This window comes from Pseudomonas sp. 9.3L, from assembly GCF_058536285.1.
In genome coordinates this window covers 1185558-1243228 of the sequence record NZ_JBZUBK010000001.1, presented here as the reverse complement: position 1 = coordinate 1243228, position 57671 = coordinate 1185558, and the positions used below count along the sequence as shown (strand labels likewise).

50 protein-coding genes (2 of these 50 cut by a window edge) are annotated in these 57671 nt (G+C 59.6%); 31 read left to right on the top strand and 19 right to left on the bottom strand.

The window, feature by feature from the left end:
- The 8 genes from AC4LE2_RS05675 to pdeM all read left to right on the top strand — a co-directional run.
- Nucleotides 1–28, top strand: the 3' portion of a protein-coding gene (locus AC4LE2_RS05675) for an ATP-dependent DNA ligase (protein WP_491824738.1). Its footprint begins 1631 nt before the window's first position; 28 of the gene's 1659 nt are visible here — the last part of the coding sequence; its start codon lies beyond the left edge, outside the window; it ends in the stop codon at nucleotides 26–28.
- A gap of 236 nt (nucleotides 29–264) precedes the next feature.
- Entirely contained in the window at nucleotides 265–1050 is a 786-nt protein-coding gene (locus AC4LE2_RS05670; RefSeq protein WP_491824737.1) for a transporter substrate-binding domain-containing protein, read from the top strand.
- Nucleotides 1051–1153: 103 nt separating this feature from the next.
- Nucleotides 1154–1882 carry an ABC transporter permease gene (locus AC4LE2_RS05665; protein ID WP_491824736.1) on the top strand — a complete coding sequence of 243 codons (729 nt, stop codon included), beginning with the start codon at nucleotides 1154–1156 and terminating at the stop codon, nucleotides 1880–1882.
- 29 nt (nucleotides 1883–1911) lie between these two features.
- The gene (locus AC4LE2_RS05660; RefSeq protein ID WP_491828056.1) at nucleotides 1912–2622 is read left to right on the top strand and encodes an ABC transporter permease; all 711 of its coding nucleotides are present in this window, start codon (nucleotides 1912–1914) and stop codon (nucleotides 2620–2622) included.
- Nucleotides 2623–2631: 9 nt separating this feature from the next.
- Nucleotides 2632–3747 (top strand): succinylglutamate desuccinylase/aspartoacylase family protein, encoded by a 1116-nt coding sequence (locus AC4LE2_RS05655; RefSeq protein ID WP_491824734.1) that lies wholly within the window; start codon nucleotides 2632–2634, stop codon nucleotides 3745–3747.
- Between the two features lie 12 nt (nucleotides 3748–3759).
- Nucleotides 3760–4524: an ABC transporter ATP-binding protein gene (locus AC4LE2_RS05650; RefSeq protein WP_491824733.1), complete on the top strand. Its 765-nt coding sequence runs from the start codon at nucleotides 3760–3762 to the stop codon at nucleotides 4522–4524.
- A gap of 65 nt (nucleotides 4525–4589) precedes the next feature.
- Nucleotides 4590–7073, top strand: coding sequence for a ligase-associated DNA damage response DEXH box helicase (locus AC4LE2_RS05645; protein WP_491824732.1), 2484 nt, complete (start codon nucleotides 4590–4592; stop codon nucleotides 7071–7073).
- Nucleotides 7070–7732, top strand: coding sequence for a ligase-associated DNA damage response endonuclease PdeM (gene pdeM / locus AC4LE2_RS05640; RefSeq protein ID WP_491824730.1), 663 nt, complete (start codon nucleotides 7070–7072; stop codon nucleotides 7730–7732). Before AC4LE2_RS05645 ends, pdeM begins: the two co-directional genes overlap by 4 nt.
- A gap of 7 nt (nucleotides 7733–7739) precedes the next feature.
- Here pdeM and AC4LE2_RS05635 read toward each other — a convergent pair whose 3' ends face one another.
- From AC4LE2_RS05635 to dcd, 3 genes are all read right to left on the bottom strand, one after another.
- Nucleotides 7740–8558: a transporter substrate-binding domain-containing protein gene (locus AC4LE2_RS05635; RefSeq protein ID WP_491824729.1), complete on the bottom strand. Its 819-nt coding sequence runs from the start codon at nucleotides 8556–8558 to the stop codon at nucleotides 7740–7742.
- Between the two features lie 75 nt (nucleotides 8559–8633).
- The gene (locus AC4LE2_RS05630; RefSeq protein ID WP_491824727.1) at nucleotides 8634–8840 is read right to left on the bottom strand and encodes a hypothetical protein; all 207 of its coding nucleotides are present in this window, start codon (nucleotides 8838–8840) and stop codon (nucleotides 8634–8636) included.
- A gap of 107 nt (nucleotides 8841–8947) precedes the next feature.
- Nucleotides 8948–9514 (bottom strand): dCTP deaminase, encoded by a 567-nt coding sequence (gene dcd / locus AC4LE2_RS05625; RefSeq protein ID WP_491824725.1) that lies wholly within the window; start codon nucleotides 9512–9514, stop codon nucleotides 8948–8950.
- A 316-nt stretch (nucleotides 9515–9830) separates the two neighbouring features.
- On the opposite strand from dcd, the gene AC4LE2_RS05620 reads away from it, so the two are divergent.
- The gene (locus AC4LE2_RS05620) at nucleotides 9831–10040 is read left to right on the top strand and encodes a cold-shock protein (protein ID WP_002554837.1); all 210 of its coding nucleotides are present in this window, start codon (nucleotides 9831–9833) and stop codon (nucleotides 10038–10040) included.
- A 72-nt stretch (nucleotides 10041–10112) separates the two neighbouring features.
- On the opposite strand, the gene apbC is transcribed toward AC4LE2_RS05620, so the two are convergent.
- On the bottom strand, nucleotides 10113–11207 hold the full coding sequence (gene apbC / locus AC4LE2_RS05615; protein WP_491824723.1) for an iron-sulfur cluster carrier protein ApbC: 1095 nt from the start codon (nucleotides 11205–11207) through the stop codon (nucleotides 10113–10115).
- A gap of 121 nt (nucleotides 11208–11328) precedes the next feature.
- Between apbC and metG the strand changes: the two genes are divergently transcribed.
- From metG to AC4LE2_RS05600, 3 genes are all read left to right on the top strand, one after another.
- Complete coding sequence (metG, locus tag AC4LE2_RS05610) at nucleotides 11329–13374, top strand: methionine--tRNA ligase (RefSeq protein ID WP_491824721.1); 2046 nt, start codon at nucleotides 11329–11331, stop codon at nucleotides 13372–13374.
- Nucleotides 13375–13401: 27 nt separating this feature from the next.
- Nucleotides 13402–14040: an endonuclease III gene (gene nth / locus AC4LE2_RS05605; protein ID WP_491824720.1), complete on the top strand. Its 639-nt coding sequence runs from the start codon at nucleotides 13402–13404 to the stop codon at nucleotides 14038–14040.
- A 127-nt stretch (nucleotides 14041–14167) separates the two neighbouring features.
- Nucleotides 14168–14341, top strand: coding sequence for a PA3496 family putative envelope integrity protein (locus AC4LE2_RS05600; protein ID WP_491824718.1), 174 nt, complete (start codon nucleotides 14168–14170; stop codon nucleotides 14339–14341).
- Nucleotides 14342–14384: 43 nt separating this feature from the next.
- Here the strand turns inward: AC4LE2_RS05600 and AC4LE2_RS05595 are convergent, their stop codons facing one another.
- On the bottom strand, nucleotides 14385–15014 hold the full coding sequence (locus AC4LE2_RS05595) for a response regulator (protein ID WP_491824716.1): 630 nt from the start codon (nucleotides 15012–15014) through the stop codon (nucleotides 14385–14387).
- A 384-nt stretch (nucleotides 15015–15398) separates the two neighbouring features.
- On the opposite strand from AC4LE2_RS05595, the gene AC4LE2_RS05590 reads away from it, so the two are divergent.
- Nucleotides 15399–15914, top strand: coding sequence for a hypothetical protein (locus AC4LE2_RS05590; RefSeq protein ID WP_491824714.1), 516 nt, complete (start codon nucleotides 15399–15401; stop codon nucleotides 15912–15914).
- Nucleotides 15915–15955: 41 nt separating this feature from the next.
- Here AC4LE2_RS05590 and AC4LE2_RS05585 read toward each other — a convergent pair whose 3' ends face one another.
- Nucleotides 15956–17173 (bottom strand): argininosuccinate synthase, encoded by a 1218-nt coding sequence (locus AC4LE2_RS05585; RefSeq protein WP_491824712.1) that lies wholly within the window; start codon nucleotides 17171–17173, stop codon nucleotides 15956–15958.
- Between the two features lie 126 nt (nucleotides 17174–17299).
- On the bottom strand, nucleotides 17300–18322 hold the full coding sequence (locus AC4LE2_RS05580; RefSeq protein WP_491824711.1) for a flagellar protein MotY: 1023 nt from the start codon (nucleotides 18320–18322) through the stop codon (nucleotides 17300–17302).
- Nucleotides 18323–18546: 224 nt separating this feature from the next.
- On the opposite strand from AC4LE2_RS05580, the gene pyrC reads away from it, so the two are divergent.
- The 4 genes from pyrC to bfr all read left to right on the top strand — a co-directional run bounded on the left by pyrC (nucleotide 18547) and on the right by bfr (nucleotide 21249).
- Entirely contained in the window at nucleotides 18547–19593 is a 1047-nt protein-coding gene (pyrC, locus tag AC4LE2_RS05575) for a dihydroorotase (protein WP_491824709.1), read from the top strand.
- Complete coding sequence (gene rnt, locus AC4LE2_RS05570; protein ID WP_491824707.1) at nucleotides 19590–20264, top strand: ribonuclease T; 675 nt, start codon at nucleotides 19590–19592, stop codon at nucleotides 20262–20264. The genes pyrC and rnt overlap by 4 nt, the downstream gene beginning before the upstream one ends.
- 124 nt (nucleotides 20265–20388) lie before the next feature.
- The gene (locus tag AC4LE2_RS05565) at nucleotides 20389–20607 is read left to right on the top strand and encodes a bacterioferritin-associated ferredoxin (protein WP_491824705.1); all 219 of its coding nucleotides are present in this window, start codon (nucleotides 20389–20391) and stop codon (nucleotides 20605–20607) included.
- A 162-nt stretch (nucleotides 20608–20769) separates the two neighbouring features.
- A complete protein-coding gene (gene bfr, locus AC4LE2_RS05560; RefSeq protein WP_491824703.1) occupies nucleotides 20770–21249 on the top strand; it encodes a bacterioferritin in 480 nt (159 codons plus the stop codon).
- Nucleotides 21250–21369: 120 nt separating this feature from the next.
- Here bfr and grxD read toward each other — a convergent pair whose 3' ends face one another.
- Both grxD and plzR read right to left on the bottom strand, forming a co-directional pair.
- Nucleotides 21370–21714: a Grx4 family monothiol glutaredoxin gene (gene grxD, locus AC4LE2_RS05555; protein ID WP_491828055.1), complete on the bottom strand. Its 345-nt coding sequence runs from the start codon at nucleotides 21712–21714 to the stop codon at nucleotides 21370–21372.
- Nucleotides 21715–21814: 100 nt separating this feature from the next.
- Nucleotides 21815–22108 carry a PlzR type 4 pili assembly inhibitor gene (gene plzR / locus AC4LE2_RS05550; RefSeq protein ID WP_491824701.1) on the bottom strand — a complete coding sequence of 98 codons (294 nt, stop codon included), beginning with the start codon at nucleotides 22106–22108 and terminating at the stop codon, nucleotides 21815–21817.
- A gap of 299 nt (nucleotides 22109–22407) precedes the next feature.
- Between plzR and argF the strand changes: the two genes are divergently transcribed.
- Both argF and AC4LE2_RS05540 read left to right on the top strand, forming a co-directional pair.
- Nucleotides 22408–23328 carry an ornithine carbamoyltransferase gene (gene argF, locus AC4LE2_RS05545; protein ID WP_491824699.1) on the top strand — a complete coding sequence of 307 codons (921 nt, stop codon included), beginning with the start codon at nucleotides 22408–22410 and terminating at the stop codon, nucleotides 23326–23328.
- Nucleotides 23325–24392, top strand: coding sequence for an ABC transporter ATP-binding protein (locus AC4LE2_RS05540; RefSeq protein ID WP_491824697.1), 1068 nt, complete (start codon nucleotides 23325–23327; stop codon nucleotides 24390–24392). Before argF ends, AC4LE2_RS05540 begins: the two co-directional genes overlap by 4 nt.
- Here AC4LE2_RS05540 and AC4LE2_RS05535 read toward each other — a convergent pair.
- Together AC4LE2_RS05535 and ybaK are read right to left on the bottom strand one after the other, a co-directional pair.
- Nucleotides 24389–25189: a PhzF family phenazine biosynthesis protein gene (locus AC4LE2_RS05535; RefSeq protein WP_491824695.1), complete on the bottom strand. Its 801-nt coding sequence runs from the start codon at nucleotides 25187–25189 to the stop codon at nucleotides 24389–24391. The two genes, AC4LE2_RS05540 and AC4LE2_RS05535, sit on opposite strands and share 4 nt — an antisense overlap.
- Nucleotides 25190–25229: 40 nt before the next feature.
- Nucleotides 25230–25700, bottom strand: coding sequence for a Cys-tRNA(Pro) deacylase (gene ybaK / locus AC4LE2_RS05530; protein ID WP_491824694.1), 471 nt, complete (start codon nucleotides 25698–25700; stop codon nucleotides 25230–25232).
- Between the two features lie 298 nt (nucleotides 25701–25998).
- Here ybaK and AC4LE2_RS05525 point away from each other — a divergent pair, with 298 nt between their 5' ends.
- The 9 genes from AC4LE2_RS05525 (at nucleotide 25999) to AC4LE2_RS05485 (ending at nucleotide 44194) form a co-directional block, all read left to right on the top strand.
- On the top strand, nucleotides 25999–26862 hold the full coding sequence (locus AC4LE2_RS05525) for an MIP/aquaporin family protein (RefSeq protein WP_491824692.1): 864 nt from the start codon (nucleotides 25999–26001) through the stop codon (nucleotides 26860–26862).
- Between the two features lie 42 nt (nucleotides 26863–26904).
- A complete protein-coding gene (gene glpK / locus AC4LE2_RS05520) occupies nucleotides 26905–28386 on the top strand; it encodes a glycerol kinase GlpK (protein WP_491824690.1) in 1482 nt (493 codons plus the stop codon).
- 71 nt (nucleotides 28387–28457) lie between these two features.
- Nucleotides 28458–29216, top strand: a complete 759-nt coding sequence (locus AC4LE2_RS05515; protein ID WP_491824689.1) for a DeoR family transcriptional regulator — start codon at nucleotides 28458–28460, stop codon at nucleotides 29214–29216.
- A 173-nt stretch (nucleotides 29217–29389) separates the two neighbouring features.
- Nucleotides 29390–30919, top strand: a complete 1530-nt coding sequence (glpD, locus tag AC4LE2_RS05510; RefSeq protein WP_491824688.1) for a glycerol-3-phosphate dehydrogenase — start codon at nucleotides 29390–29392, stop codon at nucleotides 30917–30919.
- A 167-nt stretch (nucleotides 30920–31086) separates the two neighbouring features.
- Nucleotides 31087–32940 carry a sensor histidine kinase gene (locus AC4LE2_RS05505; protein WP_491824686.1) on the top strand — a complete coding sequence of 618 codons (1854 nt, stop codon included), beginning with the start codon at nucleotides 31087–31089 and terminating at the stop codon, nucleotides 32938–32940.
- The gene (gene aauR, locus AC4LE2_RS05500; protein ID WP_491824685.1) at nucleotides 32937–34289 is read left to right on the top strand and encodes a two-component response regulator AauR; all 1353 of its coding nucleotides are present in this window, start codon (nucleotides 32937–32939) and stop codon (nucleotides 34287–34289) included. The genes AC4LE2_RS05505 and aauR overlap by 4 nt, the downstream gene beginning before the upstream one ends.
- A gap of 63 nt (nucleotides 34290–34352) precedes the next feature.
- Nucleotides 34353–38795 (top strand): hypothetical protein, encoded by a 4443-nt coding sequence (locus AC4LE2_RS05495; protein WP_491824683.1) that lies wholly within the window; start codon nucleotides 34353–34355, stop codon nucleotides 38793–38795.
- Nucleotides 38796–38943: 148 nt separating this feature from the next.
- On the top strand, nucleotides 38944–39861 hold the full coding sequence (metR, locus tag AC4LE2_RS05490) for a transcriptional regulator MetR (RefSeq protein ID WP_491824681.1): 918 nt from the start codon (nucleotides 38944–38946) through the stop codon (nucleotides 39859–39861).
- Nucleotides 39862–39913: 52 nt separating this feature from the next.
- Nucleotides 39914–44194: an Lhr family helicase gene (locus tag AC4LE2_RS05485; protein ID WP_491824679.1), complete on the top strand. Its 4281-nt coding sequence runs from the start codon at nucleotides 39914–39916 to the stop codon at nucleotides 44192–44194.
- A 27-nt stretch (nucleotides 44195–44221) separates the two neighbouring features.
- Here AC4LE2_RS05485 and AC4LE2_RS05480 read toward each other — a convergent pair whose 3' ends face one another.
- The 3 genes from AC4LE2_RS05480 to AC4LE2_RS05470 are packed head-to-tail and all read right to left on the bottom strand — an operon-like array spanning nucleotide 44222 to nucleotide 50114.
- Nucleotides 44222–45670: a short-chain fatty acid transporter gene (locus tag AC4LE2_RS05480; RefSeq protein WP_491824677.1), complete on the bottom strand. Its 1449-nt coding sequence runs from the start codon at nucleotides 45668–45670 to the stop codon at nucleotides 44222–44224.
- A gap of 59 nt (nucleotides 45671–45729) precedes the next feature.
- A complete protein-coding gene (lhpI, locus tag AC4LE2_RS05475; protein WP_491824676.1) occupies nucleotides 45730–46665 on the bottom strand; it encodes a bifunctional Delta(1)-pyrroline-2-carboxylate/Delta(1)-piperideine-2-carboxylate reductase in 936 nt (311 codons plus the stop codon).
- Nucleotides 46666–46688: 23 nt separating this feature from the next.
- Nucleotides 46689–50114, bottom strand: coding sequence for a molybdopterin-dependent oxidoreductase (locus AC4LE2_RS05470; RefSeq protein ID WP_491824675.1), 3426 nt, complete (start codon nucleotides 50112–50114; stop codon nucleotides 46689–46691).
- A gap of 98 nt (nucleotides 50115–50212) precedes the next feature.
- Between AC4LE2_RS05470 and AC4LE2_RS05465 the strand changes: the two genes are divergently transcribed.
- Complete coding sequence (locus AC4LE2_RS05465) at nucleotides 50213–51124, top strand: LysR family transcriptional regulator (protein WP_491824673.1); 912 nt, start codon at nucleotides 50213–50215, stop codon at nucleotides 51122–51124.
- A 9-nt stretch (nucleotides 51125–51133) separates the two neighbouring features.
- Here the strand turns inward: AC4LE2_RS05465 and nadA are convergent, their stop codons facing one another.
- The 4 genes from nadA to AC4LE2_RS05445 form a co-directional block, all read right to left on the bottom strand.
- The gene (gene nadA, locus AC4LE2_RS05460) at nucleotides 51134–52192 is read right to left on the bottom strand and encodes a quinolinate synthase NadA (protein ID WP_491824671.1); all 1059 of its coding nucleotides are present in this window, start codon (nucleotides 52190–52192) and stop codon (nucleotides 51134–51136) included.
- 162 nt (nucleotides 52193–52354) lie between these two features.
- Complete coding sequence (locus AC4LE2_RS05455; protein ID WP_491824669.1) at nucleotides 52355–53602, bottom strand: sensor domain-containing phosphodiesterase; 1248 nt, start codon at nucleotides 53600–53602, stop codon at nucleotides 52355–52357.
- 155 nt (nucleotides 53603–53757) lie between these two features.
- A complete protein-coding gene (locus AC4LE2_RS05450) occupies nucleotides 53758–53925 on the bottom strand; it encodes a hypothetical protein (RefSeq protein WP_491824667.1) in 168 nt (55 codons plus the stop codon).
- A 324-nt stretch (nucleotides 53926–54249) separates the two neighbouring features.
- Nucleotides 54250–54456 (bottom strand): con-10 family general stress protein, encoded by a 207-nt coding sequence (locus AC4LE2_RS05445; RefSeq protein WP_491824665.1) that lies wholly within the window; start codon nucleotides 54454–54456, stop codon nucleotides 54250–54252.
- A 427-nt stretch (nucleotides 54457–54883) separates the two neighbouring features.
- Here AC4LE2_RS05445 and AC4LE2_RS05440 point away from each other — a divergent pair, with 427 nt between their 5' ends.
- Nucleotides 54884–56170, top strand: a complete 1287-nt coding sequence (locus tag AC4LE2_RS05440) for an Nramp family divalent metal transporter (RefSeq protein ID WP_491828054.1) — start codon at nucleotides 54884–54886, stop codon at nucleotides 56168–56170.
- A 50-nt stretch (nucleotides 56171–56220) separates the two neighbouring features.
- On the opposite strand, the gene AC4LE2_RS05435 is transcribed toward AC4LE2_RS05440, so the two are convergent.
- Nucleotides 56221–56727, bottom strand: coding sequence for a DUF4142 domain-containing protein (locus AC4LE2_RS05435; RefSeq protein ID WP_491824663.1), 507 nt, complete (start codon nucleotides 56725–56727; stop codon nucleotides 56221–56223).
- 185 nt (nucleotides 56728–56912) lie between these two features.
- Between AC4LE2_RS05435 and AC4LE2_RS05430 the strand changes: the two genes are divergently transcribed.
- On the top strand, nucleotides 56913–57671 hold the 5' portion of the coding sequence (locus AC4LE2_RS05430; RefSeq protein WP_491824662.1) for a LacI family DNA-binding transcriptional regulator. 249 nt of this gene lie beyond the right edge of the window; the window shows 759 of its 1008 coding nt (coding positions 1–759); it begins with the start codon at nucleotides 56913–56915; its stop codon lies beyond the right edge, outside the window.

Below are 57671 nucleotides of genomic sequence, written 5' to 3'. Positions count from 1 at the left end.
CGCAACGTTACACGACCTGTTGAGTTAAGGCTCCAGCCGCACCACAATGGGGCCCTGCAAGTGCCGTGCGTTCTTTCAGGGCGGTGATCGCTGGCCACTCCTGGCCCGGTTCGGTCATATCTGCGACGCAAAGGGATTGTCATGCGCCTTTGCGGTGCCCCTAACCGAGGCGCTGGTGCGAATTTTGCTATCACAATGATGTCTGGCATCTGCCGGTAACGCTGTACCGCGTAGCACGAACCCTCGTCTTCTAAGGACCGCATAATGAAAAAAGCATGGCTGACTCTTTCTGCTCTGGCGCTTTGCCTGTCCGCTGGTAGCGCGCTAGCCAAGGATTACAAAGAGCTGCGTTTTGGCGTAGACCCTTCCTATGCACCTTTCGAATCCAAAGCCGCCGACGGCAGCCTGGTAGGCTTCGACATCGACCTGGGCAATGCGATCTGTAAAGAGCTGAAGGTCACGTGCAAGTGGGTCGAAAGCGACTTCGACGGCATGATCCCAGGCTTGAAGGCCAAGAAATTCGACGGCGTTATTTCCTCGATGACCGTCACCCCGGTACGACAAAAAGCCATCGACTTCTCCAACGAGCTGTTCTCAGGCCCCACCGCCTATGTGAGCAAGCAAGGCGCTGCCTTGACGATGACCCCTGAAGGGCTCAAGGGCAAAACAGTCGGCTACGAACAAGGCACTATCCAGGAAGCCTACGCCAAGGGCGTGCTGGACAAGGCTGGCGTGAAAACCCAGGCCTATCAGAATCAGGACCAGGTTTACGCGGACCTCATCTCCGGCCGTCTGGATGCTTCCATCCAGGACATGCTGCAAGCTGAACTTGGTTTCCTCAAGTCGCCCCAGGGCAAGGGTTACGTAGTAAGCGAGCCGCTGGACAACGAAGAGTATCTGCCAGCCAAAACCGCTATCGGTATCAACAAGGGCAACAAGGAACTGCAAGCGTTGCTCAACAAGGGGATCGAAGCCATGCACAAAGACGGCACCTACGCCGAGATCCAGAAAAAGCACTTCGGCGACCTGAACCTGTACAGCGGTAAGTAAGCCTCCCCTAACGGCGCCCGCCCGCACCCCGGCCCACCCGCTTCGCCACAACAGCGGTCACCGGGGTGCGGGCGGGCGCCTTTATCGACTTAAGGGTTGATACATGCTTGAAGACCTGTTGCAGAGCCTGGGGCTCTCGGCATTCAGCCTTAAAGGTTTTGGGCCCTTGCTGCTAGAGGGTACTTGGATGACGGTGAAGCTTTCACTGCTGTCACTACTGGTGGCCGTGTTACTCGGCCTGCTGGGCGCGAGCGCAAAACTGTCCAGCGTCAAGGCCTTGCGCGTGTGCGCGCAGGTTTATACCACCTTGATTCGGGGCGTACCTGACCTGGTGCTGATGCTGCTGATTTTCTACAGCCTTCAGATGTGGCTCACTCTGCTTACCGACGCCATGGAATGGGACTACATCGAGATCAACCCCTTTGCCGCCGGGGTGATTACCCTGGGCTTCATCTATGGGGCGTATTTCACTGAGACCTTCCGTGGCGCCATCCTTGCGGTCCCCCGTGGTCAGCAGGAAGCCGCAACGGCGTATGGCCTCAGCCGTGGCCAGCGTTTTCGCTACGTCGTCTTCCCGCAAATGATGCGCCATGCACTGCCCGGTATCGGCAACAACTGGATGGTCATGCTCAAGGCCACGGCCTTGGTATCGCTTATCGGATTGGCCGACCTGGTCAAGGCCGCCCAAGACGCAGGCAAAAGCACTTACCAACTGTTTTATTTCCTGGTGCTCGCAGCCCTGATCTACCTGGTCATCACCAGTGCTTCCAATGTCGTGCTGCGCCGCCTGGAGCGTCGCTTTAACGTCGGCACGCGGGAGGCAGTCAGATGATCGAGCAGGTACAGAATTACCTCGGCCCCTTGGGTGACCTGCTCGGCGAGTACTGGCGGCCGTTCCTCTACAGCGATGGGGTGAACGTCACTGGCCTGGCCATGACGCTATGGCTGCTGAGTGCCTCGATCGCGATCGGGTTCCTGTGCTCCATACCGCTGTCCATTGCCAGAGTGTCCCCGCGCTTTTGGGTGCGCTGGCCCGTTCAGTTCTACACCTACGTCTTTCGCGGCACGCCGCTGTATATCCAGCTACTGATTTGCTACACCGGCCTCTACAGCCTGGAAGGCGTGCGTGAGCAACCCCTGCTCAATGCGTTTTTCCGGGACGCCATGAACTGCACTATCCTGGCGTTTGCCCTGAACACCTGCGCCTACACTACGGAAATCTTCGCGGGCGCGATCCGTAGCATGGCCCATGGCGAGATCGAGGCCGCTAAGGCGTATGGGCTGAGCGGCTTCAAGCTGTACGCTCACGTCATCATGCCTTCAGTGTTACGTCGCTCGTTGCCCTTCTACAGCAACGAAGTGATCCTGATGCTCCACTCCACCACCGTGGCGTTCACTGCCACCGTGCCGGATATTCTCAAAGTAGCGCGGGACGCCAACTCGGCCACCTACATGACCTTCGAGTCATTCGCAATCGCCGCGCTGCTGTATCTGGCGATCACCTTCACGCTGGTAGGGCTGTTCCGCCTGGCGGAGCGCCGTTGGTTGGCCTTCCTTGGCCCAGCCCGATAAGGAGACTCGATGAAACAGCATCGTCACGAACTGCTAGCCCCGCTGCCCGGCACTGCGCGCGCGGTCGAAAGCTTTCATTTTGGCCCCCAAGGCGCCGGCAAGATCTACATTCAGGCTTCGCTGCATGCCGACGAGATTCCCGGCATGTTGGTGGCGTGGCACCTCAAGCGTCGGCTGGCCGAACTGGAGCAGTCGGGCCGCCTGCGCCATGAAGTGGTACTGGTGCCCGTGGCCAACCCGGTAGGCCTGGAGCAGATCCTCATGGATACGCCCCTGGGCCGCTATGAGCTGGAGAGCGGGGACAACTTCAACCGCTGGTTCGTTGACCTCAGCGAACAGGTAGGGGATGAAATCGAAGCCTCCCTGGGCGCAGACGCAGAGGCCAATGCCAGGCTGATCCGTAGCGCCCTGCGCCGTGGCCTTGAGGCGCTACAGCCCTCCACCCAGCTGCACTCGCTGCGCCTTACCCTGCAACGCCTGGCCTGCGACGCGGAAATGGTGCTGGACTTGCACTGCGACTTCGAAGCCGTGGAGCACTTGTACACCACCCCCGAAGCCTGGCCACAGGTCGAGCCACTGGCACGCTATCTGGGCTCCCAGGCCAACCTGCTGGCTACGGACTCAGGCGGCCAATCGTTCGATGAATGCTTCAGCCTGGTGTGGCACCGGCTGAAACAACGGTTCGGTGAGCGGTTCCCTATCCCCCAGGGCAGCTTCTCGGTCACGTTGGAGCTGCGCGGGCAGGGCGACGTCAACCATGCCTTGGCCAGCCGTGATGCCCAGGCGGTCATTCGCTACCTGGAGCACTACGGTGCCATCGACAGCACCCCAGAGGCGCCACCGGAGCTGCTCTACCCTGCCACCCCACTGGCAGGCGTGGAACCTATCAGCACGCCTGTGGGTGGGGTGTTGGTGTTCTGCTGCATGCCAGGCGAGTACCTGGAGGCGGGCCAACTGATTGCCGAAATCATTGACCCTCTCACCGACCAGGTTACGCCGGTGTACAACGAAAAGCCTGGCCTGCTCTACGCCCGGTCCCTGCGCCGCATGGCCACCGCTGGCATGGTAGTCGCCCGGATCGCTGGCGCCGAGGCGTACCGAAGCGGCTATCTACTTTCACCTTGAGGCGTCACGCGCATGTACAAACTGACAATCGACGGCCTGCATAAGCGCTACGGCGACAACGAAGTGCTCAAGGGCGTTTCGCTCAGGGCGCGGACCGGCGACGTGATCTGCCTGATCGGGGCCAGCGGCTCAGGCAAAAGCACCTTTCTACGGTGTATCAACTTCCTGGAGACCCCAAACGCCGGCGCCATGACCCTGGATGGCAACGCCATTGCCATGCGCGAAGATGCGCACGGCATGCACGTGGCTGATGCAGCAGAGCTACAACGCCTGCGCACTCGGCTGGCCATGGTGTTCCAACACTTCAACCTGTGGAGCCACATGAGCGTGCTGGATAACATCACGCTCGCACCGCGTCGGGTGCTTGGCATCAGCAAGGCAGAAGCCGAGACACGCGCCCGGTCCTACCTGGACAAAGTAGGGTTGCCCGCCCGAGTGGCCGACCAATACCCTGCGTTTTTGTCGGGTGGCCAACAGCAACGCGTGGCCATCGCCCGCGCACTGGCCATGGAGCCGGAGGTAATGCTGTTCGACGAGCCCACCTCAGCCCTTGACCCAGAGCTGGTGGGCGAAGTGCTCAGGGTAATCCAGGGCTTGGCCGAGGAAGGCCGCACCATGATCATGGTGACCCACGAGATGGCCTTCGCCCGGCAGGTATCCAATCAAGTGATGTTCCTACACCAAGGTCGTGTGGAAGAAGAAGGCACGCCTGAGCAAGTGCTGGGCGCGCCCACCAGCGACCGGCTGCGGCAGTTCCTCAGCGGCAACCTCAAATAGCGACTTAAACCAAGCGGGCTCCGGCGTGGTCACTACACAAAGCCACCGGAGCCTTGCCGTTTCCCATGCCCCGCCCTTCTCACTACGCCAACGCCTGGTTTACCGCCTGCGGCTGGAAACCCTTCCCCTTTCAGAAAGCGCTTTGGGCCGCCAGTGCCAAGGGTGAGTCCGGATTACTGCACGCCAGTACGGGCTCGGGTAAAACCTATGCCGTGTGGTTCGCCGCGCTGCAGGCCTTTGCCCAGCCTGTACCGCCACCTACCGGCAAGCGCAAGCCCGCTGCCGAGCCCTTGCGCGTCTTGTGGATCACGCCCATGCGCGCCCTGGCGGCAGACACACACCGCGCCCTGCTGGCGCCGGTAGAGGCACTGGGCATCAACTGGACGGTAGGCCTGCGCACCGGAGACACCAGCGGTGCTGAGCGTGCTCGCCAGGGGCGACGCCTGCCCAGCGCATTAGTGACCACGCCTGAAAGCCTTACGTTGATGCTGGCCCGCAGCAATGCGCAGCAGGAGTTGGCGTCCCTCGGCATGGTGGTGGTGGATGAATGGCATGAACTGCTTGGCAACAAGCGCGGGGTTCAATTGCAGCTGGCCCTGGCGCGGCTTCGGCAATGGCAACCGGCGCTTAAGGTGTGGGGTATTTCCGCAACCTTGGGCAACCTTGAGCATGCTCAACGGGTGTTGCTGCCAGACGGCGCAGGGGTTCGGATCGAAGGGGGTGGCAAGAAGGTCATCGACGTCGACACGCTATTGCCACCCGCCATCGAGCGCTTCCCCTGGGCAGGCCACATGGGCCTGCGAATGCTCGACCAGGTGGTGGCGCAGTTGGCCTCAAGCCAGAGCAGCCTGGTATTCACTAATACGCGGGCACAGTCCGAACTCTGGTACCAAGCCATCCTGGGAGCCATGCCTGAATGGGCAGGGCTGATTGCCCTGCACCATGGTTCGCTGTCACGGGACGTGCGCGAATGGGTAGAAATGGCGCTCAAGGAGGGTCATCTGAAGGCCGTGGTGTGTACGTCGAGCCTGGACTTGGGCGTGGACTTCCTGCCGGTAGAGCGCGTGCTACAGATTGGCTCGGCTAAAGGCATCGCTCGGTTGATTCAGCGCGCCGGGCGCTCTGGTCACGCCCCTGGTCGCCCCTCGCGGGTAACCCTGGTGCCTACCCACAGCCTTGAGCTGGTAGAGGCGGCCGCCGCTCAGGAAGCGCTGGCGGCACGCCAGGTCGAACCACGGGAGTCACCGGATAAACCTCTGGATGTGCTGGTTCAGCACTTGGTAACCATTGCCTTGGGCGGCGGCTTCGTACCCGAGGCGCTGCTGGCAGAAGTGCGCACCGCCTGGGCCTATCGAGGCCTGACGGATGACGAGTGGGCGTGGGCCCTGGCATTCGTGCGCCATGGTGGCGCCAGCCTGACTGCCTATCCGGACTACCGCCGCGTTGAGCCGGATGCTGAAGGGGTATGGCGGGTGCCGGACGGGCGCGTGGGCCGCCGGCACCGCATGAGCATTGGCACCATCGTCAGCGACGCCAGCCTGCACCTCAAATACTGGACCAAAGGTGGCGGCGGGCGGTCACTGGGCAGCGTAGAGGAAGGCTTCATCGCGCGGCTCAAACCTGGCGAGGCGTTCTTGTTCGCAGGCAAAGTACTGGAACTGGTGCGCGTTGAGAACATGACCGCCTACGTGAAACGCGGTAGCGCCAAAAAGCCCGCCGTGCCGCGGTGGAATGGCGGGCGCCTGCCACTGTCCGGGGAGATGGCCAAGGCGTTGGTTGCCAAACTGGACGAAGCCAGCCGTGGCCTGTATGTCAGTGCCCCTATGAAGGCCGTGCGGCCGTTGCTTGAACTCCAGCAGCAATGGTCTGCCCTGCCCACCCAGCACACGTTGCTGGCAGAGACCTTGAAATCCCGCGAGGGGTGGCACCTGTTTCTCTACCCCTTCGCAGGGCGCCTTGTACATTTGGGGCTCGCCAGCTTGCTGGCCTGGCGCCTCGGCCAGCAACACCCTGCCAGTTTTTCGATTGCGGTCAACGATTACGGCCTGGAGCTGCTCAGCCCAGGAGAGGTGGACTGGGCGCAGGCTTTGAGCAGCGGAATCTTGTCCCCGGATGGCTTGATGGAGGACGTGCTGGCCAGCTTGAATGCAGGCGAGCTCGCCTTGCGCCGCTTTCGCGAAATCGCCCGAATTTCAGGCTTAGTGTTCGGTGGTTACCCCGGCGCGCAAAAGAGCACCCGTCAGGTGCAGGCATCCAGCGGGCTGTTTTTCGAAGTGTTCAAGCAGTACGACGCCGGCAACCTGTTGCTGACCCAAGCTCAACAGGAGGTGTTGCACCAGGAGCTGGACATTGGGCGCCTGGAAGAGACCCTGCGGGATATCGGTGGGCGGCAGCTGGACCTCCACCCCTTGAAACGGCCGACACCGCTGGCGTTCCCGCTGCTGGTAGAGCGGCTGCGCGAAAGCATGAGTTCGGAAAAGCTCGCTGATCGCATTGCCCGAATGGTCAACGACCTGGAAAAAGCCGCAGGGCCTGGGGCTAAACCATGACGGCTGACTGCGAGGTTCAGCTTGAAGGTGAACACCTGGTACTAACGGGCGAAAAAACGATCTGGTGGCCTGCGCAGCAGGCCTTATTGATCGCTGATGCCCATTTTGGGAAAGCTGCTGCCTACCGCAGCCTCGGTCAGCCAGTGCCACACGGCACCACGGCCACCAACTTGCAGGTACTGCAGCAGGTGCTGGACCGCTTTGCGGTGCGCCATCTGATTTTTTTGGGGGACTTCCTGCACGGGCCTGGCTCCCACGCACCCGGTACGCTCGACCAGTTACGGGCGTGGCGCCGTCTCAACCCTGGGCTGCGTATCACGCTTATTCGGGGCAACCACGACCACCGCGCAGGCGATCCTCCCCCCGACCTGAGCATCACCGTGGTGCCTGAGCCTTTGTTGATGGGGCCTTTTTCCCTCCAGCACGAACCCCACCCTCACCCTCACCGCCACGTACTCGCAGGGCATATTCACCCGGTGTATTTCCTAAGTGGCCGAGGCCGGCAGCGCCTGCGGCTGCCCTGTTTCCATATGGGCCGCCAGGTCACGCTGCTGCCGGCGTTCGGCGCCTTCACCGGTGGCTTTGCGGTTGAACGCAAAGCCGGGGTACGGCTATTTGTAGTGGGTGATGGGCAAGTATGGCCGCTGGCAGGCCCTTGACGTGGATTTATTTGCGCGCCGGCTGCCAGGGGTAGTCCAGCCAGCGCTGCATGCGCTGCTCGAACTGGCCGCTGGCAATGTCCACGTGCAGCCACTGGTCTACGTAAGCTTTGAGCGCAACGTCTTGAGGTAACAGAGCGGCCTTTTCTGAGAAATCGAAGGGCGCATCGGGGTGCAGGGCGCATAGCTCAGGGTGTAGCTTTTGTTGAAGGCGGGTTTCCACTGCGTCCGTCATCATCAGGTCTGCCTTACCGGCAACGATCTGTTCGAAAATCGTCACGTTGTCGGGGTGCATCAGGATCTGGGCCTGCTTCAAATGGGCGCGGGCAAATTTTTCGTTAGTACCGCCCGGGTTGACGATGGCTTTGACGCCAGGCTGGTCAATCTGGGACAGGGTCTGGAAGCGGTCTTTGTTCGTGCACAAGGTGATAGGGGTTTTGCCATCACGCTGGTAAGGCAGCGAGAAAAAAGCCTTCTTCTGCCGCTCCAGGTTAACCGAGACACCCGACAGCGCCAGGTCGTATTTGTCGGCAGCAAGGTCGGCCATCAACGTTGGCCAAGTGGTAGGAACGACTTCAAGCTTCACACCCAGTGAGTCCGCTACGCCCTTGGCGATCTCTAAGTCCAGCCCAACAAATTGGCCGCTGTCCGGTTGGCGGTAGCTGAAAGGCTTGTAATCCCCGGTCGTGCCTACACGCAGCACACCCCGGTCGAGGACGGCTTGCAGGTGGTTGGCTGGGGGCTCGGCAGCGTGTGCTGTACAAGCAAGCGACAGGGCAAGGGTGAAAGAGGCGAACAACCGCTTGGGCGAGAGCTGAGCACGCATGGCAGGCCTTATTGTTAGGAAAGTAGAAGGGCCCCCGAAGGGGCCCTTGCAGAGTAACCGACAAGCCTTGGTAGATCACGCCACGGGTGTGGGCGGAGGCTGGTCCGGAATCATGGGTTCGCCGGGCTCGGTGGGCTGGTTAGGCGTGTCCTGGTCGGGTTGCCCAGGAATCCCGCCGGCTTCTAGCAGCGCCGGGTTGGCTAGCAATGACCACGCCAGCATGCCGACATGATTGGGCTGCAGTGCGGCCAGCTTGGTACAGATGTTTGCATCAATCTTCATAGGTACTCCTGAGCATTGGCCCGTTCCAGATACATAATCGGGGAGTGCGAACAGTAGAGTGCCTTTGTTAAGGCAAATTCAAATGGATTTGCTTCGTAGCGGATATTTCATGTGCGTGGCAGGGTAACGCCACGCTGCCCCTGGTATTTGCCACCACGGTCTTTATACGAGACTTCGCATTCTTCATCGGACTCCAGGAACAGCATCTGCGCCACGCCTTCGTTCGCGTAGATTTTGGCCGGCAGTGTGGTGGTGTTGGAGAATTCCAGCGTTACATGCCCTTCCCACTCGGGCTCCAGGGGCGTGACGTTCACGATGATGCCGCAACGGGCATAGGTGCTCTTGCCCAGGCAGATGGTCAGCACGTTGCGAGGGATGCGGAAGTATTCAACAGTGCGTGCCAGGGCGAACGAATTGGGGGGAATAATGCACACGTCGCTTTTGATGTCGACGAAACTCTTGGCATCGAAGGCCTTGGGGTCAACGGTGGCCGAGTTGATGTTGGTGAACACCTTGAATTCATCGGCGCAGCGCACGTCGTAACCGTAGCTGGAGACTCCAAACGAGATCACCCGGTTGGCGCCTTCACCGCGCACCTGGCGCTCTACGAAGGGTTCGATCATGCCGTGGTCTTGCGCCATGCGGCGGATCCACTTATCCGATTTGATACTCATTGGAGGGTGTCCTGAAGGCTGATAAATACACGTGCCAGGCATCTTACCGGGCCTGAGCCCTGGGTTCAAAGCGTGCCGGCCCGGGCAGCCTCAAGTGGCCCGGATTCATTGGCCTCAGGCCTACACCTGTGCTTGGGAACGAAAAGTACGTTGGCAGGCTGAGTAAAAAGGGTTAAGGTGGCGCCACTGTGCTGCTTTTGTCACCGAGAATTACTGCAGGATGTTAATCATCAAGAAGAATTTTCATGCTCTTTGCACTCAGTTCCGGCCTGGGCAGTTCCAGCGCCGCAGTTAACTTTGTCCAAGGAGACACACCATGTCCAATCGCCAAACCGGTACCGTCAAGTGGTTCAACGACGAGAAAGGCTTCGGCTTCATCACTCCTCAGTCGGGCGATGACCTCTTCGTTCACTTCAAGGCAATCCAATCTGACGGCTTCAAGTCGCTGAAAGAAGGCCAGCAGGTTTCTTTCATCGCTACCCGCGGTCAGAAAGGCATGCAGGCTGAAGAAGTTCAGGTCATCTGACTTTAGCTTCCGCACTCACTTCGGTGAGCGCTAGAAAACCCCGCCTCGGCGGGGTTTTTTTATGCCTGGATTTTAGTCATCCGATACGGTGATCGTTGGCATGGCTTGGGCCACAGCCTGCTCGCGTGCAACACGGGCACCGACGCGACGGGCCAGGGCCTGATAGATCATGGCAATCTGGCTGTCCGGATCGGCCACAGCCGTTGGCCTGCCGTTATCGGCCTGCTCGCGGATCGTCATCGCCAGCGGCAGTGACGCTAGAAGCTCAACGCCATACTGACTGGCCAGGCGAGCACCGCCCCCCTCCCCGAATAGATGTTCGGCATGCCCACAGTTCGAGCAAATATGGACGGCCATGTTCTCGACCACGCCCAATACCGGAATATTGACCTTACGGAACATTTCCACGCCCTTTCTGGCATCCAGCAATGCAAGGTCTTGAGGGGTAGTTACGATCACAGCCCCAGCGACGGGTACCTTCTGGGCCAAGGTAAGCTGGATATCCCCGGTGCCTGGCGGCATATCAATGACCAGGTAGTCCAGATCATTCCAGGCGGTTTGCGTGATGAGCTGCATCAACGCCCCGGACACCATCGGCCCGCGCCATACCACGGGCGTGTTGTCGTCCGTGAGGAACGCCATGGACATGACTTCTACGCCGTGCGCCTGGAGCGGAACGAACCACTTCTGCTCCTTTACCTGAGGCCGGGTGCCTTCTGCTATCCCCAACATCACCCCCTGGCTAGGGCCGTAGATATCGGCGTCGAGCATGCCCACCCGCGCCCCTTCACGCGACAGGGCCAGGGCCAGGTTGGCTGCCGTCGTGGACTTGCCCACACCCCCCTTGCCCGATGCCACGGCAATGATATTTTTAACGTTGGCCATCGCAGGCACCTGGGCCTGGGCCTTGTGTGGCTGTACGTCGCTGCGCACGTGCACCTTGGCGCGCCTTACCCCTGGCATGGCTTCAAGCGCTATTTGCAAGGTCTGCGCCCAGCCCGCGTGAAACAGGCCTGCGGCATAGCCCAGGCACAGATCGACCTCGACGCTATCGCCCTCTACCCTGACGGCCTCCAGGCAGCCGGCGCTAACCGGGTCTTGCTCAAGGTAGGGGTCAGTGTACTGACGCAGTACGCTTTCTACCGCTGCGCGGGTAACGACGCTCATGGCAACTCCAGAAATGAATAGGCTACTGGCGAGCTATGCTACCTGTTCGGTCGGCGGATGAAAAAAAAACCGTGGCGCTTTATAGTGGTTGGTCTTCGTTCCACTCCAAGTAGCGAGCCCCATGTCCGAGCCCCGCCAGATTCTAGTTACCAGCGCCCTGCCCTATGCCAACGGCTCCATTCACCTGGGCCATATGGTCGAATACATCCAGACCGATGTGTGGGTGCGCTATCAGAAGCTGCGTGGCAACCAGTGCATTTACGTCTGCGCCGATGACGCCCATGGGTCGGCAATCATGCTACGCGCCGAAAAAGAAGGCGTAACCAACGAGCAGTTGATTGACGCTGTCAAGGCCGAGCACAGCACTGACTTTGCAGACTTCCTGGTGGAGTTCGATAACTTCCACTCCACCCACTCTGAAGAAAACCGCGAGCTGTCCAGCGAAGTCTACCGCCGCTTGCGAGATGCCGGGCACATCGCTACCCGGTCGGTTACTCAGTACTTCGACCCTGAAAAAAAGATGTTCCTGGCTGACCGCTTCATCAAGGGCACCTGCCCCAAATGCGGTACACCAGACCAGTACGGCGACAACTGCGAAAAGTGTGGGGCCACCTACGAGCCTACCGACCTGAAGGACCCTAAATCCGCCATTTCTGGCGCAACGCCTGTGCTACGTGACTCCAAGCACTTTTTCTTCAAACTACCGACGTTCCAGGCGATGCTGCAAGCGTGGACGCGCAGCGGGACCTTGCAAGACGCCGTCGCCAACAAACTGGCCGAATGGCTCGATGCCGGGCTCCAGGAGTGGGACATTTCGCGGGACGCGCCTTACTTCGGCTTCGAGATCCCGGACGAGCCCGGTAAATACTTCTATGTGTGGCTCGATGCACCCATCGGCTACATGGCAAGTTTTAAAAACCTCTGCGCTCGCCGCCCGGAGTTGGACTTCGAGGCGTTCTGGGGCCAAGGCTCTACCGCTGAGCTGTACCATTTCATCGGCAAGGACATCGTCAACTTCCACGCGCTGTTTTGGCCCGCCATGCTCGAAGGCGCAGGCTACCGCAAGCCTACTGCACTCAACGTTCACGGCTACCTCACTGTGAATGGCCAGAAAATGTCCAAGTCGCGCGGCACCTTCATCAAGGCGCGCACGTACCTGGATCACCTGTCCCCTGAGTACCTGCGTTATTACTACGCGTCCAAGCTTGGTCGTGGCGTGGATGACCTGGACATGAACCTTGAAGATTTCGTGCAAAAGGTCAATTCAGATCTGATAGGCAAAGTCGTCAACATTGCTAGCCGCTGTGCAGGCTTCATTCATAAGGGCAACGCGGGCCGGCTCGTGGCAGGCAACGCCGCACCCGAGCTTACCGAGGCCTTTGCCGCCGCTGCGCCGGCGATTGCCGATGCCTACGAAAATCGTGACTTCGCGCGCGCCATGCGAGAAATCATGGCCCTGGCCGACCGCGCGAACGCGTGGATCGCCGATAAGGCGCCTTGGGCGCTGGCCAAGCAGGATGGCAAACAAGACGACGTCCAGGCCATTTGCACCTTGGGTGTAAACCTGTTCAGGCTGCTGGTGATCTTTCTCAAACCGGTGTTGCCGACATTGGCGGCAGACGCGGAAGCCTTCCTGAACGTGCCGCCATTGCGCTGGGACGACCACCACCACCTGCTGGCGGATCACCCACTCAATGCGTTCAACCCGCTGATGACCCGCATAGACCCTGCACGCGTCCAGGCCATGGTTGAAGCGTCTCAGGAGAACCTGGCGCCGGTCACCACGGCAATACCTGCGCCGCAGGGCAACGGCGAGCTGCAAGCCGACCCGCTATCACCAGAAGTGGATTTCGACGCGTTTGCAGCGGTAGACCTGCGTGTGGCATTGATCGTCAAGGCTGAGCCAGTTGAAGGCGCAGACAAGCTACTGCGCTTAACGCTGGACTTGGGTGGCGAGCGCCGCAACGTGTTCTCCGGCATCAAGAGCGCGTACCCAGAGCCTGCATCGCTGGAGGGCCGCCTGACCATGATGATTGCCAACCTCAAGCCACGCAAAATGCGCTTTGGTGTATCCGAGGGCATGGTACTGGCTGCGGGGCCCGGCGGCGCTGAGATTTTCCTGCTTACCCCTGACACAGGCGCCAAACCTGGGCAGCGGATCAAATAACATGGGTATCGCAGGGTACGGGGTTTTATGAACGCCGCCAAACGCTTGGAAATCTTTCGCCGCTTCAAGGAAGACAACCCCGAGCCCAAGACCGAACTGGCCTACACCAATGCGTTCGAGTTGCTGATCGCGGTCATTCTGTCGGCGCAAGCGACCGATGTAGGTGTGAACAAGGCCACCGCTAGGCTATTCCCGGTCGCCAATACGCCCGAGGCCATCTTGGCCCTGGGCGTGGAGGGGCTGTCCACCTATATCAAGACCATTGGGCTGTATAACAGCAAGGCTAAAAACGTTATAGAAACCTGTCGGCGCTTGGTGGAAGAACACGCCGGTGTGGTGCCGCAAACCCGAGAAGCGTTGGAAGCACTGCCTGGCGTAGGTCGTAAAACTGCCAACGTGGTGCTTAATACTGCCTTTCGGCACCTCACCATGGCTGTGGACACTCATATATTCCGAGTGAGCAACCGCACCCGCATTGCCCCTGGCAAGAACGTGGTAGACGTCGAAAGGGCCCTGCTCCGACATGTTCCCAGGCCCTATTTACTAGATGCACACCATTGGCTGCTCCTTCATGGCCGTTATGTATGCCAGGCACGTAAACCGCGTTGCGGCAGCTGTAGAATCGAAGACCTGTGCGAATATGCCGAGAAGACTTCCTACGATTAAATTTTCAATTACGGGCTATGCAGTCGATTGAAAAAATCTCTTTTACCCACTCCTGAATTGCCGATATAAGGTGCGCAAATGGCACCTAAGCAGCCTGACAGGCTAGCCAACCGGCTGGAGTGGACGAATGACCGAAGAGAAAGAAGCACTGGATGTAGACGAGGATTTTGTTGCAGCCGAGCAGGAAGAGCCTGCTGCGGAGGTAAGCAAAACCAATTTAAGCAAGCGCCGCACTATCGACAATTTGCTGGAAGAACGCCGGCTCCAAAAGCAGTTGGCCGATTACGATTTTGACTTATAAAACCGTCGCGCCCCCGTAATGACGGGGGCTAGCTAGGTTCGGCTCAAACAATACCGTTACGCTGCGCCACTTCTACCAAGTCTACCAGCGACTTTGCATTGAGCTTCATTAATAAACGGGTCTTATAGGTACTTACTGTTTTATTGCTGAGCAACATTGCATCCGCTATTTGTTTGTTTGAATGCCCGGATGCCAGTTGATGCAGCACCATCATTTCCCTGCTCGACAGCCGCTGAACCAGCTCTTTTTCACTTACGTTGCCCATGTTTCCACGCACAGGGTGCAGTGCCTGGTTAGGAAAATAACTATAGCCCGAGAGTACGGCCTTGATAGCGCTCAGAAGCTCGGTCAGGTCCTGCTGCTTGCAGACATACCCTGCGGCGCCCGCCTGCATGCAGCGCATGGAGAAGTGACCCGGCGCTTGAGACGTCAGCACCAATACACGCATATGCGTAATCGAGCCCGCCGTGAGCCGGGCAATCACCTCCAGCCCATCGAGCTTAGGGATACCAATGTCGAGGATGACGATATCGGGACGAATCTCCCGTGCCAGCTGTAGCGCGTCGGTGCCGTTGTCGGTTTCGCCTACCACGTCGTAACCGTGGCGCTCCATCAGCATGCGTACAGCCAGGCGTATCACGGGATGATCATCCACGATGAGCACTTTGTTCATGAGCTAATCCGATTGCTACTGTTTGTTATAAAGCGAGGAACATAGCCCAGTTCCCGGCGGCAGATATTTCTGAAATGCCACGTTAGTGCAGACTGCGATTCTCCTTACATGGTCGAAAGAAATATCCTACAAATAAGAATAAAACGGGCCGCCAGGCAAGGGCTTAGCGCGCTGAACTGAACGGAAACGTTACACGGCCTCTAGCTAGACATCAAATCCGCGTGCGGTAATTATGCTGTCAACCTGTTACAGAGCCTCCCGCGAGCGCTCTGAAGGTTTAAAGCCGTTCAGTAAAGCGCTAGCCATATCTAACGCTATATCGCCTCATTGCATCCTACCTTAGCAGCGAGACCGTTGAAGTCGCTTGGACGACGAGGAGTCAATATGGGCATTTCAGACCGCTCAATCAACAATCCACTTGCCCTCATTGCCGTATTGGCAGCCACGACTGAAGCGTCGGCGTTGGCTAGTTTGCCCCTGCTCGATTATCGAAATCAGAGTGTGTTCGTGTGGTTTCTGGTGGGCTTCCCACCGTTTCTAACAGTGCTGTTCTTCATGACCTTGAACTTTAACCGCAGGGCGCTGGAGGCTGAGGTACCTCCCATGCCGGTGCTCAAGGGTGCAGGCACGCAAGATGCTGATGACGCACAGGCACAGGCGCTGCCTATTACAGCCCCCGATCTGGGTCTTGACTCAGAGCAAAAGGTGGCGCAAATACAGGAGGCGGGGTCACGCTCTTCGATTGCCGGGCAAAACCAGACCCGCTTTCACGTCTTTACCTATGCAAATGAGGATGAATGGCGTGACCTACGGCCACAAGTGCAGGCTTGGGCTGAAGACACCATGACACAGCCCTATGCCAAGGAATCACCGGCTGTAGTGCTGATCTTGCCCGCCTAGGTGAAAAAAACCGCGGCCGCGCCGCGGTTTTTCCTAAGGGCTCAGCCCAGGTGGCGGCCTTTGTTGGCGGCGATGCGCATGCGCAATGCGTTGAGCTTGATAAAGCCTGCGGCATCTGCCTGGTTGTAGGCTCCGCCATCTTCTTCAAAGGTAGCAATCGTCGCGTCGAACAGCGAATCGTCAGACTTGCGCCCTACGACGATCACGTTGCCCTTATAGAGCTTCAGCCGCACCACACCATTCACGTGGGCCTGAGATGCATCGATCATCTGTTGCAGCATGAGCCGCTCCGGGCTCCACCAGTAGCCGGTATAGATCAAGCTGGCGTAACGCGGCATCAACTCGTCTTTGAGGTGTGCGACTTCGCGATCCAGTGTGATGGACTCAATGGCGCGGTGGGCCTTGAGCATGATGGTACCACCGGGGGTTTCGTAGCAACCGCGGGATTTCATCCCTACGTAGCGGTTTTCGACGATATCCAAACGGCCGATACCGTTCTCCCCGCCGATACGGTTGAGGTCTGCCAATACCGTGGCAGGGGTTTTCTCAACACCATCCAGCGCCACGATGTCGCCGTTGCGGTATGTCAGCTCCAGGTAAGTCGGGGTATTAGGTGCGGCTTCCGGAGACACCGTCCAACGCCACATATCTTCTTCATGCTCGGTCCAGGTGTCTTCGAGCACGCCGCCTTCGTAGGAAATATGCAACAGGTTTGCATCCATCGAGTAAGGCGACTTCTTCTTGCCGTGACGCTCGATAGGGATCGCGTGTTGTTCAGCGTAATCCATGAGCTTTTCGCGAGAAAGCAGGTCCCACTCGCGCCAAGGCGCGATGACCTTGACGCCCGGCTTGAGCGCATAAGCGCCCAACTCGAACCGCACTTGATCGTTACCCTTGCCCGTGGCACCGTGGCTGATCGCATCAGCGCCGGTTTCGTTGGCGATCTCGATCAGCCGCTTTGCGATCAAAGGGCGGGCAATGGAGGTACCCAGTAGGTACTCCCCTTCATACACGGTATTGGCGCGGAACATCGGGAACACGAAATCGCGCACGAACTCTTCGCGAAGGTCGTCGATGTACACCTCCTTCACGCCCATGGCCTGGGCCTTGGCACGCGCTGGCTCGACTTCCTCACCCTGGCCGAGGTCGGCGGTGAATGTCACCACTTCACAGTTATACGTGTCCTGCAGCCACTTGAGGATCACCGAGGTGTCCAGGCCGCCGGAATACGCCAGAACGACCTTTTTTACGTCCGCCATGCCATCACTCCACCGGTTTTGCCTAAAGCGGCTGATTCTACCGCCGACCGGTATGAATTTACAGCACCGCGACAGCAACGGTTGGCAAAGCGACAAATTGCGACAAAGGCACCGTCTGCCGGGCAGTTAACCCTTTCCAGGAGCCTTAGTGGGCAAAGGCTGCACGGCGGGCGCACCGGTTGCAGGCATTGGCGTAATCGGGTTGGCCGGTGCACTGGCGGATGCGGGCGCTGCAGCGGGAGCGGGGCCTGGCGCGGGTGCTGTCAATTGCACAGGATCGGTAACCGGGCGCTTGTCCAACTGGATATTCACGCGACGGTTACGTGCGCGATTAGCGGGCGAGTTGTTAGCCACCAACGGGTATTGCTCACCGTGAAAACGGAGCTCAATGTGCTCTTCAGGTATACCTTGTGCCTTGAGGTAATCGGCCACTGACAACGCGCGACGGCGCGATAGCTCACGGTTAGTGAGGCGGTTGCCACTGTTGTCTGAATGCCCGTCCAATTCGATGTGATTAACGCTAGGGTCTGCCTTGAGGTAGGCCAGCAGGGTATCGAGCCGGGCCTTGCCTGCGGCGTCGAGGTCTACGCCGGTGCCTGGAAAGCCCACTTGGGTCATGCGTACCTGATCGAAGCTTACAGGCAGCAATTTGGCCGTACACGCCTGGTAATCACTCCATGCCTTGCTGAATTTCACCGGCAATAAGCGTACCTCCATCGGCCGACCGCTATCGCTTCCTACCGCACGTATTACTGTACTGCGACCTTCCATCAGCCCATTGATCAAGCCACTGGCCTGACCCTGACTGGAAGTCAGTACGACAGGGCCGCCGGTCAGGCGCACCGCGCCCAGGTTGATATCGCCTCGCCCGGGCTGCCAGGGTGCTGCCGCGGCTAGCAGGCTGGCGCTGCCTGTGCCCAAGGCAGTGCCGCCCGCGCTGAGGCGAAACACGGCCTTCTCACCCGCGCGGCGTACGAATTGACCCTCGCCGAATTCCGCAACAGGTTGCGTCAGGCGGCATTCAAAGGCATCGCCTTCGACTTTCCACTCCACGTTTTCCAGGCGGGTCTGAAACGTGAATGCCATCGCCGGCGCCGCAGCGAAGCTGCAAACGAGCAAGGATAAACAGGCAAGGTAGCGATGGCCCACGGCACACTCCGAAAGATAACAGCTTACCCAAGGGGTATCGGTCATGGCGCTGCAAACTTGATAGCGGATGCCGCCAGCGGGCTTTTCCGGTAGGATTCGCCCGAGCCGTCCACAGGCAGTGGGCAGGTCGCCCGGCGAAGGCGCTGGCCCTTCACGGGCGGGTGTTCACCAGGCCGCCGCTACGCTGCTGGCACTCCCTGAGTTCTACCCGCCTGGTAACCTCCATGTCCGACCGCCTTACCCTGATACGCCCAGACGACTGGCATGTCCACCTCCGCGACGGCGCCGCCCTGACCCAAACCGTTGCGGACGTCGCTCGTACCTTTGCCCGTGCGATCATCATGCCCAACCTGGTGCCACCCGTGCGCACTGCCGAACACGCCGGCGCCTACCGTGAGCGCATCCTTGATGCGCGCCCCGCGGGCAACCCTTTCGACCCTTTGATGGTGCTGTACCTCACCGACCGTACCCGGCCCGACGACATTCGCGCCGCGCGAGCCACTGGCTACGTGTATGCTGCCAAGCTGTACCCCGCTGGCGCCACGACCAACTCCGATTCGGGCGTCACCTCCGTGGACAACCTGTTCCCGGTGCTCGAAACCATGGCTGAAGAGGGCATGCCGCTCCTGGTGCATGGTGAAGTGACCCATGCACAAGTAGACGTATTCGACCGGGAAAAAGCGTTCATAGACGAGCACATGACGCGCATCGTCGACCGCTTCCCTACGCTAAAAGTAGTGTTCGAGCACATCACCACCGCTGATGCCGTGGCCTTCGTCAAAGGCGCCGGAAGCCAGGTAGGCGCTACCATCACCGCCCATCACCTGTTGTACAACCGCAACCACATGTTGGTGGGTGGCATACGCCCACATTTCTACTGCCTGCCGATTCTCAAGCGCAATACGCATCAGCAGGCATTGATCGAAGCGGCCATCAGTGGCAACGACAAGTTCTTTCTGGGAACCGATTCGGCGCCCCATGCGCGCGGTGCCAAGGAGATCGCCTGCGGTTGCGCGGGCTGCTACACCGCCTACGCCGCGATCGAGCTGTACGCAGAGGCCTTTGACCAGGCAGGCGCGCTTCACCGCCTTGAAGGGTTTGCCAGCCTGCACGGCCCCCGCTTCTATGGGCTGCCCGCCAACACAGCGCACATCACGCTGGTTCGAGAACGCTGGACGGCGCCCTCGGCGCTGGCTTTTGGCGAAAATGAGGTCATCCCGTTGCGGGCAGGCGAAGCCTTGCAGTGGCGGGTTGTGGAGGCACAAGCGTGAGCGACGACCATTTTGACGACGAACTCGACGGGGCATCACCTGCAGCAAGCCGCCATCCTATGGCAGCACGCTTCCGGGGCTACTTGCCGGTAGTAGTGGACGTAGAAACCGGTGGGTTTAACAGCGCAACCGACGCATTGCTGGAAATCGCCGCGACTACCATCGGCATGGATGACAAGGGTTTTGTGTTTCCCGAGCACACCTGGTTCTTCCGGGTAGAGCCTTTTGTGGGGGCGAATATCGAAGCCGCCGCCCTGGAGTTCACCGGTATCAAACTCGACCACCCTCTGCGCATGGCCGTGAGCGAAGAAAGCGCCCTCACAGACATTTTCAGGGGTGTACGCAAAGCGCTGAAGGCTAACGGCTGCAAGCGTGCGATTTTGGTCGGCCATAACAGTAGCTTTGACCTGGGCTTCCTCAACGCAGCAGTGGCCCGCAACGACCTCAAGCGCAATCCGTTCCATCCCTTCTCCAGCTTCGATACAGCAACGCTGGCAGGCCTTGCCTATGGCCAAACCGTGCTGGCCAAAGCCTGCCAGAGTGCGGACATCGACTTTGATGGGAGAGAAGCCCACTCGGCACGCTACGACACCGAAAAAACCGCAGAGCTGTTCTGCGGCATCGTCAACCGGTGGAAGGCAATGGGTGGCTGGCGCGACTTCGACAACTGATAGAAGCTGATAGGGGCGACCTTTCATCGCCCCAACGTTGCCGGGGCCCTGTGCGTTTTGACACGCATTCTCATTAACATTAGTATCTCGGCATTCCCAGCCTTACAGCGAAGGTGCCAGCGATATGTATGTTTGCCTCTGCCAAGGTGTAACCGACGGCCAAATACGCGAAGCCATCCTCGACGGCTGCTGCAGCTACCGTGATGTCCGGAACGCCACCGGCGTGGCCACTCAGTGTGGTAAATGCGCCTGCCTGGCAAAAGAAGTGGTACGCGACACCCTGGCTGAGCTCCAAACCGCTCACAGCGCCATACCCTTCACGGTCGAGTTCACGGCCGCCTAGATCAGCTGATTGCGTGCGATTCGTTTTTTTATCCACGCAGCAACGCAAACTTGAACCATTACGGTTCAGATTCGCAGCAGTTTCTACTCAAAATCGCTGTTTGACAGGGCGTTTTCGCTCCCGCACACTTTCTGGCACTCGCAGCTTGCACAGGCCTAAACCATGAAAGGTGACGTTAGCGTCATACAGCATTTGAATCGCGTACTTGGCAACGAGTTGATCGCCATCAACCAGTATTTCCTTCATGCGCGCATGTACGAAGACTGGGGGCTGAACAAGCTCGGCAAGCATGAGTACGATGAATCCATCGACGCCATGAAACACGCCGACAAGCTCATCAAGCGCATTCTGTTTCTGGAAGGCATTCCCAATGTTCAGGAGCTGGGTAAGCTGCTGATCGGCGAGCATACCCGTGAAATGCTTGAGTGCGACCTGAAGCTGGAGCAGAAGGGTGTTAACGACTGGCGTGCTGCAATCGCGCACTGCGAGACTGTAGGTGATTACGGTAGCCGTGACCTGCTCGAAGACATACTTGAGTCCAAGGAAGAGCATATCGACTGGCTGGAAACCCAGCTTGGCCTGATCGACAAAATCGGTAGCGAGAACTATCTTCAGTCCGGGATGGGCGAAGAAGACGCCTGAGGCAGGTAGCACAGCCTGATATAAAAAATCCGAAGCCTTTTCAGGTTTCGGATTTTTTTTGCCGGGGCGACCGGCCGCCGTGCCCCTAATCGAGTACGGTGGCGGCCTTAATACAATACCTCAGGCGCTGGCTTCGCCTTGGGTAGCCTTAGCTGTTACCGCGTCTTTCACCAGGGTTTGCAACTCACCGTTAGCGGCCATCTCGGCAACGATGTCGCTGCCGCCTACCAGCTCGCCGCCTACCCACAGTTGCGGGAACGTCGGCCAGTTGGCGTACTTGGGCAGATTGGCGCGGATTTCAGGGTTTTGAAGGATATCCACATAAGCGAATTTCTCGCCGCAACCCATAAGCGCTTGCACGGCCTTGGCAGAGAAACCGCACTGCGGCGCGTTAGGCGAGCCTTTCATGTATAGCAATATGGTGTTGTTAGCGATTTGGTCTTTGATGGTTTCGATGATATCCATGGGCACCTCAGGCTTTTGGCTACGCGACATTCACACGTCGACACGTACAGGCATTGTAACGGAAACCCGACCATGACGCTCGGCCTTCCCGCCCTTGCCCTTATTGCATCGCGGTGCCGGAAGGCGGGCCAAGCATCTCGATTTCAGTAATGGTCTCTACCTCATCTTGAGACACATGCACGCCGGTCATTTCACCGATGATTTGCCAGTGCGCATCAAGCTCGGCACTAATAGTTGCCATACGATCGATCATGTGCCGACCTGCCTCTCTGGCTACCTTGTCTTCGCTTCTGAGCAACTCGAACGACATGGTAGTGATCGATGCGGTCAGATGGGTTAGCGTACGAGCGGTTAGCCCGAGCAACTCCATCAGCTGTTTTTCCTTCGCTTCCATTCGGGACTCCCTGTGTCTCGTGGAAAACATTATTACCCACGGCAGAGCGTTGTGGAATGCTGTCACCGTACTGCAATGCGTTGCTGTGACGCCCCTCAAGAAACGGACTGCATCAGTGTGCCACGGTTCACACATCCTGGGACGAATGGCACCAAGCAATCAAATGAAATGGAATTCTCTGTTGAAAATTTATGACACCCCTTGGTATCAAGCGACATTTTTTTATAAGATCGCGTCCTTGTTTCTTCCAGGTCGCACCACAAGCGGCCTTCCGGCACTACGCATAAAGGTACACAACGATGAGCGCCCGGCACTTTCTATCCCTGATGGATCTTTCCCCTGACGAATTGCTCGGGGTCATTCGCCGAGGGATCGAACTCAAAGCCTTGCGCAACCGCGGCGTGCTCCATGAGCCATTAAAAAGTCGGGTTCTGGGGATGATCTTCGAAAAATCTTCTACACGGACCAGGCTGTCGTTCGAGGCTGGCATGATCCAACTGGGCGGCCAGGCGGTCTTTCTGTCCTCTCGCGATACCCAGCTGGGGCGAGGCGAGCCGGTCGAAGACAGCGCCATCGTGATGTCCAGCATGCTCGACGCCATCATGATTCGCACCTTCGCCCACGACACCGTAACCGCCTTCGCTGCCCACTCCCGCGTGCCTGTCATCAATGGTCTCTCCGATGACCTGCACCCCTGCCAACTGCTGGCAGACATGCAAACCTTCGAGGAGCACCGGGGGCCCATTCAGGGCAAAACCGTTGCCTGGGTCGGTGACGGCAATAACATGTGCAACAGCTATATCGAGGCTGCGGTGCAGTTTGACTTCCATCTGCGCATCGCCTGCCCCGAGGGCTATGAGCCCCCGGCACGCTTCCTGGCCGAAGCAGGTAGCCGTGTAACGCTGATGCGCGACCCGCGCCAGACAGTAAAGGGCGCTCACTTGGTGAGCACGGACGTCTGGACGTCCATGGGGCAAGAAGAGGAAGCCCAATTACGGCTAGCCCGTTTCGCCCCGTACCAAGTAACGGCTGAACTGCTCGATCTGGCTGCGCCAGACGTGGTATTCATGCACTGCCTGCCTGCCCACCGGGGCGAAGAAATCAGCCTCGACTTGCTCGATGATCCTCGCTCGTTGGCCTGGGATCAGGCGGAAAACCGCTTGCACGCCCAGAAAGCGTTGCTCGAATACCTCGTCAAACCTGCCTATCGAGCCGAATGAATACCTCTGCCCTCCTTAGCTTGAACGCGCTGGCGTGCGGTTACGCCGACCAGCGTATCGTCCAGAACCTAGACCTGCACCTGGCGCCAGGAGAAATCGGCTGCCTGCTGGGGGCGTCCGGTTGCGGCAAGACCACTACCCTGCGGGCTATAGCGGGCTTTGAACCTGTCTATGAAGGCGAGATACAGCTCAGCGGTCAAGTGATCTCACGGCCCGGTTATACCCTCGCCCCGGAAAAGCGCCGCATCGGAATGGTGTTTCAGGATTACGCGTTATTCCCACACTTGTCCGTGGCAGCCAATGTGGCCTTTGGGTTGGGCAGGCGGGCAGATGCTGCACAGGTGGTGGCGCAGATGCTTGCGCTGGTGAAGCTTGACGGGCTGGGTGACCGCTACCCTCATGAGCTGTCCGGTGGCCAGCAACAGCGCGTCGCGCTGGCCCGGGCCCTGGCCCCTGAACCCGAACTGCTATTGCTCGATGAGCCCTTCTCCAATCTGGACGTCGACCTTCGCCGACGCTTGAGCCGTGAGGTGCGCGACATCCTCAAGAGCCGAGGCACCAGCGCCGTTCTGGTGACACACGATCAGGAAGAAGCCTTTGCGGTAAGCGACAAGGTGGGGGTATTTCGCCATGGGCTGCTTGAGCAGTGGGACACGCCGTACAACCTGTACCATCAACCGCAAACGCCGTTCGTGGCCAGCTTTATTGGTCAAGGCTATTTCATTCGCGGCGAGATGACCGCTGTCGATACTGTCCACACGGGCTTAGGCGAGCTAAGAGGCAAGCACGCTTACCCATGGCCTGCAGGCACCCTGGTAGATGTCTTGTTGCGCCCGGATGACATCGTATTGGCGTCTGACAGCGCCCTACGTGCCTGTATCATTGGCAAAAGCTTTCAGGGCGCGTCTACTCTTTATCAGTTGCAGTTACCCACGGGTACGCAAGTGGAAGCCATGTTCCCAAGCCATGCGGATTACCTGCCAGGGCAGCAGGTGGGTATTACCGTGGCCGCTGAACACTTAGTGCTGTTCCCTAACAGTGGCAGCGTACAACTGGCTTCTTAAACCGCCGGGGGCGTAAGCCCGGCCAGTAGGCGCCCAGAGGCGATCAGCGTGACATGCCCTCCTATCACCACCCGGTCCCGTGCCAAGCGGCAGCTGAACTGCCCGCCGCGTGGTGAGCACTGATAGGCACTCAAGGTGGACTTACCCAACCGCCGTGCCCAGTAAGGCACCAAGGTAGCGTGAGTGGTGGCCGTGGCAGGGTCTTCAGGAATACCCAAACGTGGCGCAAAGCACCGCGAAACAAAATCATGCCGCTCGCCGCGTGCCGTAATCACTACCCCGGGCCACATAAGTGACGCCATCGCCAGTTGATCCGGTTGGCATTCGCGCACTGCTTGCTCGGACTCCAGCACCACGAACAACTCGTTTGCCCCCAAAACATCAATGACCTCGACACCCAAGGCGCGCTGTACTTCCAGGCTTACACCCTCCTCCTCTGGGTAGCGCGCTGGCAGGTCGAGCCACAACCGGCTGTTCTCCCGGGTGACCACCAATGGCCCTCCCCGGCTAAGGAACGTCAAGGTGGCGGCGGCTTCGGCATAGATCAACTGCAAGACATGGGCAGCTGCCAGGCTGGCGTGCCCACACAGCGATACCTCCAACAACGGCGTAAAACCTCGAATACGCCACGCCCTGCCCTCGCGCACCACGAACGCGGTCTGTGACAGATTGTGCTCGGAGGCAATACGCTGCAGTACCTCATCCGGCAGCCAGTGATCGAGCCGGTAGACGATAGTAGGGTTGCCACTGAAGGGGTATTCAGAAAAGACATCTACTTGGTGATAATCAAGTTGCATACACACCCCACAGGATCATGCGAAAAAGCACCCGGCTTGCTTAGGCTCTGGCAATTGCCGCGAACGACGCGCCGGTCAGCTCAGCCAGGGTAGCGCTAGACAGCTCCACCTCCAGGCCTCGCCTGCCCGCACTGACGAACAGCTGTTCGTAGCCTTGAGCGGTTTCGTCAATAAAGGTGCGCAGCCGCTTCTTCTGGCCAATCGGGCTGATGCCTCCTAATAAATAGCCGGTCGCCCGCTGCGCCGCCAGCGGATCTGCCATTTCGCATTTTTTAGCCTTCGCCGTGGCTGCCAGTGCCTTCAAGTCAAGCGAGCCTGACACCGGCACTATGGCCACCAGTAGCTCATGGCGCTCGGTTTCCGCCAACAAGGTTTTGAACACCTGCTGAGCGGGCAGGTTGAGCCGTTCGACAGCCTCAAGCCCATAGGAAGGCGCTTTGGGGTCATGGGCATATTCATGCACCTTGAAGGTAGCGTGGTGGTTTTTTAGAAGGGCTATGGCAGGGGTCATGGGAGTGGTCATGCGCCAAGACAAATCGTGCCTGAGCATATAGCCAAACCCTACGGCAAGGCCACGTTGTACGCGGTTCTTCCTTGTGATTTTCCTGCCCGCGGAGGTGGCACAGTTCACGAAGGTTCGATTTCGACCTTTACACACTCGCTTTATGGTTATATTTTTTCGTTTACGAATGCTGCGGCCGAACTTTTCCCTTAAGTGTTCGTCCATTGCGCCGTCGTACCGCTGCGCTTAGGGGTAGGCCTAGGCGCAGGACTGCTTTACGTCACAACAACAAAAATTGAGGTACTGGATGTCGAATGAAGTAAGCAAACCTGTATTGTCCGGCCAGTGCATGGCCGAGTTCCTAGGCACCGCCTTACTCATTTTCTTTGGCACCGGATGTGTTGCCGCCCTCAAGGTCGCGGGCGCCAGCTTTGGGCTGTGGGAAATAAGCGTGATATGGGGCATTGGGGTGAGCATGGCGATTTACCTCACTGCAGGTGTTTCGGGCGCCCACCTTAACCCCGCCGTCAGCATCGCCTTGTGGCTGTTCGGAGGCTTTGAAAGGCGCAAGCTGCCCTTTTATATTGCCGCTCAGGTCGCCGGTGCCTTCTGCGGCGCGGCGCTGGTCTACACACTGTACTCGTCGTTATTCTTCGATTACGAACAAGTACACCACCTCCTACGGGGCAGTGAAGCCAGCCTCGAGCTTGCCAGCGTGTTTTCGACCTACCCCAACCCTGCCCTGAGCGAGGGCCAAGCCTTTCTGGTAGAAGCCGTTATTACCGCGATTCTGATGGCAGTGATTATGGCCCTTACCGACGACAACAACGGCTTGCCAAGAGGCCCCATGGCCCCCTTGCTGATCGGCTTGCTGATTGCTGTAATCGGCAGCGCCATGGGGCCCCTTACAGGGTTTGCCATGAATCCGGCGCGTGACTTTGGCCCCAAACTGATGACATTCGTGGCCGGCTGGGGCGAAATGGCCTTCACTGGCGGGCGAGAACTTCCCTACTTCATCATTCCGATCGTGGCACCGGTGCTTGGCGCCTGTTTCGGCGCAGCCAGTTACCGCCTGTTGGTTGCGCGGTATCTGCCCGTCACCGCTCGCCCGAGCGATACTATCAGCACTGCCCAAGACACTGACAAAAAGGCCAATGCACGGGCGTCTTGATCCGAGCCATTGACCTTAACCACCCTACTCAAGGCCCCCGCCATGACCGATAAAAATTACATCATTGCGCTTGACCAAGGCACTACCAGTTCACGTGCGATCATTTTTGATCGCGATGCCAATGTGGTGTGCTCGGCACAGAAAGAATTTGCCCAGCACTATCCTCAGCCAGGGTGGGTAGAACATGACCCTATGGAAATTTTCGCAACCCAGAGCGCGACCATGGTCGAGGCGTTGGCCCAGGCTGGCTTGAGCCATGCTCAAGTGGCTGCGATAGGCATCACCAACCAGCGTGAAACCGTGGTGGTATGGGACAAAGAGTCCGGTCGCCCCATCCATAACGCGATTGTGTGGCAGTGCCGACGCAGCACCGAAATCTGCGAGCAGCTCAAGCGTGAAGGGTTTGAAGACTACATTCGGGAAACCACTGGCCTGGTCATAGACCCCTACTTCTCCGGCACCAAAGTCAAATGGATTCTAGACAACGTCGAAGGCAGCCGCGAGCGCGCACGCCGTGGCGAGCTGCTGTTCGGGACCGTAGATAGCTGGCTGATCTGGAAATTCAGTGGCGGCAAGGTGCACGTCACTGATTACACCAACGCCTCGCGCACCTTGCTATTCAACATTCATACCCTGGCGTGGGACAAGCGCCTACTGGAAGTACTGGACATCCCGGAGCAGATGCTGCCAAAAGTACGGTCGTCGTCAGAAGTTTACGGCCAGACCAAAAGTGGCATCGACATCGCCGGTATCGCAGGGGACCAGCAGGCTGCCCTCTTCGGCCAGATGTGCGTCAACCCTGGCGAGGCCAAGAACACCTATGGCACCGGCTGCTTCTTACTCATGAACACTGGCAGCCAGGCGGTTACGTCAAACCACGGCCTGTTGACGACGCTAGCCTGTGGCCCACGTGGAGAGGTGGCGTATGCCTTGGAAGGCGCTGTGTTCAATGGCGGGTCGACCGTGCAATGGCTACGTGACGAGCTCAAGGTCGTCAATGACGCCTTGGACACCGAATACTTCGCCAACAAGGTAAAAGACAGCAACGGCGTTTATCTGGTGCCAGCCTTTACCGGCTTGGGCGCCCCCTACTGGGATCCTTATGCCCGTGGCGCGTTGTTCGGCCTTACGCGCGGCGTAAAGGCCGATCACATCATCCGGGCTGCGCTGGAATCGATAGCGTATCAAACGCGGGATGTCTTGGACGCCATGCAACAGGATGCCGGGTCGCGCCTAAGCACCTTGCGGGTAGACGGCGGCGCCGTGGCCAACAACTTTCTGATGCAGTTTCAGGCCGACATCCTGGGCACGCCGGTGGAGCGCCCGCAAATGCGTGAAACGACCGCGCTCGGGGCCGCCTACCTGGCAGGTTTGGCCACAGGCTTCTGGAGCAGCCTGGATGAACTGCGCGACAAGGCAGTGATCGAGCGGCAGTTCACGCCCCAGGTAGATAGTGAAAAGCGACAGGCCCTGTACGCAGGCTGGCAGAAGGCGGTAGAGCGCACGCGCGGCTGGGCACAATAACCCTGGGGTAGCGAAAGCCGGGGGGGCTACGGCATCATGGGCGCATTCCGTTAATGCGACCAGGATTCCCCATGACCTTGCCCCCCCGTCAGCAGCAGATCCTTGAACTGGTGCGAGAGCGTGGTTACGTCAGTATCGAGGAGATGGCCCAGGTCTTCGTGGTAACGCCACAGACCATTCGGCGAGATATCAACCAATTGGCCGAAGGTGCCCTACTCAGGCGCTACCACGGGGGCGCGGCTTACGATTCGAGTATTGAGAATACCGCCTACGCCATGCGCGCCGACCAGATGCGCGATGAAAAACAACGGATCGCCGAAGCGATAGCGGCCCACATTCCCGACCAGGCATCACTGTTCATCAATATCGGCACGACCACCGAGTCCATCGCGCGCGCGCTGCTTGGGCACAGCCAGTTGAAGATCATCACTAACAATTTGCATGTAGCGTCTATCCTCAGCGGCAAGGAAGACTTCGAAGTGCTGTTGGCTGGCGGTACCGTACGGCGTGATGGCGGCGTGGTCGGCCAGGCGTGCGTCGACTTCATCAACCAGTTCAAAGTAGATTTTGCCTTGGTAGGCATCAGCGGTATCGACGAAGACGACGGTAGCCTGCTGGATTTCGACTACCAAGAGGTGCGGGTGTCTCAGGCCATCATTGCCAATGCCCGGCAAGTGATATTGGCCGCCGACTCCAGCAAGTTCGGCCGCAATGCCATGGTTCGCCTGGGGTCAATCGGGCTCATCGACCGCTTGGTCACTAACAACACCCCTGCCCCAGCGCTAGTTCAACACCTTAACCAGCACAAGGTACGCCTGGAAGTGGTGTAGTTCCCTATTACTGCCCGCTTCCGAAAAGGTTTTATTTTCATTATTGTTCGATTACACCCCTCTTATGAAGAAAATCAATCATAAGGTGGGTGGCGGGTGCGCGATTATTGGGCTACTATTTTCGAAAATGAACATTTGATGTTCGATTGTCATTCGAATTAGCCGGAGGCCTTATGCCTGATACCTCGCACTCGCCCGAAACCCTGTATGACGTTGCGGTCATCGGTGGCGGTATCAATGGCGTAGGCATCGCCGCTGACGCAGCGGGCCGTGGGCTGTCGGTGTTCCTTTGCGAAAAGGACGACTTGGCCAGCCATACGTCCTCCGCCAGCAGCAAGCTTATCCATGGCGGCCTTCGGTACTTGGAGCACCATGAGTTCCGCTTGGTAAAAGAGGCGCTGGCCGAGCGTGAAGTGCTGCTGGCCAAGGCGCCCCATATCGTCAAGCCCATGCGCTTTGTATTGCCGCACCGGCCTCACCTGCGGCCTGCGTGGATGATCCGTGCCGGGTTGTTCCTCTATGACCACTTAGGCAAGCGGAAAAAGCTTCCCGGCTCGCGCAGCGTCACGTTCGATGCCAGCAACCCCCTAAAAGCTGACCTCAAGCGCGGCTTCGAATATTCCGATTGTTGGGTAGACGATGCCAGGCTGGTGGCGCTCAATGCCATGTCTGCACGTGAGCACGGCGCCCAGATCCGCACCCGCACCCGCTGCATCAATGCCCAACGGGTTGGCGAGGTATGGGAAGTGCAACTCGAAAACGCTAAAGGTGAGGGGTATACCATTCGTGCCAAGGCACTGGTCAATGCTGCCGGGCCATGGGTGGCGCGCTTTATACGCGAGGATTTAAAGCTGCAGTCCCCGTACGGCATTCGTTTGATCCAGGGAAGTCACCTGATTGTGCCACGCCTCTATGAAGGCGAACATGCCTACATCCTTCAGAACACTGACCAACGCATCGTATTTGCGATTCCCTACCTGGACCGCTTCACCATCATCGGTACTACGGACCGCGAGTACACTGGCGACCCCTCGAAAGTAACCATCACTGATGAGGAAGCCAAGTACATCCTTAACGTGGTGAACGACCACTTCAAGCGCCAGCTTACAGTCGCGGACGTAGTACGCAGCTACTCTGGCGTGCGCCCCCTGTGCAACGATGAATCCGATAACCCATCGGCAATTACGCGTGACTACACCCTCGCGCTGACCCAAGCCCAAGGTCAGGCACCATTGCTCTCCGTGTTCGGTGGCAAGCTTACGACCTACCGCAAACTGGCAGAGTCGGCCATGGTGCAGTTAAAGCCCTTCTTCCCAGCCATGGGGCCAAGCTGGACAGCCAGCCAACCACTTCCAGGCGGCGAAGGCATGACCGATGCACCTGCCTTGGCCAGGCAGTTGCAGGCGAAGGCGCCTTGGCTGACGGCAGAGATTGCTACACGCTGGTCCACCACCTACGGCAGCCGTAGTGAAGCACTGCTGGAAGGCTGTAAGCAGCTGTCCGATTTTGGTCAACATTTTGGTAACGGCTTGTATGCTCGCGAAGTGGACTATCTGGTAAAAGCCGAATGGGCGTGCACTGCCGAGGACATTCTGTGGCGGCGCACCAAACTTGGATTGTTCCTTGACGCCGAGCAACAGCAGGCGCTTGCGCAGTACATGACGCAAGCCGTCGTTGCCCAGGGTCGGACCCAGGCTGCCTGAAGCCGAAATGAGCCCCTTATCACTACCCTGCCATTGGCGGGGTAGTTTGGCTGTGTTGAAATAGGCACGGTCTTTGGCCTCGACTTACAGGCCGTCCTTACAGGCCGTCCTTACAGGCCGTCCTTACAGGCCATCGCCACCGTTTCTACTCTACAGCTGCTTAATCTGTGATCACTCCTCGCTTTCGTCAGTGGTTGTTCATTCCACTGCTGGCATTCATTACCCTTATTCCAGGCCTCGCTGGCTATGCGCTGAGCGAGCATTTCGGGGTGCGCAAGCAGATCGACACAGGGGCCAGACAGCTGGAGCTGCATGCACGTACCGTAGAAAGCGAGCTGGACAAATATACGTATCTGCCTAGCGTGCTCGAACTCGAACGCAGCGTTGGCCAACTGCTGACCCGGCCAAACGATGCCGATACTCAACAGGTGGACCTCTACCTGGAGGGGCTCAAGGCACGCAGCGGCAGCCGTGCGATTTTCCTGATGGGCCTTGATGGCCGTGTATTGGCCAGTAGCAACTGGCGTGAGCTGGACAGCTTCGTTGGCGAAGACCTTGCGTTCCGGCCTTACTTCCAGGACGCCGCCCAGGGCCGGCCTGGCCGGTACTACGGTGTAGGCAGTACCACCGGGGAGGCTGGCTATTTTCTTGCCCAACCCGTGCACAGCGGTGGCGCCATCGTAGGGGTGGCCGTGGTCAAGATCCGCCTGGATGCACTTGAGGCGCGCTGGCAAAGGGCTCGCCTCGAAGCGTTCGTGAGCGATGAAAACGGCATCATCATTCTCTCCAGCAACCCGGACCGCCGCATGAAGTCCATCGCCCCGCTGGATGCCGGAAGCCGCGAGCGGCTGACTCGCAGCCTGCAATACTACTCTGCGCCCTTGAATGAACTCACACCGCTGGCCCGTGAACGGTTGAGCGATCATGTGGAGCGGCTCACCCTTGCCAGGGGCGATGGTGAGGGGGATCAGCAGTTCGCACGCTACCTGGCGCAGAGCTTACCCATCACCGATACCCGCTGGCACATGACCTTACTTACGCCCCTCCACGACCAGCGGCGCCAGGCCATCATCCAAGGTGTGCTGGTGGCAGTCGCGTTTGCGTTGTGCGTGATCCTGATCGTGGCCAGCAACGAACGGCGCAAAGTGATCGCTGCGCGGCTGGCGGCCAGGGAAGCGCTACAGGCCGCCAATGCTCTACTTGAAAAACGCATTGCCGAGCGCACCGCCGATTTACGCAACAGCAACGAACGCCTCAAGGATCAGATTCGCGAGCGCCGCCAGGCCGAACAAACCTTGCGCAAGGCCCAGGACGAGTTAGTCCGTGCCGGAAAACTCGCCGCTATCGGCCAGATGTCTACCAGCATTGCTCACGAACTCAATCAGCCCCTGGCAGCGTTACGCACGTTGTCCGGCAACACCGTGCGGTTTCTAGAGCGTGGCAATCTCGAGGTCGCCAGCACCAATTTGCGCACCATCAGTGAGTTGGTCGAGCGCATGGGCCGTATCATCACCAGCCTGCGCGCCTTTGCACGTGGCGGAGAGCACTCGGGTCAAGCCAATACGGCCACTGCGGTCGCTGCTGCGCTGGGCGTACTGGAACAACGCCTGTTAGCCCGCCCTGTACGGCTGAGCCAACAGGTGGCGGCCGCAGGGGTCGCGATTGAACAAACGCGCCTCGAACAGATTTTGATCAATTTGTTGGGCAATGCGCTGGATGCACTGGAGGGCAGCAATGCGCCTGCGATCAGGGTACTGGGTGAGCGCCTCGAACGCGACTACCGCTTCCATGTAAGTGACAATGGGCCTGGTATCGCCACAGAGGCCCGCAGCCATGTGTTCGAGCCCTTCTTTACCACCAAACCGGGTGAGGCCGGGTTGGGGCTCGGGCTTACGCTGTCCGCCCAACTGGCCGCGGCCGCGGGTGGCCAGTTGAGCCTGGACAGCAGCGCCGAAGGGGGTGCCAGCTTTACCTTGATCTTGCCATTGTGCGCGCCCAGCGCCAGGAGCGACGTACCATGACCTACCCTTTGAGCGTGCTGATCGTGGAGGACGACCCTCATGTGCTGCTGGGTTGCCAGCAAGCCCTGAGCCTAGAAGATATCCCTAGCGAGGGGTTCGCCAGCGCCGAGCTTGCATTAGGGCGTATAAGCCCTGGGTTCGCGGGTATCGTGGTCAGCGACATCCGGCTTCCAGGTATGGATGGCCTGACTTTTCTAGGGCGTCTCAAGGCGATAGACCCTGCGCTGCCGGTGGTGCTGATTACCGGGCACGGTGACGTTGCGTTGGCCGTCAATGCCATGCGTCAGGGTGCCTATGACTTTATGGAGAAACCCTTCTCCCCTGAGCGGTTGGTGGAGGTCGCCCGTCGGGCGTTAGAGCAACGCGCATTGGCCCTTGAGGTGTCATCACTGCGGCGCCAACTGGCGGAGCGTGGTGGCCTGGAGCAGCGGCTACTCGGGCACTCCCTGCAGATTCAGGCACTGCGCGAAACCATCGCCAACGTGGCGGACACCTCCGCCAACGTTTTGATCACAGGCGAAACCGGCACGGGCAAGGAGTTGATTGCGCGCTGCTTGCACGATTTCAGCCGACGACAGTTACAGCCATTCGTTGCGCTCAACTGTGGGGCCCTGCCAGAACACCTGTTCGACAGCGAGATCCTGGGGCATGAGGCTCATGCCTTTGGGGCTGCCGGGGAGCGACGCATCGGCAAGGTGGAACATGCCCATGGCGGCACGTTGTTTCTGGACGAGGTGGAAAGCATGCCTGATCACCTTCAGGTCAAAATGCTGCGAGTACTGGGAGAACGCACCCTTGAGCGGCTGGGCTCTAACCTCGCCGTTGAAGTGGACATACGGGTAGTGGCCGCCACCAAGGCCAGCCTGGCTCAGGCCACGCAGGACTCCGCCTTAAGGGGGGACTTCCTGTATCGACTGAATACAATAACCCTGCACGTACCCCCCCTACGGGAGCGCCGCGAGGATATTCCGGTCTTGTTCGAGCATTTCCTCAACCACGCCGCACTGCGCTTCGGCCGCGAAGTGCCTGAGCTGGATAGTGCGACCCGAACACGGCTCATGGTGCACGACTGGCCGGGCAACGTTCGCGAGTTGCGTAATGTGTCCGAACGTTTCGCACTGGGGCTTCCTGCCTTCACCGAGGGTTTTACTCAGGGTAACGGCTTACCCTTCGCCGAAGCCGTGGAAGCGTTCGAGCGCAACCTGTTGCAGGAGGCCCTGATCCGTAACGGCGGCAACCTGACCCAGGCCAGCCAGGCGCTGGGTATGGCCAAAACCACGCTGTTCGATAAGGTGCGGAAATACCGACTCACAGTAAACACTGCGCAGCGCAGCGACCCCAAGACGTAAGTAACTCAGGCTTGGAAGCCACAGCGCTTTGAATGCCGCTCCCCTCGACGTGGAGCCTTACGCATGCAACTACCTGCCGACACTGAACTTGCCCCCCTGAACTCGATTGTGCTCACGGAGATTGCCGAAACACCGGCTAATAACCCGCCGACCGCTGAGCTTTGGAACGCCGTTGCCGCTCACCAGCGCCCTATCGAGCAGCAACTTGAGCGTTACCTGAACGGCCAAGCGCCCACAGCGTGGCCTGCCCTGTTAGCTGCAGTCGATACGTTGGAGCGCTGGCATGAGCAAAGCCGCGACCGGGTTCGTGATTTGTTGAGCCTCACTGCTGAGGAGCTGACCGAGTACAACACGACCTTTAACTATCGCCAGGGACAGTTGTCCGGCGCACTGGCCGAGGCTGAGGTCCAGTACCACCTGGGTCAACTGACGCACAGTGAATACAGCGCCATTCAAACCTGTGTAGACGCGTTGTTGAGCAGCCAGGAGCCACCACAGGCTTATGCCCTCAACCACCTGATGCTCAGCGACAACGAGCACCGCGAATCCTGGGTTGGGGCGTTAGTGATCAACACGCTGGCGCCGCTGGCCGAATTAACCGCTCAACCACGGCTCCTGCTGTATCGCCTGGGTATACACGGCGGCTGGAGTGCTCATGATTCCGAAGAGGCATTGCTCGCAGCGGCTGCTACCGCATTGGGTGCATTACCCACCCAGCATATCGAGCTTGAGTACACGACATGGGCGCGCTTCGCTGCCGCCCTGGACCACCGAATCGAGACACTGGCGGCGCTCATCACAGGTGACACGTCCAGCGCAGAAGACCGTGAACGGATAGTGTCAGAGGCACTCGACGAACTCACCGTGCCGGTTAACCCTCCGCGCCTACTGGCGCTGGCGCAAGTGGAAGAAACCCGCCGATCACTGCAACTGGGCGAAGACGCGCGGGCCTGGCTCACTCGGCTCAACCCGCAACTGTCCACGCAACTGGCACGTCTGATTACTGATTACAGCGCCGCTATCGTTGCCGCAGATGACCTGCTGCGTCGGGATCTTCCTGCCCGGCACGCCTATGTCACCGCGCAGGTCAGCCAGCACCTGACCGCCGAATTCGGCCTCAATGAACCCTGCCAGGTGTGGCTCCAGCTCCCGCTGCAGGTGAATCAGGTTACCGACATCGTCGCAGGCTCCGGCGCGCCCGGCACACCGAAGCGCCGAGTCCCGACGCCTTCACTGGAGACCGAACTGGTCTCACTGGAAACCCTGGCCCTGAAGCAAATCGACGAAGCGTTAGAGGAGCGCTTGCCGTTCCTGCAGGTTCAGGTTTCTCCTTCCAGCCACCCGCAACGTCAGGCGTTGATCGATGGCATCAACCCGAACTGGCTGCGCCAAGCCTTGCCAGCCCTGGATGTGGCAGGCAAGTACGAGCGTTTGCTATTGGACGTGTACCTACGCGCTGGCCGGTTCGAGAGCAGCGCCAACGCTGACGAAGTAATACTCACCCGCCCTTACGCCTTGATGCTGGAAATACAGTGGACGATTGCCCACCAGCAAAACCGCCTGGACGCCCAAGGCGTGAACCTGGTGAAACAGGCGTGCCACGCTACACAGCCCGACGCTTGGCAGGCGGAGGGTCTGGACCTCGCCTTGCTGCCTGCGTCACTGACACTGTTCGACGAAAATACCCACAGCCGTGGCAGCACCCTGGCAGGCGTGTCCTTCATCCATGACCGTAAAAGTGATGCTGTGGTGTTGTACCTGCCGCAGCCACCCGATAATCGCCCTTTCAGGCAATACGCCACGCTGGACCAGGCTGTGGAAGGCTTGGCCGACCTGTTCGTCAACGAGAAGATGCGCAGCTACCTGTGCGATCGGGCGCTGGAAGGTGAACCCGCACGGTTGGAAAGCCGCGTAAACCAAGCCCTGCTTCGAGGCTACCGAAATATTGTGGTCGCCGGCCAGCCCTGGCCAAGCCACCACTCCTTGACCCGTAACCAATACCTGGCGGACTTGGGCCTTATGGTGAGCGTGCACCGCGCAAGCTCGGCCTCTACTGCCGATCAGCTCGTTGAACGCGTAGACCGCAGTCGGGGCGAGGCCGTGCACTACATCCGTATGGCACTCGGTTTTGTGCCTTTCGTGGGCAGCCTCATTGCGCTAATCGATGCGGTGGAAGCCGGGATCGACGCTGGCGAGGCCTTCTCGGCCGGAGACAGCGTGCGCGGTCTGGAAGCCACCGAATCAGTGCTGTTGTCCTTCGTGGATGCCCTGTTCGACGTGGTACCAACCCTTGCGGCAGGCGCATCCAGCTCTGCCAGCCTGATGGCCACCGCTAAGGCGCGCCAGCTTCGCCAGGGCGTACAGGGCGCCGGACGGTTGCGCAGGCTCTCACGCTGGAGTGCGCGGCGGGCCCATGAAGCATTCCGTGGTTACGAAAGCACCACTCCCTTGACGACGCGGGCCGGTACCGAAGGCCGGTGGCTGAACATTTTCAGCGAGCCTAGCGGCCATTTCATCAAGCGCGGCAGCTACGCTTACGCCGTGCAGTGGGATGAAAGCCATCACACCTGGCGATTGGCCGCCACCCGTACCCGCAGCTATCAACAACCCGTTGCGTTGGATGAAGCCGGGCACTGGCAAACCCACGGCCACCTCTATGGCACTCTCTTGGAAGGTGGCCTGCGGGGTGGCGGTGGCGTGCAAAGCTATATTGCCGACCGGCTCGACCCGTTATGGCCAGACTCGGTGCGCCGGCTGTTGCCTCGTTGGTGGACCGATGCGCACTTCCGTCGCCAGCAGCAGCTGCTTAGCGAGCGGATCAGGCGCATGCAGGCTACGTCTCAGTATGAACAGAGCGCGTCACGCGCGGTACGCGCCCATCAACAGGGTGAAGGCTCGCTCCAGGCTGCCCTGGACGCAGGGGACCGTGCCATTGAAGCAGCCACCGAACTGTACGACACCATGGAACAGGCGCGGGCGATCACCCGAGGCCGCCGCCATGCAGAGGCCGGTTTTGACCAGAGCCGTGCGGCTGCGGTTATTTGTGATAAATCGTACGTGCAGGCCAGGTTGTCTCTTACTGAAGTTGAACGACTGGTTGAACGGGTGCATGAAACACGGAGGGCTTTGGAACGATTGATCGCCGCGGCACCGGACGATCTCAGTGATATGTCGGCCTTTCTCAGTACGTTGTCCGAGCCCAAGGCTGCCGTTCGGCTCGGGCTGGACGAAATACTCAAGAATTACGAGAGGATCACCCGCAACCTGGAACGTATCCGCGTATGGCAGAGGCGCATGACTGCCCCCGAACATCGCCGGTTACTGCATGCCGACCTCGAAACCGTTTTCCGCGTGTTCGATGCCCAGTCCCTTGCAATGATGCGCATTGGTTTGCTGATGGACCTGGCACCTGCGGATGACTTCGGCCTGGCTTCCTGGACCTACATGCGCAGGCTTTACTCACCCGTCCGTCGCAACTTCGATCGCGTAGCTCACGCTTGTTTGAATGGTGAACTGCTGAACCTGCGACCCCCGCAGCGGTTGCGCCTGCAGAACCAGTTCAAGGAGCAAATCCAGGCGTTCATCAGGACATTGCGCCGCTTGTTGGCCAGCTACCCGGAACAATTTGATGCAGCGCGCTGCGAACAGTTGCTGGAAGAATTGCGCAAGGTCCGTGACGGTTTGCCCAGCCGACAAATCGAGGCGCCGAGGCCGCAGGGCCAGGCCAAGCCTCGGTTGTTCGAAGGCGAGAATCTGCTGCTGGTAGGCGAGCCGGTACCCGGCGAACCCAACGTTTTGGTTATCCCCAAGGTCAACAACCGCCAAGAGCGTTGGCGCCGAGGCGCTGATAGCGCCTGGAGGCCCGAAGAGACACAGGCTGCCTTACCCCAGCGAACCCTTTCTAAGCTCGCTCAAGAAGCCCATGACCGGATCAAGCGCCTGGATGAGTTCCGAATCCGCCTTCAACGCTACGCCAATCAACGGATGCTGCCGGCGGACCTGGAAGACCTCTACCTGGGGGAGAGCCAGGAGCTGGAGTACCACGCCAGGCAACTGCGTAAAGCCGACGTGGATAACCACCATACAACGCTGATCGAGCGCCTGGAGAGTGAAGCTCGGCGGTTACGTGAAGAGGGGCGGCAAGTGCGTATCAGCCACTCTAAAACCTCCCTTAAACCAACCGGGGGGCAGGTTGAGTACCTGGTCGATCAAGGCGAGGCCTATATCCGTAAAGTAGGCGACCTGGAACCCTCCGGGACCACGCGCGCGACGCGCAACTGGTTGCAGGAGTACGAGGTCATCGATAACTACACCGGGAGGCCGCTGTGCTATGCCCATTTCCATTACCCGCGTGAACGCCCTCGCTTCGATGACTTCACGGCAGCACATTTGAAAACGCCTGAGCAGCGGTTCCAGGGCGCGGCAGCGCCTGGCGGAGCTGCCGTATGGCGGGGCGAGATTACGCGGCAGCTCGCGACCAAGCTGTTCAAACCGTTGTTCGTATAAGTAAACCCTAGGGAGGCGCGCCATGGTTTGAGTCATGGCGCGCTGTTGTTTACGAGCCTGTTTCACCCCACCATCCTCGACAAACCCCGGCTACATGAGCGAAACTCAGCTTAATCCTTTTCAACAAGAAATAAGCTCATGGTTCATCATGCTTGAAATCCGTCATTTAAAGACCCTCCATGCCCTCCGCGAGGCCGATAGCCTGGTAGACGCTGCTGAGCGTCTGCATCTTACCCAGTCGGCGCTTTCTCACCAGTTCAAGGAGTTGGAAGACCGCCTTGGCCTGCCGCTGTTCGTTCGCAAAACCAAACCAGTGCGGTTTACCAGCGCCGGCCTGCGCCTGCTGCAACTGGCCGATGCGGCCCTACCGCTGATGCGCGGTGCGGAACGGGACATTGCGCGGATTGCCGGCGGTACCGCAGGGCGCTTGCACATGGCGATCGAATGCCACAGCTGTTTCCAGTGGCTGATGCCCACCATCGACCAATTCAGGGACGCCTGGCCGGAAGTAGAACTGGACCTGGCGTCGGGGTTCGCCTTCGCGCCCTTGCCCGCCCTGGCGCGGGGCGACCTGGACTTGGTCGTCACCTCGGACCCGGTGGACCTGGCCGGCATTACCTATGTGCCCTTGTTTACCTACGAAGCCATGTTGGCCGTGGCCAACCAGCACCCCCTGGCCAGTAAACCCTGGATAGAACCGGAAGACCTGCAGGACCAGACCCTGATCACCTACCCGGTAGAGCGCGACCGCCTGGATATCTTCACCCGCTTCCTGGAGCCCGCCGACGTGGAGCCCGCTGCAGTACGCACCGCTGAACTCTCGGTGATGATGATGCAACTGGTGGCCAGCGGTCGTGGTGTGTGCGGCATGCCCCATTGGGCGTTGCATGAATACAGTGCGCGGGGCTACGTGAAGGCACGCCGTTTAGGGGAGAAAGGGCTATCCGCTACCCTCTATGCTGCCATCCGAACAGACATGCTCGATGCACCCTTCATGCGCGACTTCCTGTTAACGGCCAAGGATACCTCGTTCGCCACACTCGACGGCGTCAGCGCCGCCCGCTGAACGGCGGCGATCAAGGCTTGCATGGGCGCCTGGCAAGCCCCATACAGGGGCTATGAACGCATTGCTTTCGAAGCACCTACTCGACGCCTTCCACCCCGCCGTCAGCGGTTGGTTCCGCCATGCCTTTGCGGCAGTTACGCCTGCGCAAGCATTAGCCTGGCCACTGATCCAGGCGGGGAAATCAACCCTGGTGGCCGCCCCTACCGGCTCTGGCAAAACCTTGACTGCCTTTTTGGCGGTACTGGACGAACTGGTACGCCGGGCACTTAGCCCAGAAGGCCTGCCGGACCACACCCTGGTAGTGTACATCTCGCCACTCAAGGCCTTGTCCAATGACATTCAGATCAACTTGCAACAGCCCTTGGCAGGCATCAGCGCACAGATGGAGGCCTTAGGCTTGCCACCACTGCGGCTGCGTACCGCCGTGCGCACCGGCGATACCTCCCAGAAGGAACGCGCAGCCATGCGCCGCCAGCCGCCGCATATCCTGGTGACTACGCCTGAATCGCTCTATGTGTTGTTGGGCTCTGAAGGCGGCCGCCGGGGGCTGGCAACCGTTGGCACCGTGATCGTGGACGAGATCCACGCAGTGGCCGCCAGCAAGCGCGGGAGCCACCTTGCGTTAAGCCTTGAGCGCTTGCAAGCCTTGAGCGGCCTGCCGCTGCGCCGCATCGGGCTGTCAGCCACGCAAAAGCCCATCGCCCGGGTCGCGGATTTTTTGGTGGGATCTGGGCGCCCGTGCGAGGTGGTCGACGTAGGCCACGCGCGCCCTCGAGACCTGGCGATTGAAGTGCCACCCGTGCCGCTGGCGGCCGTGATGGCCAACGATGTATGGGAGTTAGTCTACAACCGCCTGGCAGACCTGGCCCGAGCGCACCGTACCACGCTGATTTTCGTCAATACCCGCCGTCTGGCCGAACGGCTTGCCCGGCACCTGAGCGACCGGCTCGGCCGCGAACAGGTGGCCGCGCACCACGGCAGCCTTGCCCGGGAACAACGGCTCAGCGCCGAACAGCGCCTTAAAAACGGTGAGCTTCAGGTGCTGGTCGCCACCGCCTCCCTGGAGTTGGGCATCGACATCGGTGAGGTGGAGCTGGTGTGCCAAATCGGCTCTCCCGGCTCGATTGCTGCGTTTCTGCAACGGGTGGGCCGCTCCGGTCACCATGTGGGAGGTACACCCAAAGGGCGCTTGTTCGCGACCTCACGGGATGACCTTATCGAATGCGCCGCCTTGCTCGACTGCGTTCAGCGCGGGGAGCTGGATGAGCTGAAGCTGCCCAAGGCACCGCTGGATGTGCTCGCACAGCACATTGTGGCGGAAGTCAGCTGCCAGGAATGGCAGGAGCAGGCGCTATTTGCCCTGTTCCGGCACGCGCAGCCCTATGCGGCCCTCGCCGAGGCTGATTATAAAGACGTGCTCGCCAGCCTGGCCGAGGGTTACAACACCCGTCAGGGCATGCGCGGGGCCTACCTGCACCGCGACGCCGTCAGCGGCACCCTGCGTGGGCGACGGGGCAGCAAACTCACGGCCGTCACCAGTGGCGGCACGATCCCTGATAACGCTGACTACAGCGTTGTACTTGAACCTCAGGGGGTGAGCATTGGCAGCGTCAATGAAGATTTCGCGGTAGAAAGCCTGGCGGGCGATGTGTTCCAGCTGGGCAATACGTCCTATCGGATCATCCGGGTCGAAGGCGGCAAGGTCAGGGTAGAGGATGCCAAAGGCATGCCGCCCAACATTCCGTTCTGGATGGGGGAAATGCCGGGGCGCAGCGATGAATTGTCCGCGTCGGTCGCACGCCTGCAGGGGGCTATCGACCAGCGGTTGGCCGCAAGCAAGGGAGAGCTTGCGCCGGTATTGGCGTGGCTAATGGAGGCATTGAGGCTGGGTCAGGACAGTGCCGAGCAGCTACTGGACTACTTGATCCGTACCCGCCAGGCCTTGGGCACGCTGCCCTCCCAGGATACCTTGGTGATGGAACGGTTCTTCGACGAGTCAGGCGGCACACAGCTGGTCATCCATACCCCGTTCGGCAGCCGGATAAACCGGGCGTGGGGGCTGGCTCTGCGCAAACGCTTCTGCCGTACCTTTAACTTCGAACTACAAGCCGCCGCTAGTGAAGACGCCATTGTGCTGTCACTGTCAACGACCCACAGCTTTGCCCTCGATGAGGTCTGGCATTACCTGCACAGCAACAATGCCGAAGCCCTGCTGGTGCAAGCCCTGCTGGACGCGCCCCTGTTCGGCGTGCGCTGGCGCTGGAACGCCGCGACGGCGCTGGCCTTGCCACGCTATGCAGGCGGTCGCAAGGTTGCGCCACAATTGCAGCGGATGAAAAGCGAGGATTTGATCGCCAACCTGTTCCCGGACCAGCTTGCCTGCCTGGAAAACATCGTGGGGGAACGCGAGGTACCCGATCACCCCTTGGTGCGACAAACCCTGGACGATTGCTTGCACGAAGCCATGGACGCCGAAGGCTGGCTCGCCTTGCTTCGGCGAATCGAAACCGGCCAGGTGCGATTGGTTAGCCGGGACCTGCCTGCGCCCTCCCCGCTGGCAGCTGCCATTCTCAACGCACGGCCTTATGCGTTTTTGGACGACGCACCGCTGGAAGAGCGACGTACCCAAGCCGTGCGTAACCGCCGATGGATAGATCCCGCGTCAGCGGATGACTTGGGGCGGCTGGACGCCGACGCCATCCAGGCCGTGAGTAAGGACGCCTGGCCACACCCGCGCAGCCCTGATGAATTGCATGAAGCCTTGATGACCCTGGGCGTGATTACCGAGGCGGAGGCACAGGCCATGCCAGAGTGGCACACCTGGCTCGACGCTCTGGCTAGCACGGGCCGGGCGGCAACCGTGACCCCTGTTGGCGGCACGCCATTATGGTTCCCCCGAGAGCGCCTGGTGGCCACGCTGGCAGCCTACCCAGGCGCTATGCCGAAGCCTGCGTGCAGCGCGTTGTCCGGTTTTGAGCAACCCATAGACCTTGACACCGCACGGCTAGCACTCACCCGCAGCCGGTTGGGCAATCTAGGACCATTGGCCGCCACGGACCTCGCTGAGGCGTTGCAACTGCCTGTGCAGGCCATTGAGCAGGCGCTAGCGGTATTGGAACGTGAAGGCTCGGTGCTTCGTGGGTATTTCCGCCCTGGCCTTGAAACACTGCAATGGTGCGAGCGCCATCTGCTAGCCCGTATCCACCGCGCCACCCTCAAGCGCCTGCGTCGGGAGATCGAGCCGGTATCGCTGCAAGACTTCATGCGCTTTCTACTGGACTGGCAGCACCTGTCCAGCCATACCCGGATGGAAGGCAGTGCGGCGCTGGCACAGGTACTGGCGCAGTTCGAAGGCTACAGTGCGGCGGTCAGTGCGTGGGAGAGCGACCTGCTGCCTTCTCGGGTCAAACTGTACAGCCCCACGTGGCTGGACGATGCCTGCCGCTCCGGTAAAACCCTGTGGCTGCGGCGCGCAGGTGCCGGCAAACACACCGGCACCACCCTCAAGGCCACACCTATCATGCTATTGCCTCGGGCGCGCCTGGGCGTGTGGCAAGCCTTGGCTAACGAAGAGGCCCAGGCCACCGTGAGCCCACGGGCGCAAAAGGTACTGGACGCGCTGCGCGAACAGGGCGCGCTGTTTTTCGATGAGCTTCAGGATCAGGCACGGCTACTGCGCACCGAGATGGAAAACGCCTTGGCCGAGCTGGTCGCGGCCGGTCTGGTTAACGCTGACAGCTTCGCTGGTTTGCGCGCGTTGGTCACCCCGGCCAGTAGCCGCCAGCAGCGCAGTAGCCGGCGGGGGCTGGGTGCCTTCATTGGCGGAATGCAGGATGCCGGACGCTGGGCCTTGTTGCGCCGGCCCAGCCAAGCACCCGACAACGACGCCTTACTGGAACACGTAGCGATGACCCTGCTACGCCGCTATGGCGTGGTGTTCTGGCGACTGCTGGAGCGCGAAGCGGACTGGCTGCCCAACTGGCGAGCGTTGCTGCGCACGCTGCATCGCCTGGAAGCCCGCGGAGATATTCGCGGTGGGCGGTTTATCGACGGCCTGGCCGGCGAGCAGTTCGCCTTGCCTGAGGCTATTCCACTGTTACGCGAAGTACGCCGCCGCCCCCTGGATGGCAGCCTGGTCACCGTGTCGGCGGTGGACCCTCTGAACCTGATCGGTACTCTGCTACCTGGAAGCCGTATCCCTGCGCTGGCGGGCAACCGCCTGGTGTACCAGGACGGCGTGCCCGTGGCTGCACTGATAGGCGGCAAGCCTGAGTACTGGGTAGAGCAAACCCTAGCACTGCGTAATGCGCTAACTCACAAGCCAGCGTTTTAAGCCACCGCTACCGCGCCCGCGCCCCAATCAAGGCGTGGGCATTACTGGCGGGGTGTAACCCAGGGTGAAGGAAAACGCCCACAGCATTACCAGCACCAGAGGTAGGTGCACCAATAACTGCGTGAAGGTGAAGCCCACCATGTCACGGGCCTTGATTCCCAGCACGCCGAGCAGCGGCAGCATCCAGAACGGGTTGATCAGGTTGGGCAGTGCCTCGGCTGCGTTATACACCTGCACCGCCCACCCCAGGTTGACCTTTAATTCATTGGCCGCCTGCATCACATAGGGCGCCTCGATGATCCACTTGCCCCCACCAGAAGGGATCAGAAAGCCGAGCACTGCCGAATACGCACCCATCACCACCGCAAAGCTATCACTGTCGGCAATGGCGACGAACAAGGACGCAATGTGGTGCGACAGAGTGGCACCATCGGCGCCGGGTGCCTTGGTCATCATGTAGGCGATGGCGCCATACAGCGGGAACTGGATCAGTACGCCGGTGACCGAGGGCACGGATTTGGCAACTGCGTCCAAAAACCGCCGGGGGCGCCAATTGAGCAGCATGCCCAGCATCAGGAACAAAAAGTTGTAGGTGTTGAGCGAGGAAATGGCAAAGATCGGATCTTTGGTGGTGAATTCGTTGAACAGCCACAGCGCGCCCAAGGCTACCAGTATCACCGTGAGTACAGGGCTGTGTTCAAGCCATTCGCCAGGGCGGCGTGGCCCTGAAGCCACTTCGCGGTTCACCACCAGGTCAACGCCCAAATGCTCCGCAGTGCGAGCGCGCTCAGCCGAAGGCGCTGAAAACCAGGCCACCAGCAAGGACACCACTATCAGTACCGCCGCCATGGTCATGGACTGCCAGAGGAAAATGGTCTGGGAAAACCCGATTACCCCGGTGATGTCCAACAAGGACTTGGGCAGGCTGGCCGGATTGGCCTGCAACTGCGCCGCCGCTGAACTCAAGCCCAGCGCCCAAGTGGCGCCCATGCCGAGATAGGCGGCCGCGCTCGCTGCGCGGTAGTCCATGCGCAGGCCCGTGCGACGGGCGATAGCCCGAACCAGCAATCCGCTGAAAATCAAGCTGATCGCCCAGTTGAACAACGACAACAACATGCTCACCAAAGCGATGAAAGTCACCGCGCCGCGCGCTGTTTTGGGCAGCGCAGCCAGCCTTTCGATCAAGGCCGATGCCGGAGGCGACACTGCTACTACATAGCCAGAAATGGCCACCAGCGCCATCTGTAAGGTAAAGGGAATCAAGCTCCAATAACCATCACCGAAGGCCACGGCCACTGACGTCAGCGTGGCCCCCGTGCCCAAGGCGCCTAGCGCGACCGCGACCAGCGCCAGGGCGGCAAAGATGTAAGAGTCGGGAAACCAGCGTTCCGACCAGTTCGATACACCGACAGCAATGGTTTCAAAAAAGCTTGATCGCTGCGTAGTGTCACCGGAGTTCAGCACAGACGTTTTCATGGGTGTCTTCCTGGAAGTGTGGCGGAAGGCAGCAATTCAATAAGTACTGCAATTCATTATTATTGTGCGTGCAGGTAAACCAGCTCAGCGGCAGCCAGGTCCTCCAGAGCGGTGCCGACTGCTTTGAATACGGTGATTTCCTCGGCGTTATCCCGGCCAACGTGGTGCTGGCGGCATAGCCCGGCCAGATCCGCACAGATATGCTCAGGGCGCAGCACGCCGCTGCTCAGCGGGCCAAGCAGGTCGCCGGCTTTCTGCGCAGCCTCGTCGGTATCCACAAACACTGAGGTGCCGTCGAAACAGGCGTCGTCGCTTTCGCGCATCTGCGGCGTGAACCCCCCGATGAGGTCCAAATGGGTTCCGGGCTTTAGCCAAGCCCTGTGGACCAACGGCTGGGTGGACAAGGTTGCGCAGGTGACGATGTCTGCCGCTTGGCAGGCAGTAGCAAGGTCGTCGGCGACCTCTGCCTCGAAACCATCCTCACGCAATTGCGCGACTAAACGAGCGGCTTGAGCGCGGTCGATGTCCCAGACGGCTACTTGCCTGATCGGCCGCACCGTCCGGTAGGCGTAGGCCAACAAACTCGCCACGCGGCCGGCACCTACCACCAGCAAGGCTGTGGCATCGGGGCGGCTCAGGTAGCGGGCCGCCAGGGCTGAAGCCGCGGCAGTACGCCTGGAGGTGATCTCATTACCGTCAATCAGCGCAAGGGGCGCACCAGTGGTTGCGCTGTGAAGCATGTAGGTGGAATGCAAACCGGGCAGCCCCGCCCCTGTGTTTCCAGGGTAAATGGTCACCGTCTTGATGCCGAGAAACCCATTGTTGCCCCATGCAGGCATCAACAACAGGCAGCCAGGCGCGGCAGAGTCGGGATGAATCACATGGTTGTGCCGCAATGGCACCTGCACCTCCTCACAAAAGGCTCGCTCCAGGGCCGGCAGCAGTTGGTCGAAGGGCAACAGGGCCCGGGTATGTTCAGCATCGATGATCAGCATGGGTGGCCTCATGGGTAGGTCTATCAAGCGTCCAATGTCACAGCACTGGAGGGAATCGCCTGGCAAGCCAGGCAGATAGCGGGATCATCTGGTTCGCTGCCGTGCAGGTGCACCACGCTGCCCTGGCGTATGCCGACCGCGCAGCTTTCGCACTGCCCCACCCGGCAACCACTGGGCAAGCGCACCCCCAGCTTTTCAGCGAAGGTCAGCAAGGGGCCATCCTCGGACCTCCAGTGGGCGGTGACGCCTGACCGGCTGAAGGTGACCTCATGTGCCTGGCCGGGCACGATGTGCGGCCTGGCCGGCGACTTGAACGCCTCATGCTGGATATCGAAGTCAGGAACGCCCTGCTGGCGTAGCGCTGCTCTGAAGGCTGTCATCATGCTGGTAGAGCCGCACAGGTAAACCAACGGCCGCGAACGCAACAGTACGTCGGGGATGTCGGTGGCCGTCAGCCGGCCCTCACGCTGGTAGTCCTCGCCCAGGCCATCGCTAGCCATCGGCTGGCTATAGACATTTACAATCCTCACGCTCGGTAGCAGGCCCGCCAAGTGTCGCAGCCGCCCCTTGAAAGCGTGGGAAGCGCCATTGCGATTGCCGTAGAGCAGCAAAATAGTTGGAACGTCGGGCTTGCCCTGAAGGGATTCGAGCAGAGTAAGAAAAGGCGTGATGCCAATGCCCGTCGCGATCAGGACTACAGGGCGGTCGGTGCTCATGGGGAGGATGAACCGGCCGGATGGCTGGCGTGCCAACAGCGTGTCGCCCTGTTTGAGGTGATCGTGTATAAACCCGGACCCCAGCCCTATCGACGATAGGCCTTCCGCGCCCGTGGTCACGAGCCTGCGGACTGACACCTGATACCCCCGTCGCCCCGGTACCTGAGCGCACCCCGTCAAAGAGTAAGACCGTGCCGTGGGCTCGCCAGCCAGGGGCAACTCCAGGGTGATGTGTTGGCCTGGCTGGAAGTCCGGCACCCGGCCACCGTCGCTGGCGTCGAAGCTCAGGGTGATGACGTCGGCGGCTTCCACTTCCAAACGAGTGACAATAAACGGCCGCAGCCCCTCCCAGCGCAATGGCTGTTCGCTGACAGTGTCGTCGCGGCTGACGGCACAACGGTAAGCGCGTAGGGGTGAAGAACCACTGATTGGGTCCAGGGCGGTGTTCCCAATCAAACCGTTGAAATTGGCACTATGCGGCCCCGACACAGGCAATTCTTCTTGCCCCAGAGCGTCGCAGCGCTGCCACCACCCGTACTCACCCACCACAACGCCAGGGTGCAGGTCTTCGGCAATGCTCGCTACAAACCGAGCCTGACCATAATCAGTAATCACCCGTAGGGTATCGCCCTCGGCAACGCCCGCTTGCCCTGCCAGGGAGGGGGAAATTTCCAGCCGGGGGTATAACGCTTTTCGCCTGAGCGAGGCCAGGCTGCGGTGCTGGCTATGGCAGAAGTAACCGCTCTTGGCAGAAGTGAGCACCAGTGGATAACGCTGGGCATCGGCAAATGTGAGAGGTTGGGCCTCACTCGCTTGTGGCAACGGTGCGTAGCCATGGCGCAGTAGTTTTTCCGAATACAGTTCCACCAGGCCGGTGGGTGTACTGAAACCTGTATGGCGCGGGAGTGATCGGTATTTCAAGGGGCGATCCTCAACCGGGAGGCGAACCCCTTCTGGATGATCGCGCAGGTCTTGGACAGTCAGTCTCAGGGGTGCAAGCATGTGATTCCAGCCCGCCTCCAGCGATCCGCCAAAGAACTGCTCGGCCATCCCCAACCTGACTGCCAGGTCGAAAACGATCTGATTATCCGAGCGCGACTGTCCTTGAGAAGACACCATCTGCTGACGCAGTTGCACATGTCGCTCAGCCTCTGCCGAGATTTCAAAGCCAATGCGCAGCCCTTCCCGTTCCCACGGGGTGTTCACGGGTAGAAAAATGTCAGCGTAGCGGGCGCTCGGGGACTCGAACAAATCGCAATGCACGTAAAAGTCCAGCGCTTCCAAGGCCTGCTGGCCCAAACGCGCATCAGGTTGCGAGAGCAGCACGTTAGTACCGAACGCCATCAGGGTGTTAACGCCGTAGGGCGCCCTTTGCACAATGGCGCGGTACAGCTCCGGCCCGGTGATCCACCCCTGGGAGGGCGGCCCTAATGGCCGTTCATGGATGCCCAGCGCCTTGGCGCGCTGCTCCGGCGCCAGCAGGTCGAAGGCCATGACTGGGGTGTAATCAGGTTTTTGGTACACCCGATTGCCGCCGTCCCGGTCGAAGCCACCGGTTAAGGCATACAGGCAGGCCAGGGCCCGATCGGTCTGCGAGGCATTTTCTTGCTGGGCCACGCCAGACCACGCATGGAACGCGACCTTTGCGCTTGAACCCAACAGCGCCGCTGCCTCGCGCAATTGGCTTTCAGACACATGGGCCACTGACGCTACATACTCAGGCGTATAGCGCGCGCATTCTTGCGCATACAACTCGAACACCGGGGAGCACTGCATCATCACCGTGGCGCCGGCCAGGGGAACCCTAAAGGTGCCGCGCAAGCTGGCTCGCTCCACCCCTTGCACATCCAGAGGTGAAGACGCCACAGGGCCGCCTTGAACGGCATCCCACACCACAAAGTCGTCCCCACCCTCTACGTCAATGTCCGCGCAGCGTAGGAAGTGGCCGTTATCAGCCCTTACGAGCAACGGCGCGTTGCTCCATTGCCGCACGAACTCATGATTGAAACACCCGGTTTCTATCATTTGATTCGCCAGGCCCATGGCCAGGGCCAGGTCGGTACCAGGGCAAACCCGCAGCCAACTATCGGCTTGGCTGGCCAATGCCGTCTTGCGCGGGTCAACCACAATCAGCCGCGCCCCGGCGGCCATACCGGCGCCAATGGCATCAGCCTGAGCCAGCCAGGTACTGGTGGGGTTGTGGCCCCACAGCAGGATGACCTCCGCTTGCCGATAGTCCGCCGTAGGCATGCCGCGGCCGAAGGTAAACGCATGGGCATGGTCTTTGTGCCAGTTGCAGATCTCGGTGGCATAACAGGTATTGGGGCTACCGTAGAGGCGAATGAAGCGCTCGATCCAATCGATGCTATCGCTCAAGGGTGTGCCACTGGGCGTGGTCACGGCAAACGCTACAGATTCGGCCCCATGCTTATCACGGGCATCAGCCAGCCGGTGGGTGACTTCGCTCAACGCCTCTTCCCAGGAAATCACCTCCCAGCCGGGATCAGGCTGGTTCTTTGGTCGAGTACGGCGTAAGGGAAATAGCTGCCGGTCGGCACTGTGTACCAGCTCTGGCGCCGCTTTGCCTTTGAGGCAAATGGCATTACCGGTGGGATGCTCAGGGTTGGGGCGCACTTCAAGCAGTCGGTCATCTTCGACCAGGTTCAAGGTTCCACAACGGGACCGGCACAGCGTGCAAAAACCTGCTTTGAGTTGCTGCGTATCGCCCGCCATGGTCAATCTGCCCTTGGTAATGCCATATCAGAATGGTATTACTGCTCGTAGGGCTATTGAAAATTCAATGAATCGCTACATCGATATCGAGCGCGTCGATGCTTCCCACACTCAAGCAGCTACAACATTTCATCGCTATCGCTGATACCGGCCAGGTCTCCAAAGCAGCCCAACGGTGCCATATCACCCAGTCCTCCATGACTGCCTCGCTCAAAGGGCTGGAAGAAGCGACAGGCGTTCCGTTATTTGCCAGACATGCCACAGGGGTACGGCTAACAGACGCCGGGGTCCGCCTGCTGCGCCATGCTCAACAAATCGAAGCCCTCACCCATGAGGCTATGCAAGCCGTAGCGATGCGCCCCTCTCAGGCAGTAGGGCCTATCCATATCGGGGTAACCGAAACCATTTCGGCGTATGTGCTTTCGCCCTTGTTAAAAGCGCTGGAGAAAAAATTTCCGCTACTTGAACCGCTGTTCATTGAGCACGAACGCAGTGATATCGAGGCGCGCGTCTGCAAGGGTGATGTAGAAATGGCAATCTTGTTGGCCTCTAACCTGTCGGAACAAGAGAGGCTACGGTGCCAGCCGCTTATCCGCTCACCTCGCCAGCTGTGGGGCCATCCGGAACATCCGTTGATGAGTGCTACGCGTGTGAGCCTGGCCGAGGTGGCCGCTGCTCACTACATCTTGCTGGACATGGACGAGCACGTCGCCACTGTGGGCAAATACTGGAGCCAGTATGGCTTGCGGCCTTCCCTACGCTTCCGGAGCGCGTCCATCGAGGCCGTGCGTGGCATGGTCGCCGCGGGCAAGGGCGTTACCATCTTGTCAGATTTGGTGTACCGCCCGTGGTCGCTAGACGGCCATCGCATCGTGCGGAGGCAGTTGAGCGACCCGATCCCGTCTATGGACTTGGGCCTGGTGTGGGACCCTACTCGCCCTCAGACGCAGAATTTTTTCGAGGTAAAGCAGTACCTGCAGGCCGAATTCAAAAACGTACTCAAACCCTAACCTGCCCGACTACGCGTTACCTGCCAAGCGCAACCGCGCGGCCTGGGTGAAATCCAGCATGCGCTTGAGGGGGCGGATGGCGTGGGGTATCAGGGCTGGGTCTACGAAGATTTCGTTGGCGCCTTCTCGCAGGCATTCCAAAGTGCGCTCCAGCGTGTTCATGGCCATCCAGGGGCAATGAGCGCAGCTTCGGCAGGCCGCGCCATTACCGGCGGTGGGGGCTTCAATAAATACCTTGTCAGGGCAGAGCTGCTGCATCTTGTAAAAAATGCCGCGGTCGGTGGCTACGATGAACGTAGCGTTCGGCATGCGCTGTGCGGCCGCGATCAGCTGGCTGGTGGAGCCTACGGCGTCAGCCAGTGCGATGACCGCTTCGGGTGACTCTGGGTGCACCAGTATGGCCGCGTCAGGGTACAGCGCCTTGAGGTCTTCCAACTGCCGCGACTTGAACTCCTCATGCACGATGCAGGCACCGTCCCAGATCAGCATGTCGGCGCCAGTGTGTTTCTGGATGTACCCCCCCAAGTGGCGGTCGGGTGCCCACAGAATCTTCTCGCCGTTGTCCATCAGGCTTTCGACAATTTCCAGAGCGCAACTGGAGGTCACGACCCAATCGGCCCGCGCTTTGACCGCCGCAGACGTATTGGCATACACCACCACGGTACGGTCGGGGTGCTGATCGCAAAAAGCCGAAAATGCATCGGCTGGGCAGCCAAGGTCTAGCGAGCAGGTAGCCTCCAGCGTGGGCATCAGCACGCGCTTTTCGGGGTTGAGGATCTTCGCGGTTTCACCCATGAAGCGCACCCCTGCAACCACCACCGTGCTTGCACTGTGCTGGTTACCAAAACGTGCCATTTCCAAAGAGTCTGAGACGCAGCCGCCGGTTTCCTCCGCCAAGGCCTGGATCACCGGGTCGCAGTAATAGTGAGCCACAAGCACCGCGTCGCGTGCTTTGAGTTCGGCGGCAATCGCCTGACGGTACTTGGCCTCTTCGGCAGGGGTCAGGGCAACGGGCTGGCGCGCATCAAGGTGGGCCTGAACCAACAAGCGTTCGGAAATATGAGACATGGATGTATGACCTGCAGGCGCGGATGTTCAACGAGCGGTTAGCGATGACGGCCCACCTTCCGTGAACACCTCCACGGCCAAGGGCACGGCGCAGGCTATACCGAAACGCAGACCGACAAAAGCCTTTTAACCGGGCAGCCCTACCTACGCTATGCCTGCCACTCAAGGCAGTGCAGGGTCAGACAACTCCGCCATGCGGGGCACTTGCCAGTGCGGAGCCAAGGTCAGAGGCATAGGCCTACCTGTCAAGTAGCCTTGCACCTTGCCTGCGCCCAATTTACGTAAGGTGACCAAATCAGCTACCGCCTCGACCCCCTCGGCCACGACGGTGCTACCGGTCTCTTTTGCAAACGCGATCAAGGCCGACGCCATAGCGCGCCGCTGGGCATCGCCTTCGATCCCCTGAGTCAGTGCCATATCCAGCTTAATGAGGTCAGGGCGAAGCTGAAGTATATGCCGCATGCTGGCATAGCCGGCACCGGCGTCATCGATTGCCAAGCGCATGCCGCGGGCTCGCAGCGGTGCCACTGCGTCTGCCAACGCTTGGTAATCGGATACCACGCAGTGTTCAGTCAGCTCCAGTACCAGCCGGCGAGGATCATGCTCTGCCAGCACACGACGCAGCCGGTGGGACAGGAACAACTGCGGGGAGCAGTTGAGCGACAGATAGTGCTGAGCGGGTAAGGCCTTGAGGCCCGCCAGCGCCTGCTCCACAGCGCACAACTCAAGCTCCAGGCCAAGCCCTGCTTCTGCCGCTTCTTTGAACCATACGTCAGGGCTGCGAACGGGTTCATCAGTAAAGCGCGACAGCGCTTCCCACCCACTGATGTACCCGTGTCTGAGGTCCACGATAGGCTGATACACCATGGTGGGCTGAGCCCTGGCCAAGGCCGCGCAGATAACGCGATGCTTGCGCAACCGCTCCTCTTTAAGGTGTTGATCGCCTTCGAGGCGGTCTGCGATCAACTCGGCGAAGACTTCCATCATGGCAAGGTCACGTTGCCCGAGGCTAAGATCAGCGTGAGCAGAGAAACAGCACAAGGTGCCGTAAAGGCTTCCATCGCTGAGGTGAACCGGCACGCTAACATGTGCCCCAATCGGGAGTGCACGGGTTTCGGGAATGGCCAAGGCTGCGGGCAGCAAGGAGGTATCAGCGATCAGTCGGGGAAGCGCACCTTCCACCACCTTTTTGCAGTATCCAGCCTCCAGCGAAAGCACATCGCCACGCTTGAGTGGGGCAATGCCGATGGCGTCTACATGAGTAAACACACGGTCGGTTTGGCGAAATTTGGATACAAAGGCGACGTCCATACTCAAGTGCGTGCGCAGCGCACGTAACACTTTTTCGATTCCTTCGTCCCCTGCTGCTCGAACCGGGGGCGTTAGGGACACTACGTGGGCCAGTTGCATGACCACCTCCCTGTAATGCTTCAGTACCCCCAAGAGTAGAACCCCTCGGTGGTCATCCGCCATCGCCAACCCATGCGCAATGTAAACTTATACCTACCGTTCGTCGCAACAGGATCCCGTACCCGCAGAAATTAATAGGCACGGGCATCGGTTATTCAACCCTCACCGCGCCGAGAGTTCCCGCCGTTGCTGTGCTGACCGCCTACGCGTGCCTTGTCTGCACGGTCTCGCTTGAGGTCAATGCCCTGTGGCGCTGTGTTGCCGTGAGCGGGTGTGCCTCCAGAGGCAGGGTTACCGTAGCTGGGTTTTTGATGATTAGTCATGTTTTCCTCCACAGGTCCGTGGGCTGCAACACTAAAAGACATGCCCAGTGCACCTTATTTAGGGTAGTCAACGAATAACAGTGCGATACAACAGGACTGGTCGGCCGCACGCTACTCAATTCATTAGAGCATTAAATAACTAACAGGCCGCCTGCTCTTGGTGTAACCATCACTGAGCGCAATTAATGCTTTTTACACTATTCGAGTATTTAGCGTACTTGAACTTGCCATCGGTAGTAACGGCGGGCAACACTGCCGATGACGAGTCCATGACAAGTCGATGACAAGTCCAAATACGGGTTCGACACAGGTGCTGGTCACAGGCTAGCCTTGGGCCGCACCCCCACTGGCGCCGGTGCTTTTAGCCGCGCCACGGTGGCTACGCTTGCCACCCTTACGCCCAGCTTCTGCCGCCCTGGCGGGGTCATTGGCGAAATTGCCGCCTGATACACTTCCTCCCTTGCGTCCTGCTTCAGCCGCACGCGTTGGGTTGTTGGCAAAGTTACCGGCATTCTTACTTTTTACTGCCATGGCGATATCCTCCTGGATGTGGGTCGCTACATAATTATGGAAGCGGGCTAAACCGATAAGTTGTTTACAAACAGCGATGAAGCTGACAAACGGTTATACCGGTGAACGCCATAAAGTTGGCCTTGGCAGAAAGTTGTAGGCAGATGAGGGCCTTATAGGTGCCAATCGGCCGAGCGGCTTAAGATTGGCGCAGTGGGCAGCGGACCGGTGGTCGGTGTGGTGCGCCCTAGCTATTGCGCCCTGAGCACCGATTTATAAGCGTTGGTTGTGGCTGAACGCTGGCGCCCAAGCGGGTTCATACCCTCATGCAATTTACCTATCTTGTTGGAGCCTGAACGTGGCACAGGACGAAGACCGACCGAATTTCCGAGCCAGTGACGGGGAACCGGCACTGCTCAGCCGCTTCGGCGTAGGGGCGCAGCCCAGCATGGGCGCCCTGAATGCCAGTGTTAAAGTACCCACCACCGGTGGCTGGATAAGACGACTACTGGCCTTTGCCGGCCCTGGCTATATGGTGGCTGTGGGTTACATGGACCCTGGCAACTGGGCCACTGACTTAGCCGGCGGTTCACAGTTTGGCTACATGCTGCTGTCTGTGATCTTGCTGTCGAACATGATGGCTATCGTGTTGCAAGCGCTGGCCGCCCGCCTGGGTATCGCCACAGGGATGGACCTGGCCCAAGCCTGCCGGGCGCATTACAGCCCCCCGGTTCGCATCCTGTTATGGTTGGCCTGCGAACTGGCGATCATTGCCTGTGACTTGGCAGAGGTAATCGGTACAGCCATCGCCCTGAAGCTACTGTTTGATATCCCCTTGTTATGGGGCGCGATTCTCTGCGCTGCAGACGTGTTCATCATCTTGCTGTTGATGCGCAAAGGCTTCCGTTGGCTGGAGGCGTTCGTAGTGGCGCTGCTTACCCTGATATTTGTGTGCTTCGCCGCGCAAATGGTGATGTCGCACCCGCCTATTGCCGAAGTGCTCCAAGGTTTTATCCCACAGAAAGAAGTAGTAACGAACCCCGCAGCCCTTTACTTGGCCATTGGCATCATTGGGGCTACGGTGATGCCGCATAACCTGTACCTGCACTCCTCTATCGTGCAAACCCGTGCCTATGAGCGTACCGAGGCGGGCAAGCGTTTGGGGCTGCGCTGGGCGGTGACAGACAGCACGATTGCACTGTGCCTGGCGCTGTTTGTAAACGCTGCGATCTTGATCACCGCAGCGGCGGTGTTTCATGCCGGTGGGCGCACCGATGTGGTGGACATCGAGCAGGCTCATGAGCTGCTGTCGCCCATGTTGGGTATCGGTATCGCTTCAACCCTGTTTGCGATCGCACTGCTAGCTTCCGGTGTTAACTCAACCGTAACTGCGACGCTCGCGGGCCAGATCGTAATGGAAGGCTTCCTGCACCTGCGCATTCCCGATTGGGCAAGGCGCTTGGTAACGCGCGGTATCGCTATCGTGCCAGTGGTGGTGGTAACCGCCTTGTATGGCGAACGCGGAACCTCTCAACTGCTGGTGTTTAGCCAAGTGATTCTGTCGATGCAACTGCCGCTTGCGGTAATCCCCTTGGTGCGTTTTGTAACAGACCGCTCCAAGATGGGGTCTTTGGTGGCGGGGCGTAGCTTGGCGGTCATTGCCTGGCTGATCACGGCAATTATCGTGGTACTCAATATCAAGCTGCTGGTTGGGGCGGTACAGGCCTGGTTCTAAGATGCAAAAAGGCCGGGCAATTGCCCGGCCTTTCAAAGCAACCCAGAGGGTTACTTGGCGTCGCCACCATGGGCAGCGGCCAGCTTTTTGGCAGCTGCGAGGTGAGCTTCGAGCTTAGGCAGGGTTTCTTTAGCGAAAGCAGTCAGCTGAGCATCTTTGCCATTTTTGATTTCTTCTTGGAAGATCTTGATGGTTTCCTCGTGAGCCATAACCTGATTATTGGCATAGGCCTTGTCAAAGGATTCGTCACGCACTTCCAAGATCATCTTCTTGGCTTTGTCCAGCAGCTCGGCGTCAGTGGACATTTCCAGCTTTTTACCTATCGCAATCTCCTTGAGCTCTACGTTGGCCTTGGTGTGATCGTCGATCATCATTTGAGCGAAGGTTTTAACATCGGCGGCTTGGGTTTTTTTCAAAGCCAATTTGCCGTTTTCGATTTCAGCAACGCCTTTGGCCGAAGCATCGTCCACGAAGTCGTCCGCATCCGCCGCGAACGCAGAGTGAGCACCTACCAGCAGGAAAGCGCCACAGATACCGGCTTTGAGCATGTTATTCATAGAGATCGTCCTTTTTGGAATGACAGACAGGAGCGCAGTACCGCGCTTCACTCCCTGCTTCAGACGACCCGGGCGCGGGTGGGTTCAGGTTTTTTTCATAAGCGCGGCTCTTGTATCGTCCGTTTCACTCACCCTGATGTGGGATCATGCCCCCTTGAGCCGCCATCCTCGGAGCGCTAGGCCCCATGAGTAAAAAGGTATCCGCCACCATTACCGATGTGGCGCGGCGGGTGAGCGTGACCACGATTACCGTGTCACGGGCGTTCAATAAACCGCATCTTGTGAAGCCCGATACCCTTGAACGCATCCTGGCCGCTGCGCGTGACCTCGACTACGTACCCAACGCCTTTGCCCGCAGCCTTAAACGCAGCGAAAGCCTGATCGTGGGCGTGGTCACTGCCTCGATAGATAACCCCTTCTATAGCGAGATGATCAAGGCTATCTCTCGGGAGGCTAAGCAGCACGGCTACACCATCATGCTGATTGACACCGATGGGCTCGCCGACCTTGAGGAAAAGGCGATACAGACCCTGCTCGGCTATCGGGTAGCAGGGATTATCCTTTCGCCGGTGTCTGACGAGCCTGGCTATCAACCCAGCTACCTGGCCCGTTTGAGCAACGGCGACGTACCGGTGGTTCAACTGGACCGTACGCTGGCCCACGCGCCGTTTAGCCATGTGGTGCTGGACAACTACCACAGCGGCCTCAAGGGCGCACGGTACCTGCTGGAAAAAGTGCCTCACCTTGAGCGCTTGCTGGTGCTAACCGGGCCTGCCGGCTCACGGATTACCCACGACCGCCTGGAAGGGGTCAAGGCCGCCCTGGTCGACTACAAACGGCCTGTGGAGCTGGCCGTGCTAGCAGGCGATTACACGCTGGCGCCCGCTTACGCCGCTACGCTTGAGTACCTGGACGCACAGCCGCTGCCCGACGCTATCTTCGGT

Coding starts and splice junctions, on each gene's coding strand:
- AC4LE2_RS05670 (WP_491824737.1), top strand. CDS start 265: ATGAAAAAAGCATGGCTGACTCTTTCTGCTCTGGCGCTTTGCCTGTCC.
- AC4LE2_RS05665 (WP_491824736.1), top strand. CDS start 1,154: ATGCTTGAAGACCTGTTGCAGAGCCTGGGGCTCTCGGCATTCAGCCTT.
- AC4LE2_RS05655 (WP_491824734.1), top strand. CDS start 2,632: ATGAAACAGCATCGTCACGAACTGCTAGCCCCGCTGCCCGGCACTGCG.
- AC4LE2_RS05650 (WP_491824733.1), top strand. CDS start 3,760: ATGTACAAACTGACAATCGACGGCCTGCATAAGCGCTACGGCGACAAC.
- AC4LE2_RS05645 (WP_491824732.1), top strand. CDS start 4,590: ATGCCCCGCCCTTCTCACTACGCCAACGCCTGGTTTACCGCCTGCGGC.
- pdeM (WP_491824730.1), top strand. CDS start 7,070: ATGACGGCTGACTGCGAGGTTCAGCTTGAAGGTGAACACCTGGTACTA.
- AC4LE2_RS05635 (WP_491824729.1), bottom strand. CDS start 8,558: ATGCGTGCTCAGCTCTCGCCCAAGCGGTTGTTCGCCTCTTTCACCCTT.
- AC4LE2_RS05630 (WP_491824727.1), bottom strand. CDS start 8,840: ATGAAGATTGATGCAAACATCTGTACCAAGCTGGCCGCACTGCAGCCC.
- dcd (WP_491824725.1), bottom strand. CDS start 9,514: ATGAGTATCAAATCGGATAAGTGGATCCGCCGCATGGCGCAAGACCAC.
- AC4LE2_RS05620 (WP_002554837.1), top strand. CDS start 9,831: ATGTCCAATCGCCAAACCGGTACCGTCAAGTGGTTCAACGACGAGAAA.
- apbC (WP_491824723.1), bottom strand. CDS start 11,207: ATGAGCGTCGTTACCCGCGCAGCGGTAGAAAGCGTACTGCGTCAGTAC.
- metG (WP_491824721.1), top strand. CDS start 11,329: ATGTCCGAGCCCCGCCAGATTCTAGTTACCAGCGCCCTGCCCTATGCC.
- nth (WP_491824720.1), top strand. CDS start 13,402: ATGAACGCCGCCAAACGCTTGGAAATCTTTCGCCGCTTCAAGGAAGAC.
- AC4LE2_RS05600 (WP_491824718.1), top strand. CDS start 14,168: ATGACCGAAGAGAAAGAAGCACTGGATGTAGACGAGGATTTTGTTGCA.
- AC4LE2_RS05595 (WP_491824716.1), bottom strand. CDS start 15,014: ATGAACAAAGTGCTCATCGTGGATGATCATCCCGTGATACGCCTGGCT.
- AC4LE2_RS05590 (WP_491824714.1), top strand. CDS start 15,399: ATGGGCATTTCAGACCGCTCAATCAACAATCCACTTGCCCTCATTGCC.
- AC4LE2_RS05585 (WP_491824712.1), bottom strand. CDS start 17,173: ATGGCGGACGTAAAAAAGGTCGTTCTGGCGTATTCCGGCGGCCTGGAC.
- pyrC (WP_491824709.1), top strand. CDS start 18,547: ATGTCCGACCGCCTTACCCTGATACGCCCAGACGACTGGCATGTCCAC.
- AC4LE2_RS05565 (WP_491824705.1), top strand. CDS start 20,389: ATGTATGTTTGCCTCTGCCAAGGTGTAACCGACGGCCAAATACGCGAA.
- bfr (WP_491824703.1), top strand. CDS start 20,770: ATGAAAGGTGACGTTAGCGTCATACAGCATTTGAATCGCGTACTTGGC.
- grxD (WP_491828055.1), bottom strand. CDS start 21,714: ATGGATATCATCGAAACCATCAAAGACCAAATCGCTAACAACACCATA.
- plzR (WP_491824701.1), bottom strand. CDS start 22,108: ATGGAAGCGAAGGAAAAACAGCTGATGGAGTTGCTCGGGCTAACCGCT.
- argF (WP_491824699.1), top strand. CDS start 22,408: ATGAGCGCCCGGCACTTTCTATCCCTGATGGATCTTTCCCCTGACGAA.
- AC4LE2_RS05540 (WP_491824697.1), top strand. CDS start 23,325: ATGAATACCTCTGCCCTCCTTAGCTTGAACGCGCTGGCGTGCGGTTAC.
- AC4LE2_RS05535 (WP_491824695.1), bottom strand. CDS start 25,189: ATGCAACTTGATTATCACCAAGTAGATGTCTTTTCTGAATACCCCTTC.
- ybaK (WP_491824694.1), bottom strand. CDS start 25,700: ATGACCCCTGCCATAGCCCTTCTAAAAAACCACCACGCTACCTTCAAG.
- AC4LE2_RS05525 (WP_491824692.1), top strand. CDS start 25,999: ATGTCGAATGAAGTAAGCAAACCTGTATTGTCCGGCCAGTGCATGGCC.
- glpK (WP_491824690.1), top strand. CDS start 26,905: ATGACCGATAAAAATTACATCATTGCGCTTGACCAAGGCACTACCAGT.
- AC4LE2_RS05515 (WP_491824689.1), top strand. CDS start 28,458: ATGACCTTGCCCCCCCGTCAGCAGCAGATCCTTGAACTGGTGCGAGAG.
- glpD (WP_491824688.1), top strand. CDS start 29,390: ATGCCTGATACCTCGCACTCGCCCGAAACCCTGTATGACGTTGCGGTC.
- aauR (WP_491824685.1), top strand. CDS start 32,937: ATGACCTACCCTTTGAGCGTGCTGATCGTGGAGGACGACCCTCATGTG.
- AC4LE2_RS05495 (WP_491824683.1), top strand. CDS start 34,353: ATGCAACTACCTGCCGACACTGAACTTGCCCCCCTGAACTCGATTGTG.
- metR (WP_491824681.1), top strand. CDS start 38,944: ATGCTTGAAATCCGTCATTTAAAGACCCTCCATGCCCTCCGCGAGGCC.
- AC4LE2_RS05485 (WP_491824679.1), top strand. CDS start 39,914: ATGAACGCATTGCTTTCGAAGCACCTACTCGACGCCTTCCACCCCGCC.
- AC4LE2_RS05480 (WP_491824677.1), bottom strand. CDS start 45,670: ATGAAAACGTCTGTGCTGAACTCCGGTGACACTACGCAGCGATCAAGC.
- lhpI (WP_491824676.1), bottom strand. CDS start 46,665: ATGCTGATCATCGATGCTGAACATACCCGGGCCCTGTTGCCCTTCGAC.
- AC4LE2_RS05470 (WP_491824675.1), bottom strand. CDS start 50,114: ATGGCGGGCGATACGCAGCAACTCAAAGCAGGTTTTTGCACGCTGTGC.
- AC4LE2_RS05465 (WP_491824673.1), top strand. CDS start 50,213: ATGCTTCCCACACTCAAGCAGCTACAACATTTCATCGCTATCGCTGAT.
- nadA (WP_491824671.1), bottom strand. CDS start 52,192: ATGTCTCATATTTCCGAACGCTTGTTGGTTCAGGCCCACCTTGATGCG.
- AC4LE2_RS05455 (WP_491824669.1), bottom strand. CDS start 53,602: ATGCAACTGGCCCACGTAGTGTCCCTAACGCCCCCGGTTCGAGCAGCA.
- AC4LE2_RS05450 (WP_491824667.1), bottom strand. CDS start 53,925: ATGACTAATCATCAAAAACCCAGCTACGGTAACCCTGCCTCTGGAGGC.
- AC4LE2_RS05445 (WP_491824665.1), bottom strand. CDS start 54,456: ATGGCAGTAAAAAGTAAGAATGCCGGTAACTTTGCCAACAACCCAACG.
- AC4LE2_RS05440 (WP_491828054.1), top strand. CDS start 54,884: ATGGGCGCCCTGAATGCCAGTGTTAAAGTACCCACCACCGGTGGCTGG.
- AC4LE2_RS05435 (WP_491824663.1), bottom strand. CDS start 56,727: ATGAATAACATGCTCAAAGCCGGTATCTGTGGCGCTTTCCTGCTGGTA.